This window comes from Methylobacterium oxalidis, from assembly GCF_007992195.1.
GTDB classification, from domain to species: Bacteria; Pseudomonadota; Alphaproteobacteria; order Rhizobiales; family Beijerinckiaceae; genus Methylobacterium; species Methylobacterium oxalidis.
The window spans coordinates 1-54449 of record NZ_BJZU01000073.1 but is presented as its reverse complement, the minus strand read 5'-3'; the positions used below and the strand labels follow the sequence as shown (position 1 = coordinate 54449).

General features: G+C 66.3%; 63 protein-coding genes, 1 pseudogene and 1 other annotated feature (1 of these 65 running past the window's edge). Of the genes and pseudogenes, 24 read left to right on the top strand and 40 right to left on the bottom strand.

Going from position 1 to position 54449, the window contains the following annotated elements:
• A protein-coding gene (locus MOX02_RS17985; protein WP_147027169.1) for a fasciclin domain-containing protein crosses the window boundary here: on the top strand, nt 1–413 show its 3' portion. Its footprint begins 166 nt before the window's first position; 413 of the gene's 579 nt are visible here — the last part of the coding sequence; the start codon falls outside the window, past its left edge; its stop codon occupies nt 411–413.
• Nucleotides 414–1526: 1113 nt separating this feature from the next.
• Here the strand turns inward: MOX02_RS17985 and MOX02_RS17980 are convergent.
• Complete coding sequence (locus MOX02_RS17980) at nt 1527–1781, bottom strand: hypothetical protein (RefSeq protein WP_147027168.1); 255 nt, start codon at nt 1779–1781, stop codon at nt 1527–1529.
• A gap of 280 nt (nt 1782–2061) precedes the next feature.
• On the opposite strand from MOX02_RS17980, the pseudogene MOX02_RS17975 reads away from it, so the two are divergent.
• Both MOX02_RS17975 and MOX02_RS17970 read left to right on the top strand, forming a co-directional pair.
• Nucleotides 2062–3678: pseudogene (locus MOX02_RS17975) on the top strand (methyl-accepting chemotaxis protein); the annotation flags it as partial.
• A gap of 389 nt (nt 3679–4067) precedes the next feature.
• On the top strand, nt 4068–4493 hold the full coding sequence (locus MOX02_RS17970) for a hypothetical protein (protein ID WP_147027185.1): 426 nt from the start codon (nt 4068–4070) through the stop codon (nt 4491–4493).
• Between the two features lie 118 nt (nt 4494–4611).
• Here the strand turns inward: MOX02_RS17970 and MOX02_RS32680 are convergent, their stop codons facing one another.
• Nucleotides 4612–6087, bottom strand: coding sequence for a M10 family metallopeptidase (locus tag MOX02_RS32680; RefSeq protein WP_170267919.1), 1476 nt, complete (start codon nt 6085–6087; stop codon nt 4612–4614).
• Nucleotides 6088–6479: 392 nt separating this feature from the next.
• Between MOX02_RS32680 and MOX02_RS31350 the strand changes: the two genes are divergently transcribed.
• The 3 genes from MOX02_RS31350 (at nt 6480) to MOX02_RS17950 (ending at nt 7707) form a co-directional block, all read left to right on the top strand.
• Complete coding sequence (locus tag MOX02_RS31350; protein WP_170267918.1) at nt 6480–6728, top strand: DUF6894 family protein; 249 nt, start codon at nt 6480–6482, stop codon at nt 6726–6728.
• The gene (locus MOX02_RS17955; protein ID WP_147027165.1) at nt 6725–6937 is read left to right on the top strand and encodes a hypothetical protein; all 213 of its coding nucleotides are present in this window, start codon (nt 6725–6727) and stop codon (nt 6935–6937) included. The genes MOX02_RS31350 and MOX02_RS17955 overlap by 4 nt, the downstream gene beginning before the upstream one ends.
• Before the next feature lie 545 nt (nt 6938–7482).
• Nucleotides 7483–7707 (top strand): hypothetical protein, encoded by a 225-nt coding sequence (locus tag MOX02_RS17950; protein ID WP_147027164.1) that lies wholly within the window; start codon nt 7483–7485, stop codon nt 7705–7707.
• Nucleotides 7708–7892: 185 nt separating this feature from the next.
• On the opposite strand, the gene MOX02_RS17945 is transcribed toward MOX02_RS17950, so the two are convergent.
• A complete protein-coding gene (locus MOX02_RS17945) occupies nt 7893–8246 on the bottom strand; it encodes a response regulator (RefSeq protein WP_147027163.1) in 354 nt (117 codons plus the stop codon).
• A gap of 61 nt (nt 8247–8307) precedes the next feature.
• Between MOX02_RS17945 and MOX02_RS17940 the strand changes: the two genes are divergently transcribed.
• Both MOX02_RS17940 and MOX02_RS32235 read left to right on the top strand, forming a co-directional pair.
• Entirely contained in the window at nt 8308–8520 is a 213-nt protein-coding gene (locus MOX02_RS17940) for a hypothetical protein (protein ID WP_147027162.1), read from the top strand.
• 343 nt (nt 8521–8863) lie between these two features.
• Nucleotides 8864–9088 (top strand): DUF1236 domain-containing protein, encoded by a 225-nt coding sequence (locus MOX02_RS32235; protein WP_238179951.1) that lies wholly within the window; start codon nt 8864–8866, stop codon nt 9086–9088.
• A 138-nt stretch (nt 9089–9226) separates the two neighbouring features.
• Here the strand turns inward: MOX02_RS32235 and MOX02_RS17930 are convergent, their stop codons facing one another.
• From MOX02_RS17930 to MOX02_RS17920, 3 genes are all read right to left on the bottom strand, one after another.
• Entirely contained in the window at nt 9227–9901 is a 675-nt protein-coding gene (locus MOX02_RS17930) for a Crp/Fnr family transcriptional regulator (RefSeq protein WP_170267917.1), read from the bottom strand.
• A 102-nt stretch (nt 9902–10003) separates the two neighbouring features.
• Nucleotides 10004–10246 (bottom strand): hypothetical protein, encoded by a 243-nt coding sequence (locus MOX02_RS17925; RefSeq protein WP_147027159.1) that lies wholly within the window; start codon nt 10244–10246, stop codon nt 10004–10006.
• A 4-nt stretch (nt 10247–10250) separates the two neighbouring features.
• Nucleotides 10251–10487: a DUF6894 family protein gene (locus MOX02_RS17920; protein ID WP_147027158.1), complete on the bottom strand. Its 237-nt coding sequence runs from the start codon at nt 10485–10487 to the stop codon at nt 10251–10253.
• Nucleotides 10488–10791: 304 nt separating this feature from the next.
• Here MOX02_RS17920 and MOX02_RS17915 point away from each other — a divergent pair, with 304 nt between their 5' ends.
• Entirely contained in the window at nt 10792–11994 is a 1203-nt protein-coding gene (locus MOX02_RS17915) for a DUF2336 domain-containing protein (protein WP_147027157.1), read from the top strand.
• Between the two features lie 6 nt (nt 11995–12000).
• On the opposite strand, the gene MOX02_RS17910 is transcribed toward MOX02_RS17915, so the two are convergent.
• From MOX02_RS17910 to MOX02_RS17895, 4 genes are all read right to left on the bottom strand, one after another.
• Nucleotides 12001–12228: a hypothetical protein gene (locus tag MOX02_RS17910; protein WP_147027156.1), complete on the bottom strand. Its 228-nt coding sequence runs from the start codon at nt 12226–12228 to the stop codon at nt 12001–12003.
• A 213-nt stretch (nt 12229–12441) separates the two neighbouring features.
• On the bottom strand, nt 12442–12936 hold the full coding sequence (locus tag MOX02_RS17905) for a hypothetical protein (RefSeq protein WP_147027155.1): 495 nt from the start codon (nt 12934–12936) through the stop codon (nt 12442–12444).
• Nucleotides 12937–13165: 229 nt separating this feature from the next.
• Complete coding sequence (locus MOX02_RS17900) at nt 13166–13624, bottom strand: Ros/MucR family transcriptional regulator (protein WP_147027154.1); 459 nt, start codon at nt 13622–13624, stop codon at nt 13166–13168.
• Nucleotides 13625–13693: 69 nt separating this feature from the next.
• Entirely contained in the window at nt 13694–14275 is a 582-nt protein-coding gene (locus tag MOX02_RS17895) for a TetR/AcrR family transcriptional regulator (RefSeq protein WP_147027153.1), read from the bottom strand.
• A 537-nt stretch (nt 14276–14812) separates the two neighbouring features.
• Between MOX02_RS17895 and MOX02_RS17890 the strand changes: the two genes are divergently transcribed.
• From MOX02_RS17890 to MOX02_RS17875, 4 genes are all read left to right on the top strand, one after another.
• A complete protein-coding gene (locus tag MOX02_RS17890; RefSeq protein ID WP_147027152.1) occupies nt 14813–15628 on the top strand; it encodes a hypothetical protein in 816 nt (271 codons plus the stop codon).
• A 97-nt stretch (nt 15629–15725) separates the two neighbouring features.
• Nucleotides 15726–16954 (top strand): IS3 family transposase gene (locus tag MOX02_RS17885; RefSeq protein WP_147027151.1). Its coding sequence is split into 2 segments (ribosomal slippage): nt 15726–16014 and nt 16014–16954, totalling 1230 coding nucleotides; the frame shifts between segments, so codons are not numbered across the junction.
• Nucleotides 16007–16123 (top strand) — a sequence feature (AL1L pseudoknot). Its footprint overlaps the gene before it by 117 nt.
• A gap of 441 nt (nt 16955–17395) precedes the next feature.
• Entirely contained in the window at nt 17396–17824 is a 429-nt protein-coding gene (locus tag MOX02_RS17880; RefSeq protein ID WP_147027150.1) for a DUF1622 domain-containing protein, read from the top strand.
• A 6-nt stretch (nt 17825–17830) separates the two neighbouring features.
• On the top strand, nt 17831–18175 hold the full coding sequence (locus MOX02_RS17875; protein ID WP_147027149.1) for a DUF1622 domain-containing protein: 345 nt from the start codon (nt 17831–17833) through the stop codon (nt 18173–18175).
• Nucleotides 18176–18222: 47 nt separating this feature from the next.
• On the opposite strand, the gene MOX02_RS17870 is transcribed toward MOX02_RS17875, so the two are convergent.
• Both MOX02_RS17870 and MOX02_RS17865 read right to left on the bottom strand, forming a co-directional pair.
• Nucleotides 18223–19227 (bottom strand): AI-2E family transporter, encoded by a 1005-nt coding sequence (locus MOX02_RS17870; RefSeq protein ID WP_147027148.1) that lies wholly within the window; start codon nt 19225–19227, stop codon nt 18223–18225.
• Nucleotides 19228–19322: 95 nt separating this feature from the next.
• A complete protein-coding gene (locus MOX02_RS17865; RefSeq protein ID WP_170267916.1) occupies nt 19323–20234 on the bottom strand; it encodes a Crp/Fnr family transcriptional regulator in 912 nt (303 codons plus the stop codon).
• A 334-nt stretch (nt 20235–20568) separates the two neighbouring features.
• On the opposite strand from MOX02_RS17865, the gene MOX02_RS17860 reads away from it, so the two are divergent.
• Complete coding sequence (locus tag MOX02_RS17860) at nt 20569–22629, top strand: ATP-binding protein (protein ID WP_238179558.1); 2061 nt, start codon at nt 20569–20571, stop codon at nt 22627–22629.
• Nucleotides 22626–23282, top strand: coding sequence for a response regulator (locus tag MOX02_RS17855; RefSeq protein ID WP_147027146.1), 657 nt, complete (start codon nt 22626–22628; stop codon nt 23280–23282). Before MOX02_RS17860 ends, MOX02_RS17855 begins: the two co-directional genes overlap by 4 nt.
• A gap of 244 nt (nt 23283–23526) precedes the next feature.
• Here MOX02_RS17855 and MOX02_RS17850 read toward each other — a convergent pair whose 3' ends face one another.
• Complete coding sequence (locus MOX02_RS17850; RefSeq protein ID WP_170267915.1) at nt 23527–24870, bottom strand: PRC-barrel domain-containing protein; 1344 nt, start codon at nt 24868–24870, stop codon at nt 23527–23529.
• A gap of 459 nt (nt 24871–25329) precedes the next feature.
• Between MOX02_RS17850 and MOX02_RS31345 the strand changes: the two genes are divergently transcribed.
• From MOX02_RS31345 to MOX02_RS17810, 8 genes are all read left to right on the top strand, one after another.
• Entirely contained in the window at nt 25330–25476 is a 147-nt protein-coding gene (locus MOX02_RS31345) for a hypothetical protein (RefSeq protein ID WP_170267914.1), read from the top strand.
• An 849-nt stretch (nt 25477–26325) separates the two neighbouring features.
• The gene (locus MOX02_RS17840; RefSeq protein ID WP_210250393.1) at nt 26326–26625 is read left to right on the top strand and encodes a hypothetical protein; all 300 of its coding nucleotides are present in this window, start codon (nt 26326–26328) and stop codon (nt 26623–26625) included.
• A 112-nt stretch (nt 26626–26737) separates the two neighbouring features.
• Nucleotides 26738–27100: a hypothetical protein gene (locus MOX02_RS17835; RefSeq protein WP_147027142.1), complete on the top strand. Its 363-nt coding sequence runs from the start codon at nt 26738–26740 to the stop codon at nt 27098–27100.
• A 363-nt stretch (nt 27101–27463) separates the two neighbouring features.
• The gene (locus MOX02_RS17830; protein ID WP_147027141.1) at nt 27464–27682 is read left to right on the top strand and encodes a hypothetical protein; all 219 of its coding nucleotides are present in this window, start codon (nt 27464–27466) and stop codon (nt 27680–27682) included.
• Between the two features lie 149 nt (nt 27683–27831).
• Entirely contained in the window at nt 27832–28065 is a 234-nt protein-coding gene (locus tag MOX02_RS17825; RefSeq protein ID WP_147027140.1) for a hypothetical protein, read from the top strand.
• A 526-nt stretch (nt 28066–28591) separates the two neighbouring features.
• Nucleotides 28592–29332, top strand: coding sequence for a PRC-barrel domain-containing protein (locus tag MOX02_RS17820; RefSeq protein ID WP_170267913.1), 741 nt, complete (start codon nt 28592–28594; stop codon nt 29330–29332).
• Between the two features lie 320 nt (nt 29333–29652).
• Nucleotides 29653–31152, top strand: a complete 1500-nt coding sequence (locus MOX02_RS17815) for a phospholipase D-like domain-containing protein (protein ID WP_244948444.1) — start codon at nt 29653–29655, stop codon at nt 31150–31152.
• Nucleotides 31153–32172: 1020 nt separating this feature from the next.
• Nucleotides 32173–32520, top strand: coding sequence for a DUF1236 domain-containing protein (locus MOX02_RS17810; protein WP_147027138.1), 348 nt, complete (start codon nt 32173–32175; stop codon nt 32518–32520).
• Nucleotides 32521–32617: 97 nt separating this feature from the next.
• On the opposite strand, the gene MOX02_RS17805 is transcribed toward MOX02_RS17810, so the two are convergent.
• Nucleotides 32618–33319 carry a sigma-70 family RNA polymerase sigma factor gene (locus tag MOX02_RS17805; protein WP_147027182.1) on the bottom strand — a complete coding sequence of 234 codons (702 nt, stop codon included), beginning with the start codon at nt 33317–33319 and terminating at the stop codon, nt 32618–32620.
• 167 nt (nt 33320–33486) lie between these two features.
• Between MOX02_RS17805 and MOX02_RS31880 the strand changes: the two genes are divergently transcribed.
• Nucleotides 33487–33723 carry a hypothetical protein gene (locus MOX02_RS31880; RefSeq protein ID WP_210250392.1) on the top strand — a complete coding sequence of 79 codons (237 nt, stop codon included), beginning with the start codon at nt 33487–33489 and terminating at the stop codon, nt 33721–33723.
• 64 nt (nt 33724–33787) lie between these two features.
• On the opposite strand, the gene MOX02_RS17795 is transcribed toward MOX02_RS31880, so the two are convergent.
• The 26 genes from MOX02_RS17795 to MOX02_RS17670 form a co-directional block, all read right to left on the bottom strand.
• Nucleotides 33788–34381: a hypothetical protein gene (locus tag MOX02_RS17795; RefSeq protein WP_147027136.1), complete on the bottom strand. Its 594-nt coding sequence runs from the start codon at nt 34379–34381 to the stop codon at nt 33788–33790.
• Between the two features lie 8 nt (nt 34382–34389).
• Complete coding sequence (locus MOX02_RS17790) at nt 34390–34641, bottom strand: hypothetical protein (protein ID WP_147027135.1); 252 nt, start codon at nt 34639–34641, stop codon at nt 34390–34392.
• A gap of 14 nt (nt 34642–34655) precedes the next feature.
• A complete protein-coding gene (locus tag MOX02_RS17785; protein ID WP_147027134.1) occupies nt 34656–34997 on the bottom strand; it encodes a hypothetical protein in 342 nt (113 codons plus the stop codon).
• A 3-nt stretch (nt 34998–35000) separates the two neighbouring features.
• On the bottom strand, nt 35001–35540 hold the full coding sequence (locus MOX02_RS17780; protein WP_147027133.1) for a hypothetical protein: 540 nt from the start codon (nt 35538–35540) through the stop codon (nt 35001–35003).
• Between the two features lies 1 nt (nt 35541).
• Nucleotides 35542–36207 (bottom strand): glycoside hydrolase family 108 protein, encoded by a 666-nt coding sequence (locus tag MOX02_RS17775; protein WP_147027132.1) that lies wholly within the window; start codon nt 36205–36207, stop codon nt 35542–35544.
• Between the two features lie 68 nt (nt 36208–36275).
• Nucleotides 36276–37172 carry a hypothetical protein gene (locus tag MOX02_RS17770; protein ID WP_147027131.1) on the bottom strand — a complete coding sequence of 299 codons (897 nt, stop codon included), beginning with the start codon at nt 37170–37172 and terminating at the stop codon, nt 36276–36278.
• Nucleotides 37172–37657 (bottom strand): hypothetical protein, encoded by a 486-nt coding sequence (locus tag MOX02_RS17765; protein ID WP_147027130.1) that lies wholly within the window; start codon nt 37655–37657, stop codon nt 37172–37174. Before MOX02_RS17765 ends, MOX02_RS17770 begins: the two co-directional genes overlap by 1 nt.
• Nucleotides 37657–38070 (bottom strand): hypothetical protein, encoded by a 414-nt coding sequence (locus tag MOX02_RS17760; protein ID WP_147027129.1) that lies wholly within the window; start codon nt 38068–38070, stop codon nt 37657–37659. Before MOX02_RS17760 ends, MOX02_RS17765 begins: the two co-directional genes overlap by 1 nt.
• 3 nt (nt 38071–38073) lie before the next feature.
• Nucleotides 38074–38511, bottom strand: coding sequence for a hypothetical protein (locus tag MOX02_RS17755; RefSeq protein WP_147027128.1), 438 nt, complete (start codon nt 38509–38511; stop codon nt 38074–38076).
• Nucleotides 38512–38514: 3 nt separating this feature from the next.
• Nucleotides 38515–43872 carry a TipJ family phage tail tip protein gene (gene gpJ, locus MOX02_RS17750; protein ID WP_147027127.1) on the bottom strand — a complete coding sequence of 1786 codons (5358 nt, stop codon included), beginning with the start codon at nt 43870–43872 and terminating at the stop codon, nt 38515–38517.
• A 30-nt stretch (nt 43873–43902) separates the two neighbouring features.
• Nucleotides 43903–44472, bottom strand: a complete 570-nt coding sequence (locus MOX02_RS17745; RefSeq protein ID WP_147027126.1) for a tail assembly protein — start codon at nt 44470–44472, stop codon at nt 43903–43905.
• Nucleotides 44457–45275, bottom strand: coding sequence for an NlpC/P60 family protein (locus MOX02_RS17740; protein WP_147027125.1), 819 nt, complete (start codon nt 45273–45275; stop codon nt 44457–44459). Before MOX02_RS17740 ends, MOX02_RS17745 begins: the two co-directional genes overlap by 16 nt.
• Nucleotides 45253–45981, bottom strand: coding sequence for a phage minor tail protein L (locus MOX02_RS17735; RefSeq protein WP_147027124.1), 729 nt, complete (start codon nt 45979–45981; stop codon nt 45253–45255). Before MOX02_RS17735 ends, MOX02_RS17740 begins: the two co-directional genes overlap by 23 nt.
• Nucleotides 45978–46343, bottom strand: coding sequence for a phage tail protein (locus MOX02_RS17730; protein ID WP_147027123.1), 366 nt, complete (start codon nt 46341–46343; stop codon nt 45978–45980). Before MOX02_RS17730 ends, MOX02_RS17735 begins: the two co-directional genes overlap by 4 nt.
• A gap of 6 nt (nt 46344–46349) precedes the next feature.
• Nucleotides 46350–46775, bottom strand: coding sequence for a hypothetical protein (locus MOX02_RS17725; RefSeq protein WP_147027122.1), 426 nt, complete (start codon nt 46773–46775; stop codon nt 46350–46352).
• A 13-nt stretch (nt 46776–46788) separates the two neighbouring features.
• Nucleotides 46789–47088: a hypothetical protein gene (locus MOX02_RS17720; RefSeq protein ID WP_147027121.1), complete on the bottom strand. Its 300-nt coding sequence runs from the start codon at nt 47086–47088 to the stop codon at nt 46789–46791.
• Nucleotides 47089–47106: 18 nt separating this feature from the next.
• Nucleotides 47107–49842 carry a phage tail length tape measure family protein gene (locus tag MOX02_RS17715; protein WP_147027120.1) on the bottom strand — a complete coding sequence of 912 codons (2736 nt, stop codon included), beginning with the start codon at nt 49840–49842 and terminating at the stop codon, nt 47107–47109.
• A 75-nt stretch (nt 49843–49917) separates the two neighbouring features.
• Nucleotides 49918–50202: a phage tail assembly chaperone gene (locus MOX02_RS17710; RefSeq protein WP_444980203.1), complete on the bottom strand. Its 285-nt coding sequence runs from the start codon at nt 50200–50202 to the stop codon at nt 49918–49920.
• A gap of 56 nt (nt 50203–50258) precedes the next feature.
• On the bottom strand, nt 50259–50672 hold the full coding sequence (locus MOX02_RS17705; protein ID WP_147027119.1) for a phage-derived protein YdaY family protein: 414 nt from the start codon (nt 50670–50672) through the stop codon (nt 50259–50261).
• Nucleotides 50669–50857: a hypothetical protein gene (locus MOX02_RS17700; RefSeq protein WP_147027118.1), complete on the bottom strand. Its 189-nt coding sequence runs from the start codon at nt 50855–50857 to the stop codon at nt 50669–50671. The genes MOX02_RS17705 and MOX02_RS17700 overlap by 4 nt, the downstream gene beginning before the upstream one ends.
• Nucleotides 50854–51786, bottom strand: a complete 933-nt coding sequence (locus tag MOX02_RS17695) for a phage tail tube protein (protein ID WP_147027117.1) — start codon at nt 51784–51786, stop codon at nt 50854–50856. Before MOX02_RS17695 ends, MOX02_RS17700 begins: the two co-directional genes overlap by 4 nt.
• 36 nt (nt 51787–51822) lie before the next feature.
• A complete protein-coding gene (locus MOX02_RS17690) occupies nt 51823–52233 on the bottom strand; it encodes a phage tail terminator-like protein (RefSeq protein WP_147027116.1) in 411 nt (136 codons plus the stop codon).
• A gap of 1 nt (nt 52234) precedes the next feature.
• Nucleotides 52235–52915, bottom strand: coding sequence for a hypothetical protein (locus MOX02_RS17685; protein WP_147027115.1), 681 nt, complete (start codon nt 52913–52915; stop codon nt 52235–52237).
• Nucleotides 52915–53250: a hypothetical protein gene (locus MOX02_RS17680; RefSeq protein ID WP_147027114.1), complete on the bottom strand. Its 336-nt coding sequence runs from the start codon at nt 53248–53250 to the stop codon at nt 52915–52917. Before MOX02_RS17680 ends, MOX02_RS17685 begins: the two co-directional genes overlap by 1 nt.
• Complete coding sequence (locus tag MOX02_RS17675) at nt 53247–53906, bottom strand: hypothetical protein (RefSeq protein WP_147027113.1); 660 nt, start codon at nt 53904–53906, stop codon at nt 53247–53249. The genes MOX02_RS17680 and MOX02_RS17675 overlap by 4 nt, the downstream gene beginning before the upstream one ends.
• On the bottom strand, nt 53897–54449 hold a 553-nt coding region (locus tag MOX02_RS17670), incomplete at its 5' end, for a collagen-like domain-containing protein (RefSeq protein ID WP_507762758.1). The genes MOX02_RS17675 and MOX02_RS17670, both read right to left, overlap by 10 nt.

Sequence of the window (54449 nt, the reverse complement as noted above, 5' to 3'; positions counted from 1 at the left end):
CGAAGGATCACACCACCCTGGTAGCGGCTGTGAAGGCGGCCGGGCTCGTTGAGACGCTGAGCGGGCCTGGCCCGTTCACTGTGTTTGCGCCGACGAACGCCGCCTTCGCCGAACTGCCGCCGGGCACGGTCGAGACGCTGGTGCAGCCCCAGAACAAGGGAACGCTCACCAGCATCCTGACCTACCACGTCGTGCGCGGCACGCTCACCGGCAAGGACCTGATGGCCATGGCCAAGAAGAGCGGTGGGCAGACGCAGCTGAAGTCCGTCCAGGGCACGCCGCTGACGGTGCAGACCAAGGGCAAGAAGGTCCTCGTCACGGATGCGAAGGGCAACACGGCGGTCGTGACCGTGGCCAACGTGATGCAGTCGAACGGCGTCATCCACGTCATCGACGGCGTGCTGCAACCCTAACGTGAAGGTGCCGGCCCGCTCAGGGCCGGCATCATTCATAGGCTTTGCCCATCTGAGCCAGCAGGCTGCCTCGTAGACAGCCGCCAGGGTCAGGACCCTACGAACGCTCTCTCGGGTGCTCACGAGTGATAGTGGATCTCCACCAAGCTCCGAGTTGCAGGACGAGGATGAGCACCAGAGGGCCCACAGCAACCCAGAGAAGCGGGTTGATCGGCTCACTCTTCCAGAGGTCATAGCCAACAAAGCCACATACGGCCACATTCAGCACAATGATGATGATCAGGGCAGCAGTGTCCGACACCATCTGCCAGCGCCTCTCGCTCGCGTGACATTCGGGCATGACGGCGCAAACCTGCGTCAGTGGGGGCCGTTCACCGGGAGATCCCAGTCGCCGTAGGAGCGGGCTCGTTCAGAGCTGTGCGGATGGGCTCAGCCTTCATTTGGTGATTGCGATCCTTCAAATGCTTTGTCAGGCGGAGCATGCGCATCAAGGGTCTTTCCTCGGGGCGGTCTCCCGCAGGATCCGCTGAACAGGTGGACTGCTCCCTCGCGGGTCCATTTCTGCAGGCACGGCCTCCGACTGCGGCTGTTGAACCGGCTGCGTCATCAGGAGTGCCACGGCCGTGGGTACCACCTCGGGCAGTTCCGGCAGGGGCAGCGCCTCGGCCAAGCCCCATGCGACGCCCTCCAGCAAACCGTCCCACTGCGTGCCGCGTCGGCGAATGTAGCGGTAGGGAGCAGTCATCTCAGTAGCCGAGCAAGCGTGGCGTTTCTAACTGTCTAAAATCACACAATGGAGAAAGGGTTTCTCGCAACCGAGGGCGGCAGCGGGTCGCAGCCAAAAGTCCAATTGCGCGCAATGTGGGAGGTCGCTCACGGTGAGGGTGGCGGGTGTCGCTGACGGCGGCCCGCTGTCGACATTGGCAACCTTCGAGCGTGCCTCCCCGGAGGTGCGCTCACCTTTGCCCATCAAGCGTCGGCGGTGGGCCACGCTGTTCCACAGGAAGGCGTCAGGCGATCTCTTCCGCGGACCGTACTCCTGAACCAGTCGCGGGCAGAGCCGGCGGTCGCGCATGTGCGACCAGTACGCACGCCCGCACGCGCGAGGCGGTCTCACATGGCGCAACCTGCACTGAACAGGCCAGGGAGGGACCGGCCACATTCCTCATCCAAGCCAGCAAGCCTTCCCTGCAGTTCAAGCGCCTTGACGCGATGAAACCGAGCGCGCTCGCGCAGTGTGCTGGCCGAGGCCGCCTTGCCTTCCGTCTCAAGAGCTGCCGCTGCCTCGGAGAATTGGTGAGCCAAGGCCCTGTCGAGGGCGATGCCCGCGATCATGACCATCACCAGTTCCTTGTCGTCATCGGACATGGCCACTCCTCGATGCGCAACTCAGCCACCACCAGGCGGACTTCGAGGTTTACCACTCGCTCGCCGCTGTAGATCAAGCGCATGGCACTGAGCTGCCGCCAGCATTCCGATTTGCCTGTGACGCCAGCGTCCAGCTAAAGCGCAGCAGCAACGAGTTCGAGCTGCTGCACAACTCCCTGATCGGCTGTGCAGCTTTCCCAACGTTCGATCCAGACGACAGCGCAGCGACCTCCTGACCGTGCCGCCCAGCGCCGTTCGAGGTCTGCCGGAGAGGTCAAGCATGCCGAATTCCTTTGGCCTCAACCGCTCGCTGGGTGGTGCCATCGGCACCATCGCGTTGGTCTCACTTCTCAGCAGCGGCGCGATTCTCGTCACTCTCAACCGCCTTCACGAGGCTACCGAGGCGCGCGGCCGCTCAAGCCAACTTATCCGTGCGCTAGGCGAGCTCCGCACCGCCATGCTCAATCAGGAGACCGGCTTGCGCGGCTACCTGATCACCGGGCGCACAAACAGCCTGGAGCCATACCAGTCCGGACGACCAGCCCTGGATGCAGCAATCAATCGCCTCCGAGCCATGATCGGCAACGATGGTGAGCCCTCGCGCTTGCTGGCCGATGCCGTCTCGGCTGCCCGCACGTGGCAGACAGAGATCGCCGAACCGGCCATTAGTCGCGCAGCCGATCCAGCAACACGGCCCGAGGCCGTCCGGATTGAGGCTGACGGACCGGGAAAGCAGCTGTTCGACACCTTCCGACAGAAGCTGGATGCCATCGAGAGCGTGGAGGAGGCCAACCGCTTGGCGCAGAACGAGCGCCTCGCTGAAGCTCAGCGCAATGCGAACCTCGCCCTCTGGTTCGGCACACTTGTCACGCTCCTGATCTGCGCCGGGATCGGGATCGCCATCAGCCGCCTGGTCGTCCGGCCCCTCCTGGTTGTGATGGCTTTCGTCGAAAGGGTGGGCTCGGGCGACCTCTCCCGCACTCTCGACGCGCGGAGCAAGAACGAGATCGGGCGCCTTGGCCGGACCCTCAACGGCATGGTGGCTGGGCTCGCCGACCTCGCCCGCACCAACCGCGCGGCCACCGCCGACCTCAACGCGGCGGCGGCCGAGATCCGGGCCTCCGCCCAGGAGCAAGCGGCCTCCGTCGAGCAGCAGTTCGCCGCCGTGCAGGAGACGGCCGCCACCGTCGACGAGATCACCCACTCAGGCTCGCAGGTCACGAAGCGTGCCAACGAGGTAATTGCCACGGCTCAGGCGACAGCGCAGACGGCGCGTGCCGGGTTGCGCGCAGCAACGGACACCGCCAAGGCCATGGACGCGATCCGCGAGCAAGGCGAGGCGGTGGCCGGCAACATCGTGGCGCTGTCCGAGAAGACGCAGACGATCGGCGAGATCATCACGACCGTGAACGACATCTCCGAGCGCACCCACCTCCTCGCGCTCAACGCCGCCATCGAGGCGGCGGCGGCCGGCGAGGGCGGACGCAGCTTCGCCGTGGTCGCCTCCGAGATGAAGCTCCTCGCCGACCAGACCAAGAGCGCGACCGCGCAGGTGCGCGGCCTTCTCGGCGAGATCCAGCGGGGCATCAACACCTCGGTGATGCTGACCGAGGAGGCGATGAAGCGCGCCGCCTCGGGCAAGACCCGGACGGATGCAACTGTGCGCACGATCGAGGAGATGGCTACGCGGGTTGAGGAGAGCGTACTGACCTTCCAGCAGATCGTCGCCTCGACGAACCAGCAGCAGCTCGGCATCGAGCAGGTGATGGGGGCGCTCCAGAACATCCGGCAGGCGAGCCAGCAGACGGCGGCGGGCACCCGCGAGGTCGAGGCGGCCTCCGCCAACCTCACGGATCTCGCCCAGGCGCTGATCACGCTCGCCGAGCGTTACCGGCTCCGAGCGTCCGAGCCGGTAACGACCCCTGCGCACTTGCTCCCGTTGCGATACACCGCAGCGGTTGGTGAGCTTGAGGCGTGTAACCCTCCGTCCACTCCTCGACCGTGAGCGGCCGCTGCATCAGCCAGAGCACCTTGCCCTTCACGAATGCACGACCATCCACTGCCCACTGATGCCAGTGCGCGAGGGCGTCGCGGGCTCGGTGCTTACGATTATGTGGGGCGCATCAAGCCTGCCCGGCGCACTCCCGAGCGTTGCGGAAGCGGACGAGTAGAGCCGGCCGACCCCGCATGTGCGACCGCTACGCGCGATCGCGCGCCCGCGCACGCGAGGGCCGCCTTGAACAGCGCAGCTTGCCAAGTGCCACACAAGCGTGGCCCTTTGCTGCCATGCCCATCCGGCGCGAGCATCGTTTCTTCTACCCCATCGACTGGCCTCAGCTCTCGGCCGTGATCCGATTTCGGAGGGCTGGCGGCTGCTGCGAGGGCTGCGGCAGGACACATGGGCAGCGTGTGCTGCACCTCGGCGACGGCCGCTGGTGGGATGCCTCTGCCGGCGCTTGGCGCGACGGGCAGGGCAGGACGCTTCAAGTTCTGCCGACAGCCGAGGAAGTAGCTCAAGTCCGCATGACGCGGGTGGTGCTCGCGGCCGCCCATCGCGACCACGACACGAGCAACAACGCGGGCACGAACCTCGCTGCCTTCTGCCAGCGATGCCACATGATCCACGACCGGCCGGAGCATCGGCGCAGGCGGTGGGCCACGCTGTTCCGCAGGAAGGCGTCAGGCGATCTCTTCCGCGGACCCTACGCCTAAGCGAGGTCGTTAATGCCGCCCCTCGCCGGTGGGCGTTATGGTGCAGATCAGCCCAACCCTTCTCGACACCCGTCCGCATGGATCAGGGCTGGCGTGCCATCCTGCTCGACGTGCTCAGTCAGGCGAGAAGAACATCGGATCTCTGCAGAGCAATGCTGTTCTGGAGCGCGATCTCGAAGTCGGCCTTCCCGTCCCCATTGATGTCGGCTTGAAGAAGGCCTGCACCGTAACGTAGCTCGCCCACCACTTGGTGGAATTGAGCGGCGTCGATCCACCTGCTGGCACCGAGCCCCTTCAGATCGATGTGGTCCTCTCCCGGGCTGAAGTCGGTGATGATGTCGCGTGTCTTCGAGCCTGGAGCCGACTCTGCTGCCTGAGCAAACACGAACGTGTCTGCGCCCGCGCCGCCCGTCATCACGTCGGCCCCGCGTCCACCGATGATCCTGTCCGCTCCGCCAAAGCCGTTGAGAGTGTCATTCCCCCCGTTTCCAGTCAGCGTGTTGGCAGCTTCGTTGCCGTTGATCGTGTCCGCATAAGCTCCGCCAACAGCGTTCTCGATCACGGCTCCGGCCGCCCCGTTCGGGTTGGCAATTGTGAAGCCGCCCTGGATGCCCTTGACCCAGGATACGTACCCGCCCGCGCCTGTCCCGCCAGCAGGATCGAGCGTCGCGGGGCGGAGGTCGATGGTGGCCGAGCCTGTGGCATTGGCCGCAGAGAGGGTGTCCGTCCCGCCCGCGTCCCAGATCGCGAGCCAGCCTGTCCCCGATGTGTTCGCGCTCGGGAGGATGTAGGTGTCGTTCCCGGTGTGCGAGGTCAGGTTGGGGCCGTAGAGGTGCTGGACCGCCGCGATGTCGAAGGCGCCGGGTCCCTTTTGATAGCCGTAGTCCGCTCCTTTGGCTGGTTGCCCGTTCCAGCCATCGGTGTAGCCCATCGTGCTGAAGATGCCCTGGTTGAGGCCGTAATCGCCCGTGTTGTTCCAGGCGTTCGCGCCGGGGAAGTACGGCTCCGGGATCTTGTTGCCGCCAGCGTCGAGCAGCGGCGCCCCTCTGGCATCGACGTACCAGCCCTTCTCGTTCCACGGGTGATCCAGCCCGAGCAGATGGCCGACCTCGTGGATGAGCGTGACGTAGCCTAAGCCGCCCGGCTTAAGGCCTGCCGTCGTCCAGCCATAGCCCTGCGTGTTGAAGATCGCCCAACCCGGTGTGTAGTTGGGCTCGGGCTCGCCGTAGTTCGGGCCGTAGTTGAAGGGCAGCGTCGACATCGCCTGGATGCCCTTCGCTCCCGAGAAGTACGCCTGCATGCCGGCTTCGCTGGTGGTCAGGAGGTGCCACGTCGCCGAGTTGAAGTCCGCGGCGGGTTTGAAGGAGATGTTGGCGACATCGGCCCACGCCTGCAGCGCCTTGAGGGTAGCTTGCTGCTCATAAGACTGCCAAGCCGTCGCTGTGATCCTGTCGACGGTCGATTCCGGATCATAGACGGCGTAGGTGCCGGGGCCTCCAAATGCATAGGTGACCACGGTCTGCCCAGTCCTGCTGACCGGGAACGGGTTCGTTGGTGTTAGCCAGAGCAGCGCGTCCAGATAGTGGCTGGCCATCACCGTCCCTCCCACCCGTTGGTTTGCATCCATGCTGACGCCTGTGAGCAGAGTGTGCAATGCCGTTGAGGCGATGAAATAGGGCTTGCCGTAGTGGAATGTTCCGCAGTCGTCCCGAACGCGAGGCTGAGGAATTCGCATAAGCACCGGTATGAGATGTGCTCAGTAGGTGTAATGAACGATGCGCCGGCCGCACCTCAGAAATCCGGGTGAGCCATCAGCTTCCCAACGCGACGCAGATGATGATGTCCGTGCGGGTGCGTTTGTGTACCGAAATCGTAGTACTGGACTTTGGTCGTAGGCGAGGTGGCCTATGGCACCTAGCCAAATATACATACGTTGCTAGTATCTCTACTCTGTTCCGCTCTCGCAAATGACAGGAGCGGAAGCGTATGCCGCGGTACTTCTTCGACATCCATGACGGCGAGTTCCTGCAGGATAAGGACGGCCTAGAGCTTGCCAATCTGTCAGCGGCGCGTGCCGAAGCGCGGCGGGCCCTAACGGGTCTGATCGGGTGCTGCGATGAAGCGAAAGACGCCGCTCACGTGCGTGTCGACGTTCGTTGCGAGGGTGGGCAGCGGCTCCTGGCCGCCACGCTCCTACTGGTCGTCGAGGACATCCAGGCTGCGTCCTTGCCGTGAACCTCTCGCTCTACGAGCGCCTCTCCGCCATCGCTCGCGCCGAGAGCTTCGCGTTCGAGTTCGCGCTGGCGGCGGACACTCTCCGCCAGAAGGGGCGGGCAGAGGTTGCTTGGGCGCTCCTAAAGGAGGCGCAGCGCCACACGGCCGAGGCGCAACGCCTGCGGGCTGACGGCGAAATTCGCATCAGGCGCCGGCCCCCGGTCGCGTAAGCGAGCTTACGGGTGGAGTCGCGATCCGCACAACGACGCACCGAGTGCCGTGCGGGGCGACGACGCGGGCCGCTGATAGGTCGGGCAAAATCGGCCCGCGTCGTCGCCTCTGGACCCGTGTCATCCGAGCCCGGCGCCAGGTCGGCACGCCCGTGGTTAACAAACCCTTACCACGCGCAACAAAATAGCCGGGCGCACCCTCTAGCTTGGCCTAGAGCAGCGCACGGCGACTTCAAGAATGGGCGGAGCAGCCAAGCTCCGGTAGAGCCCCGCGCAGGTGATTTGCGGCAGCAGAGGACCATGGCGGGCGCACAGGCAAGGACCGTTCACATCCGCAGCATCCGGCGCAGCCGTGACCTGGAGATCCGCAGGAGCGGCGTCGCCAGGAGCCGGCCTGCGGCAGACCGCCCCGGGCACGAAGCGGCCGAGCTGCCGGCACGGCAACTCACGGCTCACGAACTGATTCAGATGGCCCAAGCTGCGCGACGGGCCCAACCCCAGAGCGCCGGGAGTGTCCTGCTCCCGGGCGCCGGTAAGGAGTAGGCATGCAGGACCTCTTCGTGACCCACAGGTCGGAGGACGATACCCCCGAGCCGACTTACCGGGCGGTTGTCGTCGATGCGCAGAACGCGGTTGTCAGCGTCGATACTCTGCAGGCGACACAGCTCGAAGAGGCTGCAACACTCGCCCGAGAGATGGCTGCGACCTCGACCGTCTACCTGTGGGACGGGCCACGGTTCATCCAGCGGTTTCAGCCAGAGGATCGCTAGGCAGGCCCGCTACCGACACCTGGCTGTCGCCCGCCGCCCCGCGTTCTGGACACCCTCACAATTGGCGGCTCGCATCGCCAACGGCCACGCTTTGACCATGATCGGGCTTAGCTTGGCCGTTTAGTGAAACGTTAATCCTAGGGGAGCGCGTGACGACCCGCATCCGGCCTGCCGCACCTCAAGGCTCAGTCGGGGCCAGTCACCGCCGCGGCGATTTCCTCCACCCGCCAGGGTTTGGCAACGAAGGGCACGTCCTCTGGCAGGTCCTTCGGACCGACATAGCCGGAGGTGAGCACGACCTTGAGATCGGGCCGCAGGCGCTGTGCGGCCTCGGCAAGCTCCACCCCATCCATGCCGGGCATGCGCACGTCCGTGAACAGGACCCGGATTTCCGGATGGGCTTGAAGAACCTCCAAGGCTGCTGGGCCGTTGTAGGCCGCAAACACCTCACAGCCCAGCTCTTGCATGATCTCGACGGCGTTGTGGCGAACGAGGGGAAGGTCCTCCACCACGAGAACGGCAGCCTTTTCGCTCTGCAATGCTCAACCTCAGGAACGCACCAGCACTTTAGTCTTTGCGATCAACGCACCAGGACGATGGATGGCCAACAAATCCGACGATTTCGTGCCCGGTAGGTCCGCCGGGGGAGATCCCGAGGCGGTGATCGCACGCGGACGCGAACTGGCGGCGCAGGCCAGCCGGCTACGGCGAGCGGCTGATCGTCAGATCGAAGAGGTTCAGGCGACCATCGAAGAGGCTGAGAGCGTCCTGGAGCACACGGCCCACCTCCTCGAGGGCGGGGCAGACCCGTGACACTGTTCTGGGGGTTGCAGCCGGCGGGGATCCCGCGCGGACCGAGGATTGCGAGGAACGGCCGATCTGTCTGAGCGCTATGCCACCGTCGCGCCGACCCGGTGAGGTCGTACCCCTTTCCGGGCGTACCGCGCAGCAGGAACGCTTTAGGGGTCCTCCCGTTAAGACAAGCATAACCAGCGGTTGTATCTAGGATGCGGAAAGCAACCTGGGGTAATCGATGAAGCGTGTCTCGCCCGCCGTGGCAGTTTTAGCCTTGCTCAACCATGCAGTTGCTGCTCAGCCAGTCACGACAACGACCGGAAGTGTTGGCGATACCGTGGAAATTGCCTCGGAACAACGCATGGCTCTCAAGAGCTACGCCATCGCGCGGCACGCGACCCCCGTCAGGCTCAAGGAGCGGATCGTGGCTGGCTCCACGGTCCCGGACTTCGTGGCGTTCGAGCCCCTGCCGGCCGCCATCGTCAGCGAGAGCCCGCGCCTAAAGAGCTACAGCTACTTCCACTCGGATACGGGGACCTACATCGTCGATCCCGCCTCACGTCGGGTGATCACGTCTATCGACTGATAGGTTCGGTCGAAGCGTGCGCCGTCGGCGAAGCACGGATCTCCTCGGCCTCGCCGAGAAGGTGCCCGACGAAGTCGAGTGGTGTGTTCCTCCAGCAGATCGTCTCCCGACAGATGCTCTGGGCTGCTCTGGGCAGCCTCAGCCGCTACCGAGCAGATCGTTAGCCTCGAGCTCAGCAACCCCAGCGGCGAGGTGGCCAGGATCAAACCCTGCCAGATCACGCAGCCTCGGCACATCCGTGATGGTCAGCTTCTGGTGCCCTAGGGACACAAGCCGTTCGCTGAAGAGCGTCTGCAGGACGCGGCTGACGTGCACATGAGAGGTCGCCGCGGCGTCAGCCAGATCCGCCTGCGACAGGCTCAACTCGCATGCGCCTTGTCCGGCGAGCCCGGCAGCTTCCAGGCGGGCCTGCAGCTCACACAGGAGGTATGCCACGCGCTGCAGGGACGGCTGGCTGTCGTTCAAGAGCCAGGCACGGGCGCGGTTGAGTTCGTCCTGCATCAGCCACTGTAGGGCGCGCCTGATACCAGGATAGGTCCTACTCAGCGTGCACAGATCGGGTCGGGACAGTCCGGCAACGCTGCATCGGATCAGGGTGCCGACACGCCAAGGCAGCCCGGAGGTGAAGCCTGCTGGCGATCCGACGAGATCTCCGGGGATGATGAAAGCGGCAATCCGCCGAGTGCCGTCCGGCAGCGTTGCGTAACGGCAGGCAAGGCCGCTCATCACCAGACAGATGCGCTCAGCATGCTGGCCGATGATGGCCTGACGGGCCGCCACGTCCAGCGGAGTGCCGACGAGCGACAGCAGCACCTCCTGCTCCAGATCCGAGAGCGTGCCCGCCCGCTCGAGCCGGCGGATGAAGGCGCCGCCAAGGCACGACCTCTCTCGACGCGAGTGAGAGCGCATTGTTTTTCATTCCCCCTCTGTCAGAGGCGTCTCTGCCCTCGCAGGAGCCGGGTTGCGATCGCGCTTCGGCGCGTTCTTGGTGTCCTGTTCGCTCTCCACCGGCTGGGCGAGCAAGTAGGTGGCCGCTCCGATGGCCGAGATGCTGCCGCCGAGCGGCGCCCACAGGAGCGCGATCCATTCACCCATGGGCCAGAGCAGGACGATGGTCGCCACACCGCCCAGGATCGCGGCGAACATCAGGAGAAACATCCGCCTAGTCCGGCCATTCCGTCATGAGCGACAGCCTTGCCCGAAAGACAAGTCTTCCGCTCCCGTCTCTCACGCTGGCGGTCAGTTCCCCCTGATCGCAGTCGCCGAGCGCATCGCGAGAAACCTCGAGGAGGACCCCGATGGCCTCTTTGCGCACGGCGCGAAGGCTAGGGAGCTCCTGTTCGCCGCAGTCGAGGCTGTGCCGGCCCAGGCCGTCCACGTCGATGTAGTAGCGTGCCACGGTGCTTCCCACCCCGCCGGATGAGAGCAACGCGACTCTCACCCGCCCCCGAGCTCATGATGAGCCACGACGCCGTGCGCCCAGACGAGGCTAATAATTCATGGCGTCTACGAAATTCGCAAGCATTTGTTAGGCCCTGTACGCTTGCGATCCGATACTATCGAAATAGTTAATCGATAAATTTATCATTAAATACTTGAGATTTGCTGGCGCGCTCTTAGGCTACCATTCGTGGAACCCAAGCAGAAACGAGCGCGGGGCGGATCGCTGGTCACCCACTCGCGATCGGGAGAGAGGCGCCGCTATGGCATCTGCCACCGACGAGATCGCGGGTCTGGAGACCCTCCTTGCCGGGCTCGCTGGGACCGCGCACGCCTCAGCTGCCTTGAGGCTCGCGGACAGCTTCAGGAGGCCGATGAGCCCGACGGCGGCTCGGGTCTATGACGAAGCCCTCCTGCGCCTGGCTCGCGCAGAGCGCACCGATCATCGTGTGCAGCTGTCGCGCCGCCTAGCCCCCGTCGAAGCTGGCCCTGTGCGCACCGTCACCGACCTTGCCTACGACCTCGATCCTGAGATCGCCGCTCCGGTGCTGCGCCACTCCGTTCTTCTGCGGGATGAGGACCTAGTCGCGATCGCGCAAACCCGCAGTCAAGGTCACCTCGGTGCGCTCGCGGAGCGGCGCGAGGTCAGCGAGCCTGTGACCGACGTGGTGGTCATCCGCGGCTCCTGGCCCGTGCTGCGCCAGCTGGCGGCGAACCGGACGGCGCACCTGTCCGCGCAAGGCTTGGCCCGGCTCACCGTGCTCTCACGCGGAGACGGCCACATCACAGTCGCGCTGACCAAGCGCAGCGATGTGCCAGCCGCCGTCAAGGGGGAGCTGCTGTCCCAGTTCAAGGAGATGGCGGTAGCCCGGCGCTCCTCGTTTTGCGGCGAGCACTCGGGCGTGAGCCTCGATGCAGAGTCCTCGGATGCCGCCCCGTTCGCGACTGCTCAGGGGAATACGGACCCGCTCTCGGCCGAGAGGCTCCGAGCTGCCGGAGCCTGCGTCGATGCCATTGCTCAATCGCGCCCGCTCACGTGTGCCGAGGTGCCCCACGCCCTCGCAAGAGGAGAGTTGGCCGAGGCCATCGTCATGGTTGCCCGTCTCGCGGAGCAGGAACCGGACACGCTCGTTCAGGCGCTCAGGGGGTTGAGCCCGGTCAAGAACTTGGCCCTGCTGGCGATGCGCAGCGCTGACCTGAGCTGGGCCATGGCCGAGCGGATCCTGCGCGAGGTTGGGAGCAGGGCGGATCGCGAGGGCAACCTGCCGGCCCTGAACGAAGCAAGCCAGAGAGGCGTATGTCGGTCTATCGAGCCAAGCGGCGCAGCGTGCTCTGCAGGCTGTCCAGCTGCGTGCCGGCTTCACGATCCTGGAAGGCGGGCGATCTGCGCCGGGTTGAGAGGTCAAGGTGGCGAGCCCCCGCCTGCCATAATAGATTGGATGTTATGGAGCCCTCGGTTCGTGTAAGTGCATTTATGGAATAGACTTGAGCACATTGGGGAAGACGATTCCATATTGATCACCCAGTGCCGCAAGCTTGCCCTGGAGTTCGAGAGACTTGACCCGGTGAAGACGTGCCTGGGTGCGCATGGCGTCGGCTGTGCTGGTCACTCCGGTAGCCTCTAAGTGCGAAGCTGCGCGGGCGAACTCACGGGCGCAGGCCTCATCAAGCACAATGCCCTTGATGAGGACGTTCGCCATCTGTTGAACCTCTTTCCGCATAACTACGCCATACTCGCAATATCACCCACTACACACAGAACTAACGCTCGCGCACGCATCGGTTCCTTTGCACTAGCGCGATTACGGAACCGAGAAACGGCTCTTTGAGGAGTCTTCTGCGCGCGGCGCACCAAGGCCTCGACTCGGCGCTCCACGAGTGCAACCGCCAATGGCACTTCCTGGCAAGGCCGGTCACACCCGACGGCATGATGCCGTGCTGACGAAAAGGGGGGCCTGCGGGATCCCTTCGCCCGCCACATAGAGCTGAGCAAAATGCAGTTTTGACTGATCCTTATCAAACACAAACATCTGTCCGTCCTCAGTACACTGCAGGATACCGGACCGGATTTCGTCGGGAGTGCTGCACGTGAAGTTCCCGTCGGCACGGTTTAAAGATAGATCATAGCGTACACGTGCTCTGCTGCCGTTGAACTGGATCTTGAACTTCCGCAGATTGAACTTTGTAGGTTTATAACCATGATCAATGGGGTGTAGGCCGGCGGAATGCTCTTCGATGCACTCATGAGCTTCCTTCTCCTGAGCGGCCGCGGGCGTTGCCATGCCGAGCAAAGTGGCCAGCGCAGTAAGAGCGCACACCCGTCTTCTCCGCTCAGAGCCTCGCGCGACCTTCAGCGCAGAACTCAACATTCTGACCTCCACACCCCAGGCGATCTCATCGTTGGGCATGTCGCAGCCGTGCCCCACAGGGCTCGTTGCTCCGTGGACTCGATACCAGCGCCCTCCGGCGCGCTCCGGAGGGCTTCTCGCTGCAGGACTGAGAGTTCTGCCTCGCCAGGCTCGGCTTCGAGCGCGCAGGATCCCGCTGATGCGCAGCCGCGCCTCGCTCGCCAGGATTGTCTGGTTCCACCGCAGCAGGCGGCGAGCCGCGAGGAGCTGAGCGCCCGTCATCCGCCTCTCAAGCCATCGCGCCGGGCCGGCCGAGGCCGATCGCCTTGGCGAGCTCGGAGCGCTGGGCGGCGTAGTTGGCGGCCACCATCGGGTAGTCGTTGGGCAGGCCGTAGCGCTGGCGGTAGCTGTAGGGGTCGAGCCCGTATGCCGAGAGGTGCCGCTTGAGCGTCTTGTAGGGCTTGCCATCAACGAAGCTGATCAACGCATTCGGCGTGATCGACTTGCGCACCTGCGAAGGTGTTGGCTTCTGAACCTCTTCCTCAGCGCTGGCCTGAGGCGCGCCGTTCCTGAGACCATTCACCGCCGCATGCACGCTGGCGATGAGCAGCGGCAACTCGGACAGCGGGATGCGGTTGTTAGACACGTAGGCCGACACGAGGTCAGCGGCGAGTTGGATTGATCCCGTCTCGCTTCCTTGACCGGAGCCGTTCGGCTCCGTGGTGACGGTGTTTGCAGAGTAGGCCATGGTAATCTCCTGAGTGAGTAGCGGGACCGCTTGGAACGAGCGTTCCGCATCGGTCAAAAAAAGAGACGCCTACCTGATCCGGCTCAGCGCCTCGTCGACGACCGATGCGAGCAGGCCCTCCTCAGGCCGGCTGCGGATCAGCACCATCAGGCCCAGCAGGCTAGCAAGGAAGCCCCTGGCGAGTTCAGGCGCAGGACGACCAGCTGGGATCTCGCCCGCCTCGCGGCCCGCCTCGATCCGGCTCTGGAAGAAGCCCTCGATCTGCCGCTGCGCCTCAGACACGATCTTGGCGACCTCCGGATCATGCGCGGACAGCTCAAGAGCCGAGTTGGTCAGCAAGCAGCCGCGATTGCCGTTGGGCTGAGCCGCCTCGTGTTGGAAAATCCGGAACAGCTCGCAGATCGCCTCGCGTGGGCTGTGCTCCGCCGTCAGGTTCGCGAGGAGCCGGGCCCGCACCTGTTCGTCGAACATCCGCAGGGCGGCAAGGAACAGCGCGTGCTTGTCGCCAAAGGTCGCGTAGAGACTGCCCCGGTTGATCCCCATGGCGTTCACGAGATCCTGCATCGAGGTTGCCGAGTAGCCGCGGCTCCAGAAGGCCTGCATGGCCTTGTCGAGCGCTTCCTCGCGGTTGAATTGCTTCTCCCATGGCATGTGCGACCTCTTTCCGGGTCGTCTACAGAGTTTGGAACGGACGTTCAAGGAGTGCTGCCCGCCACGGGCCTACGGGCGATGCTCAGGGCATATAGGCCTCGATCCCACCACCGGAGAACATGTAAGAGCCTAAAGGAACAGCTCAGTCCAAGTATACTGCCTCGTCGCCCTTCTACAGCATCAGGCTTCCGCCGGACTTGGTCGGCGCTGTATGGATCCATTCGGCCGATTGTTGGTTGGTCGGCTGTCCCCGGTTGCCCGCCTCAACGCGCACCTGGCGTGACAGGCGGGTCGGCGCTTTCTCCGTAGCGCTGACCCGCCGCTCTCGCAGGCTTCAGCGGCATCTGATCAGCTAACGGGAGTGGACACCGATACGCAGGCGGTCAGGCGACGAGACCAGCGGCACCTGAGCACAGCCGCTGCTCCGGCAGACGGTGCCCGCACCTTGCTTCGGCGCCCGACAGCGGGCAACCATGGGCCAGCCGTAATCCAGGAAGGGACGATTCAGTGCCGCGATCGTTCCCTCGTGCGGCGGCCATGACCCTCTTGATCTCTCTGGCGTCTCAGAGTTCCTCCGCACAGGATGAGCCGATCACGTTGGCCGACGACCCCTTCGAGGTCACAGACCCGAATGCCACGCCGCCGGGAGAGGCCAACCTATCCGTGGTGGGCTCCTACGAGCGCGCTGCGCGCGGACGTGTTCGCAGCACGATCGGGGCCGAGACAGAACTCAGCGTCGGCGTGGCTCCCAACTTGGATTTCCGGATTGGCCAGGCCGGAGCCTACGGCAACCTGGACATCCGCCGCAGACTTGGCACCGTGTCCACGGACCAAGATGACCCCTCTGGCGAGAGTGACCGGGCCGCTCTTGGCGGCACGTCGCGAGTAGGTGCGCTCTATCAGCTCAGCGAGGAGCGCGGTTCTTTGCCTGCCGTTGGACTTCTCGGTCGGGTACGCTCCCTCTACGGACCAGGGCGGGTCGCGTACGACACTGAGGCGATCGCCCTTTTCGGTAAGACCCTCAAGGGCGGGGATCTGCCGCTCGGCGCCAGTCTCAACGTAGGCTGGGTGGGTCGCCTGGACCCGCAGCCGGGCGAGCGGCCACATCGTTACCTTCTGAACGTATCCATTGGACAGGCGATCTCGCGAGACACGGTGTTGGTGGCGACGTACGCGAGGGAACAGCAGGATCGCGGAGATCAGGACTTCAGCCTTGTTCAGGCTGGCGTTCGCCACCGCCTGAGGAGCCAGAAGGCCATCGTTGGCTTGGCTGCGGGCTTCGGGCTGAACACAGACACGCCGCAGTTCCAAATCGCACTGGCCGTGCAATGGGAGCTGGGAGCGTCACCGTAGGACCAACTGCTCATCGGCGCTTGTTTAAACCCGCCACCACTGCAGTTTGAACCGCTCCGGGATTTCCGGAGGCTCCAACTCTTGAGAGACTGGAGCCATGACGAAGCATATTCCACCCTTCTCCCCTGAGGTTCGCGAGCGGGCAGTCCGGCTGGTTCGGGAGCATGAGAGCGAGCACGGTTCACAGTGGGCGGCGATTCAATCGATCGCGGCCAAGATCGGCTGCTCGGGTGAGACGCTGCGGAACTGGGTCAGACAGGCCGAACGCGACGGCGGCGTACGAGCCGGACCGACCACGGACGAGCGCGAACGGATCAAGGCGCTGGAGCGGGAGAACCGCGAGCTCCGGCAGGCCAACGAGATCCTGAGGAAGGCGTCGGCGTATTTTGCCCAGGCGGAGCTCGACCGCCGGTCCCGGTCATGATCGCCTTCATCGACGAGCACCGCGCCACCTACGGGGTCGAGCCGATCTGCAGGGTGCTGCCGATCGCCCCGTCGACGTACCACGCTCATGCCGCGCGGCGGGCCGATCCCGGCAGACTGCCGGCGCGGGCCAAGCGGGATGCCGTGCTCATGGCCGAGATCCGGCGCGTGTACGAGGCGAACTTCCGCGTCTACGGCGTGCGCAAGGTGTGGCGGCAACTGGCCCGCGAGGGGATCGTAGCCGCCCGGTGTACGGTCGCGCGGCTGATGCGGGCGATAGGACTGCAGGGCGTCGTCCGGGGGCGCAGGGTCCGCACCACCGTTCCCGATCCGGCCGCCTCCTGCCCGCTCGACCGGGTCAACCGCCAGTTCAAGGCCGAATGCCCGAACAGGCTGTGGGTGGCGGATTTCACTTACGTCGCCACCTGGGGCGGCTTCGTCTACGCGGCCTTCGTGATCGACGTCTTCGCCCGCCGGATCGTGGGCTGGCGGGTGTCGCGCTCGGCCCGTACGGACTTCGTGCTCGACGCCCTGGAGCAGGCCCTTCATCAGCGTCAGCCCTTCGCCGGCAGCGGCCTTGTGTGTCACTCAGATCGCGGATCGCAATACGTGAGCATTCGCTACACCGAGCGCCTAGCCGAGGCAGGCATCGAACCATCCGTCGGCAGCGTCGGGGACAGCTACGATAATGCTCTGGCCGAGACGGTGATCGGCCTGTTCAAGGCCGAGGTCATCCACCGGCGCGGGCCGTGGCGGTCCTTTGAGGCGGTCAAGTACGCCACGCTCGAGTGGGTCGACTGGTTCAATCACCGTCGGCTGCTCGAACCGATCGGCAACATCCCTCCTGCCGAGGCGGAGGCACGCTATTATGCCCAGGCCGAGGTCCGAGCCTTGGCTGCCTGACCCAAACCAACCGGCCTCCGGAAAACTCGGAGCGGTTCAGTTTGCCTGTCCAGCGACTCGCGAACCCCGCCAGCGTCATGCACAAGTCAGGGCACCGCGGTCCTCGGACAGTGGTGACTTATATCCGCCGCGCCAACGCCTTTAAGGACTCCTCTAAATGCGCGGAGGTGTCGCTGTCAGGCGCAAGTTGCAGGAGCTTGGCAAGCCACCGCGACCGGTTGCCGACCGCGAAGTCAACGGCAACTCAGCTCCGTGTCCGTCGGACGGTGAGCACGTCCGCGGTATGGTCATCAAGAGAGTCGGCAAGTTCCGGCCTGCTTCCGAGGGCAGGCGTACAGGCGGAGCGGCCCGAAGCGGCCGAGGTGTTGTCACCTTGGCGGGCAAGGGCTCTGCTCCGAGATCTCCGGAAACCGCGCCGCCTCGGCCATCGTTGAGAGCGGAATGGAAGAGTACTTCAAGGCCCTGACCCTCTGGCTCGCGGCAGGCACCGAGGCGGTTGCGGCCCTCATTATCGGCTTGGCGACCATAGAAGCCGCCATCTCAGCCCTGCGGCTTTTCCTGCCGGGTGCCTCGCATCATGTCCGCCCACGCGAGCCGCAGGACGCTAAAGAAGAGGTGCGGCTCAAGCTCGGGCGCTGGCTCGCGGTGGCTCTGGAGTTCGAACTCGGTGCGGACATCCTGCGCACGGCCGTCGCGCCCACCTGGTCCGAGATCGGCCAGCTCGCAGCCATCGCCACCATTCGGACCATTCTCAACTACTTCCTCCAGAAGGAGATCGACAAAGCTGAGGCACGGGAGCGGCAGGCTGCAGAGCGTCGGGGCACCGCTCCGGGGTCTCGGGGCCCTGTCGCCGAGCAGGCCCGAGGTTGACTTGCCATGTTCGCGCTCGACCGTCCGATCCTAATATTGGCCCTGCTCATCGAGTTCGGCGGCAGCCTCCTCGTCGTGACAGGCTGCGCGCGCGGACTCTTCACGCTCATCCGAGGTCGTGGCAGCCGGGAGGCCATCGTTCGTGCACGCTTCTTGGTGGCCGACAGCATCATCGCAGCTCTCGGCTTCAAGACTGCCGCCGCCTTGCTCAAAACTATCGAACTGCGGACCTGGGACGCCATCCTGATGTTCATTGCGGTCTTCACGCTGCGCACGCTGATCAAGCGCGTGCTCACCTGGGAAGAGGAGCGGCTGCGCACGGGATCCGCAATCAATGGGATAGAACGCTGACTGGCTTTCTCTCCTGAGACCGACCTGCAGACTGCTGCAGCGGCGCCTCAACGCGAGCGAGAGAGCAATATCGCGATCCAGCGTGTGCTGGGAAAGTGCTCGCAAACGATCATAACCGCCACCGTCAACGGGATCGCGACCAGCATACCCGCGATGCCCCAGACCCAGCCCCAGATCGAGAGGGCCACGACGACGGCGACGGGGGAGAGCGAGAGGCTGCGTCCTTGCAGAACCGGGTAGATGACGTTGCTGACCGTGATCTGGATCGCGCCGAAGCCGACGAAGATGATGATCGGCAAGACGGAGTTCGGGAACTGGACCAACGCATACAGGCTTGGGGGGACGATACCGACGAGATTGCCCACGACGGGAATGTAGTTCAGCAGGAAGTTCAGCGTGCCCCAGACCAGGGCCAAGTCGAGGCCAGTCGCGAGCGCCCAAAGGGCCGAAGCCCCGCCCGTGATGAGGCTGGTCAATGTCGTCGTGGCGAGATAGTCACGGATCTTGCCAGCAATCTCGTCCGCGGCCTGGGTCACCTCGCTCCGCTTATCGGCCCCGAACGCCGCCTGAAGCTTTCGCCGCAGGACAGATACCTCCGGCAGTCCGAGGACAACGAGAAGCGCGATGAATGCGAGGTAGACCGAGATCGTGTAGGCGTTGCCCAGCAGGCTTTGCCCGACAGTGATGAGGCGGGCGTAGCCTTCCTTGCCGCCGAGTGGCAAGCCCCAGCGGTCGGCCCAGGCTGTCGCGGATTCGTAGGCACTCTCGAACTCGGCCCAACGCTGCGCGAACGCCCGCACGACTTGGGCGGCCGAGAAGTAGACAGCCGCGATGAAGCCGAGGGCGATGACGAGCAGCACCAGGATCGTACCGAGGCTGCTGACGCGCTCCGGTAGCACGCGGCGGAGCCAAACCTCGACGGGCCACACCGCCGCAATGACCACGGCCGCGACCGCAAGCGGCATCGTTACCCCGTAGGACGCTCGCAAGGCCAGCAACACGAGTGGGACTGAGATCAGGGCAAGCCACACATTCCGGGCTTTGTCGGTCATGCTCAGCGGCACTTCCAACGCCGAGGTTGGGGCTTCATCCAGGGCAATCGCACGGCGGACATGCGTCACCCCATGTCGAGGTGGTCACGTATCCCTTACATGACCGGCCAGTGGGCAATGCCCGGACGTGGCGCAGATGTTCGCGGTGAGTTTGCGGGCAAGCCCGTTCCGACGCACCACATACCGTCCTGATCCGCGACCGTCTCGCAGACCAGGCGCCGGCGTTCAGTCCGGATGATCCGATGACACTCGCACGCGACCCGCTCGAGACCGCCGCGGTCGAGCACCGTGAGGCGACCACGGCCGCGCTGGATTAAGCCGGCCGCTTCCATCTCGCCCAGCGCGGTCGTCACGCCGGCGCGGCGAACGCTCAGCGATTGGCTCAGCGCGCGGTGGGTTAGCGGGATCTCGTCGCCGTCGAGATCATCAAGCGCACGCAGGAGGGAGCGGGCCAGGCGCTCGTCCAGGCTGTGGTGTGTGTTGCACAGCATGAGCTGCGCGCTCTCGACCAATCTCGTTTGAACGTGCGCCAGCAGGAGCGAGCGCAGAGCCGGCCTGCCGACCATCACACGCCGGAGATCCTCGGCTGCAATGCGCAGGGCCTCGCCCGGAACCTGTACAACGCAGCGGTACGGCGCGCGCGCGGTCCCGAGCACCGCGGACACGCCGGCAAGGTCGCCGCGCCCGAGCGCGCCCACTTCCGCGCTCTCCCGGCCGGCGGCACGGCACAACAGAGCTGCGGTCCCGCGCTCGATGAAGTAGACGTGCGCGACCGGAACATGGCGCTCGTGTAGCACCTGTCGCCGCCGTAGGACTACCGGCTCCAAAGCGGGGCGAAGAGCGGCGAAGTCCTGCTCTGGCAAAGCCGCGAGCAGCGTATTGCGGGATTCCGCCCCTTCGCTCAGGCCGTTCGGCAGTCGTGGAGGTCTGGTGTTCGTCCGTGATGTCCGTGAAAAGGCCGTTGCTGCCTTGCCCCAGGCGGACTCGGCGCACTGTGCATCGATCATCGTTCGCATCCTGGCTCAGAGCGGCCGGTCAAGCCCAGCCGAAGTTGTTTGGGAATGTGACGCTTGCATCATCCTCGGGCAGGCGATGTCGCGATCCCAGTCAGGCCCGACGGCAGGCGTGTCAGGAAAAACCTGACGAAGACGTGGGCCAAACCCGACAAGCCTATTGGCCTGACCCATGTCATTCTCTCATCGGAGATGTGCATGATGCGGTGTGGCCGGCGGTTGTCTTAGGCGGGGCCGTCGCCCGAGCAGGCGCCTTGCTGAACGCCGCAACTACGAGGCCGTCCGACTTGTCTGTACCGAGGAGGCGAACAGACCCGGAGCCAGTGGTGTGAAGCGCGAATCCCATCCGGGCGCCCGCCTGCTGATCTCGCTGGCCCTCGCGGCGGCTATCCCAATCCTCCTCTTCAGCGGCTGGGTCGCCTACGTCACGGCGGAACAGGGCCGCGCCGCCGCGCGGCACGTGGCCCTGGAGAGTGCCGCGCGCGTGGCAGACCGGGTCGCAGCGGATCTGGCTGCGCAATTGCAGATCCTGGATGTGCTGGCCGCCTCGCCGGCTCTCGACAGCTCACGCCTAGAACTGTTCTACGAGGAGGCGAGGCGCCTCAAGGCCAGCCGTCCCCTCTGGGAGACGGTCGAGCTGGCGGACGACTCCGGCAATCAGGTCGTGAACCTGCTGCGCCCATTGGGCGCCGCGCTTGGGCCTACGGCCGACCGCGACAGTTTCGACGAGGTCCTCCGGCTCAGACGAGCGATTGTCGGCGGCATCGGACCGGTCGGAGCCCTCTCAGGTAAACGGCTCGTCACGTTGCGCGTCCCCGTCATCCGCGATGGGCAGCTCCGCTTCATCCTCACCGTCGCGCTCGCGACCAATGCGGTCAGCTCGATCCTGAGGGATGCCGGTGCCCCGGCCGGATGGGTGGGCGAGATCGTCGACAAGCGGGGAAACATCATCGCACGCACCTCTGCCGAGGCGTCCGAGCTGGGTCGGCCCGCCAGTCCGGCCTTGCGCGCGGCCATCGCTCGTGCCCCGGAAGGCTTCTACACCGGCGCGACGCTGGAGGGCAGCGACGTGGAGACGGTCTACCGGACTCTGCCCGACACGAGCGGCTGGTCGGTGCATTTCGGCGTGCCGAGCGAGGCGCTGAACGCACCCGTGTCCCGGTCGTTCTACGTGCTGGTGGCCGGCGGCTTGGTGAGCCTCGCGCTCGCGGCCGGATTGGCGGCGCTGACGGCGCGCGACATCGCACAGCGGCGGCGCGACGAGGAGACGCGAATGATGCTGGCGCTACGGGTGAGCGAAGAGCGGGGAGCACTGGCCGTGGAGGCTGCGGAGCTCGGCACGGTTCGCTGGAACCTCGCGCTGCATCAGGTGACCGGGTCGGAGCGGACCCGGGCACTCCTCGGCTTTCCACGCGCGCCGATGGAGGAGAGCGAGGCGCAGTGGTCATTTGCAACCTTCCTTGAGGCGGTACACCCGGAAGACCGGGAGCGACTGGAGCAGGCGCTGCGGCTCTGCGTGGCGGAGGATGCGCAGCTCGACATCGAGTTCCGCTCCGTCCGGCCGGACGGCAGCGCACGATGGCTGCGGACGACCGGCCGCGCCCCATGCTTCCACGACAGCGACCGACCGAGTGTGATCTACGGCGTGATCGCAGACGTCGAGCCGCGCAAGCGCGCCGAGGCCGAACGGACTGACCTGTTGCGGCGGCTCTCGGATGCTCAGGAGAACGAGCAGCGCCGGATCGCGCGCGAACTTCACGACCAGGTCGGTCAGACCGTCACGGGGCTCTCGCTGGGGCTGAAAAGCCTCGAGACGCGGCTCGGGAGCGGGGCGTCTGAACCGGCTGCGGTGAACCAGGTGCGCTGGCTGCAGGCTCTCGCCGCGGAGATCGGGCGCGACATCCACCGCGCGGCCCTCGACCTCCGGCCGACCGCACTCGACGATCTCGGGCTGCACAAGGCGCTCGCCGCCTACGCAGGGGAGTGGCGTCAACGCCACGGCATCGATTTGGACTTCCAGGTGCTGGGCAGTGAGGCCCGGCTGCCTGCGAATGTGGAGACAGCCGCCTACCGCATCGTCCAAGAGGCCCTTACCAACATCCTGAAGCATGCCGGGGCCCGCAGCGTCAGCCTTGTGCTGGATCGCCGAGCCGATGGGCTGCGCGTGATCGTGGAGGACGACGGCGTGGGCTTCGATCCGGAAGCGGTCAACGGATCCACAATCCATGACCCCGCCGCTGACGGCAAGATCGGGCGCCGCCTCGGCCTGTCTGGTATCCGCGAGCGCCTCGCTCTGCTCGGGGGCACGCTGGCGGTCGAATCGGCATTGGGATCGGGCACGACCCTGTTCGCGGAGATTCCGTTGCCCTCTGAAGGAGCAGAGCCGTGAACCCGATCCGCGTCGCGGTTGCCGACGATCATCCCATTGTGCTGGCGGGCATCAAGGCCCTGCTTCAGGCCGCGCCCGACATCGCCCTCGTCGGCGAGGCGACCACTGGGACGGCAGCGCTCGATACGATCTGTCGAGCCTCGCCCGACGTCGCGGTCATCGACATCTCGATGCCAGACCTCAACGGCATAGATTTGGCGCGCCACCTCGCCGAGCGCTGTCCTCAAGTTCGGCTACTGGCCCTTACTGTCCATGAGGACCGGGCCTACGTTCAGCCGCTGCTGCAAACGGGGGCGAGGGGCTATCTGCTCAAGCGGTCGGCGGCCGAGGATCTCCTGCGGGCCGTGCGAGCGGTCGCGGAGGGCGGGATATACCTGGACCCAGCCGTCGCCGACAAGGCGCTGCCGAGCGCGAGCCGACCGGCGGCCGAGCCCGGTGCCGAGGAGGCGCTGAGCCCCCGCGAGGAGGAGGTGCTGCGGCTCACCGCCCAGGGCTTCAGCAACAAGGAGATCGCGGCGCGCCTGGGCGTCAGTGTGAAGACGGCCGAGACCCACAAAGCGCGCGCGGCGGAGAAGCTTGGCCTGCGCACCCGTGCGGACATCGTCCGCCACGGCGCCTCACATGGTTGGTTGGAAGAACTCGCGCGCCGTTAAGTCATGAGCCGTCGAGCTACCATCCATGTTCTTCACTGGGGCACGTCTGGCACCCGGACGGTCTCGTCCCTTGGCAGGAAATGCCAGAGAGCGAACTGAGAGGGCGGAGCGCCGCCGACCGCACATCGGCGCCGTCATGCAATGACCTGAACCGGCCCTTCGCGGAAGCGCTTTTCGCCTGCCCCCCAGCTGGCTATCCATCAAGCGGCCGCCGGACCCTCAGGCCCAGCAGCCGCTACAGGGTTCAGCCGCGGTACACCGAGAACTCGGCCTGCCGGTTCTGATCTGCGTCGCGGTAGCCGCGGGCGTTCCGGTCGAACTCGGGAATAGCCTTGATCTGCTCGTCCGTCAGCCCGGACACGGTCAACCGGCCGTCTCGCACCTTGATCCGGTCGAACGGCAGCAGGATCTGCTTCTCACCCAGCCCCAGGAACCCGCCATGGCCGATGACGACGTACATCTTGTCGTCCGTGCCCACGAGGACGCGCTCGATATCGCCGAGCTGCTGCCCCTGAGTGTTGTAGATGTCCTTCCGGAGCAGGTTCGAGACCTGGAAGCTTCGCGTCGCAGGATTCCCGGTCGTGCCCGTGACGTCGGCCGCGTTGACGTTCGGTGCGGGCGGCACGGCCGCAACTGTCAGAGGTGCCAGCGCGGACGCCTCGACTTCGGTGTACTTGCCGGACTTCGCGTCGTAGCCAGGCAATGCCTTGATCTGCTCATCCGTGAGTCCGACGATCATCAGCCGTCCGTCGTGCATCAGGAAATGGTCGATCGGGAGCACGATCTCCTTCTCGCCCAGGCCGAACAGGCCGCCATGTCCCACCACGGCATAGAGCTTCTTGTCCTCGCCACGCACGAGGCGCTCGACGTCGCCGACCTGCTGCCCACGCCCGTTCATGACGTCCATATCGGTCAACTCGGAGGCGGAGACCTGCCGCACCTGCCGCTGCGACGCGCCCGTGCCCGTCTGGCCCTGCGTCAACGCCTCCACCCGGACCTGCGGCTGACCCTGCGCCCGGTTGACGACGACCTTGGGCTCGGCGCTCTCGTAGTGGATCACGGGTTGCTGGTCGGACCGCTGCACCTGCACCTGAGGTTGGGCTGCCTGGGCGACCTGAACCTGCGGTTGACCGCGCGCGACGTTCACGTCCGGCTGCGGCATGCGGAGCGTGATCTCGGGCTGCGGGATGGTCACCGTCACGACCGGCTGCGGCTGACGCACCGTGATCTCGGGCCTCTGCTGCTGCACCGTCACACTCGGCGTGCCCGGCTGAACCAGGATGTCGGCACCCTCCGCCGTGCGTTGCGCTGTGCTCGGAACCTTGACGACCGCAAGAAGGGCGGCGGGCAACGTGATGCCGGCCTGCTGGATGCGTACGGCACCGTCCCGGCAGGCCACAATGTTGTTGTCACGCTGGTAGGTTTTGGCTTGGTCGACCGAAACCGGCGAGGCGGGCTTTGCGTCGCCGCGCCGTTCCAGGAACGTCACGAGGTCGCGGCAGAGGTCGGCTTGGGAGGCGCCCGGCGCGGGCGAGGTCGTTTGCGCGAGCACCGCGCCAGGACTGACCGTGAGAGCGAGGGCGGTCATCACTGCAGAGAGGCTAGGGCTTGTCATGCGTCTTCTCCATGTTGGCTACGTTCAGCGCGGGAAGTCCGCGCGTCCGGTCGACCAAGCTGCGAGGCGAGGCATGGTTCTGGAGAGTGTCCGGCGCTGTACTGACTTCCTGTGTTCCGGACGGGGGCCGAGCGGCGGTGCAGGAAAGAGGCTGCGCCCGCCAGTGTCGGAGTCAGGTTGCTCGAATGTCTCAGCTCCCGCACCGAAGGCTATCGCGAACTTGGTACACTAGCGAGCCGTCTTTGCAGAAACCGAACACTGGCGCTGGAACACGGATACGAGCACTCCGTTCGTCCATCACTTCCAGCAACTTGAATGGAGATCTTAGAAATGCGGAATATTGTAGCTTCCGTGCTAGTGGCCGGCGCTCTGACTGGCCTTGTCGCCCCCGCGCAAGCAGCCGGCAAAGATTGCGCGAGCGAGATGAAGAGGGTGGAAGCGGCGATGCCAGCCAACCAGGACGCGGGCAAATCCGCGATGGCGAGAGCTGAGTTGAAGATCGCCGCTGAGAAGGCTGCGAAAAAGGACGAGCAGGGCTGCATGACGCATGTCGGGAATGCTGAGAAAGCGATGAAGTAATCCGAATCGTTATCGCCTCTGTGGTCCGGCTGACTGCTTCGCCCTTTTCCTAAGGCAAATGGAGCGGTGGAGTCATTCGACGCCAGGAAGCCGGCGCAAGGCATCGCGATGTGTGAGCGCCGGACCAAAGCTTCTTTGATCGGGAGATTTTCATGCGTTTGACACCGTTCTCCATCGCGACCTTGGCCGCACTGAGCTTTGCAGGCGCAGCCAGCGCGCAGATGCCTGCTAGACCCGACGTTCCGAGGCCCTCGGGGCCGGTGGTTGCGCCGACCACCGGCACGACAGGCAACGACCGGAACTTGGCGATCGCGCCAGGACCAACGGGCGCATCCACGATCCAGACGGATTCGGCCGCAGCTGGCAACGCGGCCCAGCCCGCACGCAGGGTGCCGCAGGGCAGTGGCGGTCGCTGAACCTCTGCGGCAACGGACCAAGACCAGCTTCTTCCAGCCTCGGCGGCTCAGAGTAGGTGCAGTACTTCAGTGTGACGTTCTCGCTGCATGACTTCGGTGGTTTTGCGCGACATAGCAGCCTTCCTGCCGAGGACGCCGTCGCCCAGCCTGTATGTGCGTACCAGTCTGAGATCGCTACGGCTGCGATGTGTGACGCGTCGGTTGTGCAACAGGGCGCCAAAACCTGTGCTATGAGCAGCACAGACGAAGCAAATAGAAGTACTTTAACATCAATCTTGGATAAGTGAGCTCAGGGCATTTCGCGACGCCATCGCGCGTAGCTGTTTAGTCATCGCTCGAAATTCGAGAGAACTGAAATGCTCTAAATCTGGAATGGAGATGGGCCATGAGAAGGACTTCTACACTCTCGGCGGCAGCGCTGGTGGCTCTTGGTATGCTGGCCTCAAGCGGGGCGGAGGCCCGAGGCCGAGGCGGCGCCATCGCTGCCAGCGTGATCGGCGGCATTGCGGCTGCAGCCCTGATCGGAGCGGCTTCGAACGCCTATGCGAGCCCGGCGTACGGTTACGGCTATCCGTACGACCGATACGGCTATGCCTACCCCGCCTACGGGTATGGCTACGATGTCGGGTACGCCCCCATCTACACGCCCCGTCGCGTGATCCGGACCTACGGCTACGGTTACACGCCCGTCGGCTTCTTCTGGGGCGGACCGCGCCTCTACTACAGCTGGTAGAGGTTGCGGATACACGGAAGCTCGAGGTCTGAGACGTGCGCTGCCGCCCCCACCCGCCGGGAGAACATCCCGGCTCGGCCCATCCCATCACCACAGGAAGTGGAGGAATATGATGAAAAACCTCAAGCGCATCGCCCCTCTCGTCGGCGCCTTCGTGCTGGCCGCCGGTCCGGCGTGGGCCGTGACCGTCGCCAATCAATCCAAGCAGGAGCAGGTTCTGACGGTCGACCGCGGCGAGAAGCAGAGCGACCACAAGATCGCTGCCGGAGACGCCTTCCAGGTCGAGTGTCCGGACAGCTGCGGGCTGCGTACGCGTAGCGGACCAGCGGGCTACGGCCGCATGGCCCAGGGCAGCGACAAGCTGGTGATCAGCTCGGAGGGCATGCTGACCTATGCCGATGGAGACTTGGTGACCGGCTCCGCCCGGGAGACGCCTGCAGGCAAGGCCCAGAAGGGAGCCGTGCGGGAGAAGTAGTTCACCCAGCTGAGGCTCAGGGAACCAGAGCCGGCTTGGCCCACAGCGCAACTGTGCGCCTCACGCCCGGCGTCACCCGGATCGGATGCTGACAGTGCACGCGAAATCCGGTCCGCTCGCGGACCGGACAGCATAGCCAACAAGACTGTCCGGGCGGTACTATCGCCTGTCGCATCGTCCAGTACAGTCCGTTCAAGACTATGGGACTGGCGGACCGAGTTCAGTTCCTCCAAAGCTTTCCCAGTCCGCCAACGACAAGCCGATCTTCAGCGGCATTAATCGGACAAACCGAGTGGAGCGTGGGATCTCCGCGGCAGGCCCTGGACGGACCGGCCCGCGCACAACATGGGAATACATCTCGCTATGCAGACGCAGAACGAGCGAGCAACACGTGTTCAGATGCTCCGAGCAAAGCTCGACGAGGCGATCCCCTACGACCTCCGTCCTCTGTGGCGAGAGTTTCTGGTGGCCTTAGATGCCGAGGCTGCCGAATGCCACGAGTCGCATGCAGGCGATGAAGAGCGTCGGCCGGCCGCCGACGAGGTGGAACAGGACGCGCGTGCCTCCGCGAGTGGGGCGTGAGGCGAGTGTGCAACGCTCACGCTTTGAGCGACCGGTTGGGGGAGAGAGGGGGTCCGGGCGCCCACTTCGTCGAGACCGTCGCCGGCCAGTCAACTCGTCCGGCTGCCGTGCGGCCTCTGCGGCGGCCGGCTGATGCGAGGAGTGGGTTCATGAGCAGCGATGCAGCGCTTCGCGATGTCAGTGCCAACCGCTTGCGCGACATCGTCACCCAGGCTGTGTGCGATTGCCTGAATCGTGGCTCCGAGCCGGATACAGGCCTGATTCATCGTCTGAGGATCTACGAGCGTACGGCTCGGCAGGCCGGCTTGGAACGTCAGACGATCCAGGTGATTGCGTCCGGTCGGCGCCTGCTGGGCGACCGTCGCGACGCGACCTCGATTTGATCACGCTCTCCGTCCGGCTGTGCCGTGGACGCTCGATCAGCGCGCTCGCGTGCAGGTGGTGGTTGCTGATTGTCGAAGCCGCGCTGCTCCGGTCGGATCTTGCGTGGTGTCGGCCGCCCGATCTGGTTCATGCCGTTGCAGCTCGGCCCAGCGCTCGGTGTTGATTTGCAGCCCCGCGATCCAACGGTTGGGTATGAGGCCAGGCAGTGGCTCTTCCCTGTGTGGTGGGCAAGTAGGACCTCGCCGGGAATGTGCGGGTACGTCGCCAGGCGGTCATGATCTGGGATGGCAAACGCAAGCGGCGCAGCTTCGATAGGACGCAGAGTGCTCGGGCAGCGGTCGGCCCCTGGATTCGTTCGGGAGGGCACGGCGCGAGCCGCTGACGCGGCCACCTTCGCCGATGAACAGGCCTTATGTTCACCAGTGGACCAACTTTGGCCAGATCTGGCGGAACGCCTCCAGAGATCTCCGCTTTGGATTTCATGCGTTCTCGGGCTTTCTGCAGCCCGCCCAGCGAGGTGTTCGGATGCGTTTTCAAGAGCTAGCCAAAGTCGTGACATCCGCTCTCGGGCTGTATGGCTTTTCTGTTTGCGCTGGACTGGCGCAGGACCAGCCCGGAGCCGCGAACCCACTGGTGACCAGGCAGGGGGCGGATACTCAAGCCAAACCGCTCGAACCGGATCTGTTCTATAGAGGGTGGCGGGCGCGGCTGCTCCTCGGGCAGCCGGTTACGGATCGACATGCCGACCAGCAGATCGGGACGGTGCGCGACATCATTGTCGATGCAAACGGACGAGCGGCGGCATTGGTCGTTGAGAGCAGCGGGCCGGTGTATTTGCCTCAGGCCGTCTACCGCATTCCCTGGAAGAACATTGACCTGACGCCCTACAGGTCCGGCCTTGTGGTTGATCCGCCGAGCCGAGATCCTCATCGCTTCGGGCTCTTCCCTGGAAGCGAGAGTGTCGACACTCTGCCGCGCGAATTCCGTCTCAGCGAGATCCTCGGCGACTACGCTCGGTTACGGACCGGCTATGGCTACGGGATTGTGACCGATGCCATCTTTACGCTGGATGGTCGGCTGAGCGCTGTGCTCGTGAGCCGCCACGCGGCTTCGGGTGGGCAGACAATGGCCTTCCCGTTCCTCGGAACCCAGGGGCCATGGGATCCAGGCATGAGCTACTACGGCTTACCCTTTGTCACTGACCGCCAAGCGGACGCGGCCGGACTGAAGGTCGATCCTCATCGCTTCAACGATGCCGCTCTGTGAACATCCGTGCTGCCGCCTCGCCGTGACTTCGAACACCGGCGCTCGCGTGCCGCATCGTCATACCCACTTCACACCCGCTGCAGACTGATGATTGCAACGGGGCCGAATGTGGGCGCAGTTTGCCTGCGCCGGCTCCTCACTGTCTCCCAGGTCGCTGCGAGTAGCGTGATGAAGGTCTTATAAATCGCCTGAGGCGTGCCGGACGTGGCAGGCCGGTGATCTTCGGCGTCGCCACCTCCGGAAGGAGGCACCGTAAAAGTATTGTTCCAGGACAGATCTAGCCAGGCTCGGCGCAGGGCCTGCAGCAGGCATGAGAAGCGGTGATAAAGCAGACGTCCACAGAGAGCCTTCTTCAACCGGTGCGGACGTGCTGGCGCAGAGCCCATGCTGATCGCTTTGCCCTGATCGTGGACGCCGCCGACTACTTTGCCCAGCTCAAGGCGGCCATGACGCTCGCTCGTGAGCGGGTCATGCTGATCGGATGGGATTTCGACACCCGTGTACGGCTCGATCCTGAAGGCGAGCCGGATGGGTGGCCAGACAAGCTCGGTTCGTTCATCAGCACGCTCGTACAGCGTCGCCCGGACTTGCAGGTACACGTGCTCAAGTGGGACCTTGGCGTTCTGAAAGCGCTCGGGCGCGGCGCGACCCCTCTGTTCATACTCAACTGGATGACCAACAAGCGTGTCCACCTGCGGCTCGACAGCGTGCATCCAGCCGGCGCATGCCATCACCAGAAGATTGCCGTGATCGACGATGCCCTCGCCTTCTGCGGTGGCATCGACCTCACAGTCGGCCGCTGGGATACGCCCGAACACCGTGACGACGACCTGCGCCGCGCCAGCCCTTGGGGATTCGCGCAGCCACCATGGCATGATGCAACGGCAGCGGTGGACGGCGAGGCGGCGCGATCCTTAGCTGAACTTGCCCGAGAGCGCTGGGAGAGCGCGACGGGCGAGAGGTTGCCGCCCCTTCAAGAACGGCACACGATCTGGCCCAAAACTCTGCAGGCCACCTTCCATGATGTGAACGTCGGCATCGCCCGCACTCAGCCGAAACGCGACGGCCAACCGGCGGTGCGCGAGATCGAGGCGCTGACCCTCGCCGCGATCTCAAGGGCGCACCGTTTCATCTATGTGGAGAGCCAATACTTGGCGTCACACCGTATCGCCGAAGCCCTAGCGAATCGGCTCGGTGAGACGAGCGGCCCGGAAGTGATCGTGATCAACCCCCTATCCACGGAGGGCTGGCTAGAGGACGAGGTGATGGGATCAGCCCGAGCCCGAATCATCGAACGCCTGAGTGGCATCAACGGTGGGCACCACTTCCGGATCTGCTACCCGGTCGCGGCGGGCGGTACACCAATCTACGTTCACGCCAAAATCATGATCGTCGACGATCAATTTCTGAAGATCGGCTCCGCGAACATGAACAACCGCTCCATGGGGCTCGACACCGAATGCGATCTCGCTGTGGACCCTCACGACCAAACCGAGCGCGAGGCGCTTCGGGTTGCGATCTGCTCGATCCGGCATCGCCTTCTGGCTGAGCACCTAAACGTGGCGAAGGACGAGTTCGCGCGAGTGGAGCTGGAAGAGGACTCCCTCGTCCGGGCGATCGACCGCCTACGTATTGCGAACGGACGAACGCTCGTCCCACTTAAGCCGACGCTGCTCAACACGGCGGAAGAGGTCATCGCAGCGCATGGGATCCTTGACCCGGACCGACCGGAGCCGATCGTGAACCAGCTTGCAAAGTTCGCATCTGCCAGCCAGAGGGCACTCCGCAGGAGCTTCCGCGGCGCGGATGTGAAGGCCTAAGTTGTTCGGGATGTTGCCGGCCAGGGAAGTGCCATGTCGTGCCGCCATCAGTCTGACAGTCTGCCACTGGGGCCAGTCGAGGTCATGCCGGCGCGTTCGCGCAAGTGGCTCCGCTGGCCGAGCGAACTGCCCAGACCCTGCAACGACAACCGCAGCACAGGCATGGCGCAGGTTGCCAAAATCGCGGCCGTGGGTTTGGCGGGCCTCATGGGGCTGGCAAGCCTCGTCGCCGGGTTGGTGACCTGAGATCCAGGCCACGTTCGCGAGCTGCGATGGCTTGCGGACGGCTGTGTGGATTGGAGAGGACGAGGGTGGCTGGTCGCGCCGGCCACCCCCGCAAGTTTTGTCCGACCGGCGAGGCCAGCGTCCGGGGAAAGGATCACCTTGCCGGCCTCGGCAGTGTGAGGGGATCTGCGGCCGCGCACAAGGGCAGTCAGGCACGGCGCGGAGCACCTAATCAGAGGTTGAGCTCGGAGCAGCCACTCTCGGAGCCACCAGATCGGCTGCTCTTATCTCCTTCGTCGCTTCGACCGTGGAGCACCAGATGTCGGATGCACCAGGGCGAGCTGTGCTGGCGGCGAATGGATCTCGCCTCCTCCGAAACTCAGCACTTGATCAGCGTGGGCAATGGTGGCTGGCCGGTGCGCGACGATGATGAAGTCATATTTTGCGCACGTAGCGCTTCTGCGATGACAGCGTATGGCGGCTTTCGCCGCACGAGTGCACGAAAAGGGGCCGGCCGCGCCCCCAATTCGGAAAAAGGGCCGCCGGCTCTCGGTGTTATGCGCCACCCCCGAGTGGGCTCATCCGCCCCAACTTCGAAGCGGGTCACCGATAACGGCAGCCGACGCGATTGCGTTGCCACGAAGCCTGCCGCGCACCGACTTGATGAAGCATCCCGCTGGGTCGAACCCCTATGGCCTCTACGGCAGAGCAGTGGAACGCTTCCGCCAAGATCCTCGTTTGGGAGGCGGTTCACAGAGATGTGAGTTTGGTCCTCACATCACCAGGAGGAACTCGATGAAGCGTATGCTCTCCGCCGCTGCTGCTCTGGTCCTGCTCTCGGGGGCTGCCGTCGCTCAGACAACTGTCACCACGACCACCGGAACCGCCGACACGGTCGAGATCGCGCCCGAGCAGCGCACGGTCATCAAGAAGTACGTCACCGAGCAGCGTGCCAAGCCCGTCAAGCTCAAGGAGCGGGTGACTGTCGGCTCGACGGTGCCGGCAGACATTGAGTTCCAGCAGCTGCCCTCGACCATCGTCAGCAGCAACCCGCGCCTGAAGGGCTACAGCTACTTCTCCTCGGACAGCGGCACCTACATCGTCGATCCCGGCTCGCGCCGGGTGATCACCACCATCGACTGAGATCGAGCGGGCTGCCGGCTACAGCTGGCAGCCCCTCTGCCTCAGGCAGGTTTTCAGATGCTTGCTGCTGATAGGGCGAGACTGCCGATCACCCGAGCTAAGCGGAGGCCCGCGTCGCGGGCGTCCCGAGCAGGCTCGTCAGAAGCGAGCGTGCCCGGCTGACCCGGCTCTTCACTGTCCCCACTTGGCAGCCAATCACCTCGGCCGCAGCCTCGTAGGTCAGGCCTTGGGCCCCCACCAGCAGAAGCGCCTCACGCATGGGGGCAGGCAGTTTGGCGATGTGCGTCCAGATGGTGCGCAGATCCGAGCCGTGCTCCTGAGCGGCGGGTGCGATCAACTGGCCGGCAAGCGTGCCGTCCGCGTCCTCGACCTCGCGCTTGCCCTTGCGGCACTCGCTGTAGAACTGGTTGCGCAGGATCGTAAACAGCCAGGCCTTCAAGTTCGAGCCCGGAAGGAAGCGATCCTGGGCCGCCCAGGCCCGCACCACCGTCTCCTGCACGAGGTCGTCGGCGCGCGCCGCGTCTGGGACAAGCGACATCGCAAAGCCCCGAAGATCGGGGAGCACCGCAACCAAGCCGTCGCGGAAGGCTTCTGCGTTCCCGCTCTGGGTAGCCAGCGCGCTGTCGAGCTGTGCGATCAGGTCGAGCAGGTGCTGCGGCGGCTGGGCCTGCATCAGCGCGCCGTAGGCCGCCTGCAGCTCAGAGCCGAGATGATCGAGGATGGCTGTAGGCAGGAGAGCCGGAGCTGTTGCGTCCTGCACCTCCGGCTGATGCGCACCGAGCCCGCTTGGTATCAGCATGTCGTTCAACCTGCTGCTCTCTCTCATAGTCATGCACGGCGGCGTACGCCGAACACTCTGACCGTACAGTGAACATCAAACTAGGCTGTAAAGGGGATCGTTCCATGCGACCCTCGCGTTGCAGCCGTCCTTTGCAAGCCAGTGCGATCGGGGAAATGGCGCGAACAGTGACCTACAGCATCGTCGACCATCCAGATGGGCGGTTCGCAGTCGTGGCTGCCTCGGCGGCCGGTTCCGTGCACTGGCGCTGCGGGTTTCTGACGCTTGCCGAGGCCGAGCGATGCGTCGAGGACTTGCGCGCAATGATGGCGGCCTGCGGCGCTCCACTGGTGCGCTGGGAAGCCGAGCGGCCCGGCATGGACTTGCGGGCGATGCTCAGAGCGCTCAGGCCACCGCCCCAATAGGATTTGCTCTGCCGGTTGCATTCAGGAGCGCGACGCCGTCCGTAGTGTCATGCTGCCAGCTTGTTCAACTCGCATGCGGGTCCGGCGGGCCGCTCGGGATCTCGCCCGTCCGGAACCAATCGCCGATGTAGGGGCGGGTGCGCTCGAGGTACGGCTGCAGGTCCGGCTTGCTGGCAATCATGAAGCCAGTGATTAGCACTGCGGCCCCGAAACCAATGGCGAGCGCGTACTGGTTCCTCCGTGGCACGACGCCGTCGATCGTGCCAGGCGTGCAGACGTGCAGCACCACCGCGATGACCGAGATCAGAATGATGGGCGACAGGAGCTCGTTGTTGAGGAACCAGGCGGGTGTGCCGGCGAGCCGGTAGACCAGCGCGTAGATGCCGAGCAGCTCGGCGGAGAGGAACTTCAGCCAGATGCCCACGATCAGGAAGTCGCGCGGCTTCGGCACCGGCCGCAGCACGCCGATCCAGGCGTCCTTCGCGAAGATCCAGAGCGCGACGGCCGTGGCGGCCACGTCGAGGATGCGCACGTAGACGACCATCTCGCCATTCGGCACGAAGGCGTTGATCACGGTGTAGCCGAGGAAGAGGAGGGCGGCCGCCCAGAGAATGATGCTCTTGATGTTCTCGGGTCGGTTGTCAGCGTAGATGTTCACGAACACGGTCATCCCTCACCATCACCGGGACCGCCGAAACTTCTGAGGCGGAGGACGTCCTCGACAGCCAAGACCACGCCCCGCTCGCGCGCTCGTCGCTCCACTGCGTCGGCCGTCACCTTCATGTCGCTGACCCGGCGCCGTGTTTTGCGGGCGGCCGATGAGACAGCCTGGGCCGAAATGGCGTGGAGATGTGCCGCTCGCTGAAGCCGCTCGGACTCGTGCGAGCAGCGCGACGAGAACAGCCGATCGAGCAGCATCCTGATCCTCCGGATCATTGCGCCCCTCGGCGGCAGACGTTCTCGACCACGCGCGCGAGTCCTTCGAGCTTCTCACGGAGCCGCTCGTCGTCGTTCTCGACGTCGCGCTGCAGGAGCGTGACGACGCGCATGACCTCCGTCTGCCCCTCGCGCATCGCGTTCAGAGCCGTAGCGGTCTCGGTGTTCGTGCTGGTCTGCCGCTCCATCGCGGCGGCGCTGACCTTCGCGTCCGCGATGCGCGCGTCCTGACAGGCTTGGAGCCGCCGATCGAGGACGACAATGACGAGAGCGAACAGGCCGCAGAGCCCCCAAGGGCCATAGTCCTTGAGGAGGTCCGCGATCTCAAGCGCGGTCACGGCTCAGCGCCGGGTGGCAGCTGGCAAGAGCGCGGTGATCTGGCTGTCCTTGACCTGACTCGAGCGCGAGGACCCCAGCCAGAACGCGATGGCGGTGCCGAGGGCGAGGTTCGCTGCGCCGTAAGCTTGGCTCAGCAGCTGGTAGACGCGCTCCGGGATTTCGGCCTGCACGAAGTAGAGCGCCACCGAGAGGACGATCCAGGCCGAGAAGATGAGCAGCGTCACGATCGCTGGCATGTTCTGGACCCAAGAGTGGGTCTGTACGAGCGCGATCTGCATGTTTCGGGCGTCGGCGAGGTCGGCGAGGTAGGCGTCTTGCCGCTTCGTCTCGGCCTCGATCTCGGCGAGCTTCACGGCCGACCCGGTTGGGTCTGCGGCGACGGCCTGGGAGACCGCCTCGGGCGTGGCAGGCACGCCGAGTGCAGCTGCAACGCCCTTGCCCACCACGGCGCCGACCGTGCCGCCCAGCGGGCCGCCGAACAGGGTGCCGAGCGCCGGCAGACCGATCTGGGCGAGCTGCCCGGCAAGTTGCGACCAGTCCATGTCAGAAGGCCTTCTTGAAGAGGGCGGCGATGGCCGCGAGGAGGCCGCCCGTCTTCACGGTCGGCACAGGCTGCGTCGGAGAGGTGATGGCGGGCGCCGGGATCGGCTTCGCGGGAGCTGGCACGGGCCGCGACGAGGCGACCAGCGCCGCGGCCGCGGCCATCGCCAGCGCTTCGACCCGCACGCCCTCGACCCGCTTCGTCCAGCCCTTGCCGAAGGTCGGCCACGTCGAGAGGCGGCGCAGGAACACCATGCGGTCGTCGCAGATCCGTTCGATGATCTGCGCACTTGAGCGCGAGGCGACATTGGCGAGCGTGATGGGTCCGATCACGCCGTCGTCTGCCACGCCGATCGCCCGTTGAAGCGAGGGGATCGCGCGTCCCTGGCCTGAGTTCACGGCGAAATCGAAGACGCAGTAGTCGACCCCGCCGGGAAGATCGTCGCCGCGAACCGCGTCCCAGTAGTTCTTCCGGTAGATCGGCGCGACTGTCGCTTTGGTGAGCGCTCCCACCTCGGCCTTGGTTGCCGGCCGGCCGAGCCAACCCGAGAGCGTGCCGATCGTCACGCCGAGGTTCGTCGCACCGCCGGGGTCGGCAGGGTGATCGACGTACCCGCCTTCGTGCTGCAGGACGAGCGCGAGCGCCCGCTCGAAGTTGGCGGCGGCCATGGGGATCTCCACGATGTCAAAGAGCGCCGCTCGCAAGCGGCCGTGAACGAAGGTTTGAAGGCGGCGCGCTACATCGGCGCCCACGTTCCGTTGGTGCTGGTGGGCGACGTCTCCAGCGCGATCTTGTGCTTGGCGAGCACGCCGAGGATCGCTAGGACGTCGGCCGGCGCGGCGTCCAGCTCGGCCGAGACGCGCATGCGTTGCAGCTCGATCTGATCGGACTGCGCGGCCATCCCCACGATGACCTCCGCCCACTGTTGAGGCGTCGCCTGGAACGTCGGGTCGGCTTCCTTGCGCGTCGCGATCTCCGCCTCGATGAAGGCAGACGTGCCGCCCGCGAGCACGGCCTTCGCCTCTTCGAGCTTGCGCACGTACATCGCGCGCAGTGTCGCCGGCACCTTATCGTTCTCGGCCGCCTGCACGAAGAAGCGCATCGCCGAGTATTTCGCCAGCTCGCGCATCTGCGCGGCGTCAGGGCCGATGACGGTCTCGGCCTGCTCGACCGACCTCGCGTCGGCCGACGGCATGGCGACAGTGATGTCGAAAAGGCGGCGCTCGAAGGGGAACGACTCCACGATGAAGCGGTACGTGCCCGGGAGCGTGATGCCGAAGCTGGCGTCCTTCTTCTCCTCCCCGTCCGCGTCCCAATCGAGCATGGCCGAGACCGGTCCCTGCACATGAATTTTCGTGCCGGCAGGCAGGTTCGGGAACGTCGTCTCTTCTCCCGGCAGCAGCTCTGTCTTGCTGAATTCGCCCGGCAACTCGCCGCGCGGCCGGAACGTGAAGGCGCCTTCCGGCTGCATTTCGACCCAGCCCGAATGCTCGTCCAGGGGGATGACGACGAACGGGATGCCCTTCTCGCGGAACAGGGCAGCTTGCGCTGCCTCGTCGGGCGGCTGCATCGTCGTCTGAGCGACGTAGCCGCTGCCCTGCACGCGCTTCAGCGTGAGAAAGATCCCGACCATCAGTTCATGCCTCTACCGATAAGGAACATGCGCAGATAACCCGAGATGAATTCACGGTAATTGATCTGCTGCATGATGACTTGTACCGAGAAGACGTTGCCGCCGCGGTGGACGACTTCGCCCTGGAGGCGCGCCATGCCGTCGAGGCTGTAGGTCGTGCTGGCCTGCGTCGGTCGGTTATTGAGTGAGCGCACGTAGGGATACGTGATCCCGCCGTCGTCGCGAATATAGACCATGTGCAGGTTAGGGTAGGTGATGAACTGCCGGCCTGAGTCCCATTGCGGCTGCCACGTGAAGTCAGCGGCGGCGTTCACGTCGAGGCGCCACTGCGCCCAATCGTAGTACATGGCCGGCCACAGCCCGGAGAACATTACCTCGTCGCTGAGGTCGTTCGGCTGGTACCCGGAATGGGTCAGCACGCGCATCGGGTCGACGCGGCCGCCCGCGCCGTCGACCGGGCGCATAAAGCGCATCGACATGCCCATCAGAGCTGCCCTCGCCTATGGACGGTGAAGATGACGCCGGTCGGCTCGGCCGGGGCGCCCGCGATGTTAGAGGCGATCGGGAAGTTGGCGGTCCAGGCGTTCTGCGCGATCGTGAGGTTCGCCACCGTCGATTGGACGAACTGCTGCGCCTGCGGAAACCAGCGGGCCGGTGGGACTACGACGCGGTCCCCGTAGAACATCTGCCACCAGACGTCCGGCGCCTGCGGGAATACTTCCGAGAAGGCCGTCCACATATTGCGGGCACCATCGATCGCCGCGTAGCCCTGCATCATCATGTGATCGGTCTTGTAGCCGATGATGAGCAGGTAATCGTCGGGCCGGCCGCCGTGGACTTCCTTCCCCGGCTTCGTGACAGCGATCTGCCCCGGGATCATGTAGACGCGCAGCGGCATCGCTCAGCCCCAAGCCGGGATGGTGTAGGCGAGCCAGCGGAACGTCGGCGAGACCGCGCCGCTGTCCGTGGCGGGATCGCGCTTGATGATGCGGAAGCCGTTACGGGCGAGATGCCCGAGCTGATACCGCGTCCAGTCCGCCCGGTAGAACCTCCCATTCGCCGAGAACGGGAAGCCGAAATTCGGATATGTAATCGCTGCCGACCCGGTCCATTCCTCGAAGCGGATCAGCGGCACATACCCCGGATCGCCGAACCAGACGTCTTGGTTCAGCCCGCACGTTCCTTTGGCGAGCACCGTCCCGACGTTCGCGAATTGGGTCGAGAACCAGAGATTGTTGTAATCGCCTGAGCCTACGTCCCCGACGTTGACGCCGGGCCGTGAGATGAAGAGGCCGACAGCTCCGTCAGGATGCCGACCTACGATGACGCGCTGTGCCATGTCTCAGTCGTAGATTTCGATGCGACCGGCGTCGAGGTTGATCTGCATTCGGCTGTCAGGCGAGCGGATCAATCCCGAGGTCACGGTGCCGAGAACAGCCGTGAAAGCTGACAGCGAGCCGGCCGTGATCTTCGAGGCGGAGAGCTGCCCGATGTAGGCTTCGCCGATCGCGGCGCTCGCGATATAGGTCGAGACGTTGCCGGCCGTGATCTGCTTGACGACGTCGGAGGGCGACCACGCCGACAGGCGGGTCTGCTGCGCCCCGGCCTCGCCGAAATAAGCCTGCGTGATCCAGGCGTAGGCGTCGTTGCCCGTGCCGGCGCCGTAGCAGCGGATGCCGACCAGCGCCGAGACGGCCGAGGGGTGTGCCGTCGCGAACCCGCCGATCCGGGCATACTGGCCGAGATGGAAGGTCGTGCCGAAGTTCATCTGGCCGACCGTGCTGGCCTGGGTCGAACCGTCGTCCTTGACCGCCCCAGCCGGCACGCTCTCGCCGACCACAGCGCCGTTGCCGTCGAACCACCAGATATGGACCTCGGCGGTGCAGCCCAGCGTCCCGATGTAGAGCGAGAGTTCGTAACGCTGGCTCGGCTTGACCGTGATCCGGCCCATCGGGCCCATATTGACCCAGTCCCAGACGTTGCCGCCGTGCAGAAGGCCGCCGGCCAGCTCACGGACCTGACAGACGTTCGTGTATTGCACGCCGCGAAAGTTGTCGTTGAGCGAACCGACCGGCGGGACGCCCGTGTTGTTGTAGAGCGGCCCCCAGAAGGCCAGGGTATTCATCGAGAAGTCGGAGTTTGGGAGCATGTTGACGCCCGAGCCTGTCGTGTTCACCAGCGCCAGCGCGTTGATGCGCGCGCCCGCGCTGTCGCCGGAATGCAGGATCTCGCGCCCCTGCCTGTCCCAGAGGATCAGGCCGAAATCGTCGTTGACGCCGGTCCAGTCGCGCAGCGCGCCCAGCGCCACGCGCCAGCGCACGTTGCCGTCGAAGGTGCCGTTGTCGAGGATGCCAATGGCGCCGCCGTAGCGGGCGGGGTTGCCGTTGACGTCGTAAGCCGCCCCGCGCTGCTGGATCTGGAACCGGTCCGAGCCGATGAAGAGCCGGTTCGTCAGCGTCGTGTCGCCCTGCAAGCGGTTGGCGTTGATCGTGCCGGCCTGGATGCGGTCGCCTTGAATCGAGTTGGCGGTCATGTGGCGGGTCTGGATCGCGTCCGAAGCGATCATCTCCGCCGCGATCGAGCGCGTCGTGATCTTGGTCCCGTCGATGATGGTGCCACCGTAGATCGGCATGAGTCCCGTGGTGCCCGAGGACACGCACAGGATGATGTTGTCGATGTCGGTGTTGATGAACGCCGCGACTGAGGGTGTCGCCGTGTCGTTCTGCGCCTGGAGCACCGTGTTCACGCCCGCGCGCCGGCACCACCAGACGTAGCTGCGGACACCGTTCGTCACGAGCGAGCCGGCCGCGATGCTGTGCACAGCGACCGTGCCGTCGTCGCCGACATAGGAGATCGTGCCGGCCGTCCAGGTCAGCTTGCCGGTCAGCGCGCCGTTTGCGTCGCGCTCCATCGCGAACTCGATGCCGGCGACTGTGATACCGCGGACGCCGATTTTCAGGAGGTTCGCGCCGATCGTGTTGGCGAGAAGTGCTCCCCCGTTGATCTTGGTGGAGTTGCTGCCCGCGAAGACGCTCGAGAGGGTGCCATCCCCGACCAGGATGCCGTCCGGCCCCAGCTTGATTGTCGCCATGTTGATCTGATCGGCGGTGATTGTGCCGGTCTTGATCTCCGCGGCCGTGATTGTCTGGCCGGCGATCTCGTCGGCGGTGATCGTCTTACCGGCGATCTGGGCCGCGGTGATCGTGTCGTCGCTGATGTAGACGCCGTCGATCTTGATGGTGGTCAGCGCCAGCGGGCCCGTGTAACTCGCTGCCGGCACGCGGGACGTGTTGACCGGGCGGACCCAGTAGTAGCGCGTCTGCCCCGGCGTGAGGCCCGAGCGCACGAAGTAGTCTCGCGTCGCGGAGCCGATCTGCGTCGCGTTGACGAGGACGTTCGTCGCGCCCTCCCACACCTCGACGTAGGCGAGATCCTTGGCCGCTGGATTCGTCCAGCGCAGCGTCGCGGTCTGAGCGGCCGCGTTCCCGGTGAGGCTCGTCGCGGGCCCTGGCGGTGTCGTGTTGAGCGCCACGGTGATGGTCTGGACCATCGACCAGCCTGAGATGCCGAATCCGTTCTCCGAGACCGAGCGGACGCGCATGCTCACGGTCGAGCCCGGCACCAAGCCGCGGCGGGTGAATTCCTGAACCGCCTTCTCAACTGAGCCGACCGTGATCCAGCCGCCCGCACCCTCCCGCATGGCGACTTCGTAGAATCCGAGGTTCGCCGTCGTGAGCGCCGTCCAAGTGCCCTTGACCCAGCCCGTCACCGTGCCGTCCGGAGCGACGTCGACTCCCGTGGTGAGCGCGAGGCCCTGCGGGATGCCCGGGTCGGTCGGATCCAACGCCACATCCGAGATCGTGACCATCTCCTCCGCGGAGATGTTCAGCTCGCCGGGCGTCTTGCCGAAAGCGTCGTAGGCGGCCGAGCGCACATAGTAGGTGCCGCTGCTGCGGGGCACGCTCGTGAAGTTGCTCCCGACGTCGAGCGTCGGCGGCGTCACGAGGGGGCCGAATCCCGAAGTGCTGGAGATCCAGTGCAGGTAGCCGACCCAGTCCTTATCGGACGGCTGGTCAATCGCGATGAAGAGGAAGCCCGGCGCGGAGTCGAGATCCGGATTTACCAGAGCCGGCGGCGGGTTGTTGACCAGAAGCGAGGCCTGGTTGCCCTCCGCGCCCGCCGGGTCCGTGGCGGCGACGGCCACGCGGAACTGGCGGCGCGGGCCGCCCTCGTTCACGTTCACGTCGTAGGCGTAGGTCCACTCCTCCGCCCCCGTCGCGAGGATCTCGCGGTGCAGGAGCGCGCCCGAGCTGGCGTCGTAGACGTAGACGACCGGCCGGATGGGGTAGGCGGCGTAGCCGCCCGGGAAGTCGTAGTCCCACTCGACGGTGCAGGCGCGGCCCACGAAGGTCTGGCCGCCGCCGAGCACCTGGAGGTTGACCACCTTCGCGGCCTGGCGGCCGCCCCAGCCGACCACGTCGTAGGTGATCTGCGCCGGCGCCGAGATCGCACCCGTGAGGCCGATCGCCGTCACGATGAAGGTCCACGTGCCGGCCGCCACGTCGGTGAAGTCGGCTGACGCGGAGGCGCGGCGCGGTAGCGTGATGATCGCGCCATCGGGCTTGATCGCGGTCACGAAGTAGCCGACCGAGTTGAACGGTTGGCCCGCGGTCCAGGAGAACGTGAGGGACTGCTTGGCCTGCCCCAGCTCGTAATAGACCGACTCGATGACGGCGAGGTTGGTCGGCGGGAGAACCGTTGTCGGGAAATTCGAGATCGGCAGCTCCTCGAAGGGAGCCCCGGTGTCGACGGTCGCGTACTTGCCGGGCTCGTGCTGGAGAGCCGTGACTTCGTAGATGTGCGGCTCAGCCTCCCGGATCGAGATGACCCGGAACAGCTGTGGCTTCAGCGAGGTCGCGACCACCCATACGGCGGCCGGGTCCGGAACCGCCGGCAGCGCGCCGGTGAGCGCGACCTCCGTCGCCGCGGTCGCCGGCTGCACGCCGCGCTCCGCCACGGTGCCGTCCGGCATCGTCACGGAAACCGTGGCCCCGGAGCCGACCGTCACCGGGCGGTCGAGACGCAACACGGTCGCCGTCGAGCCGGCGAGCACGCGGCCGGACAGATCTACCGCCGCGATCTGTGGATCCTGCACGGCGATCAGGTCGCCTGGGCGCACCACCGCGTGGTCGAGGCCGGCGCGGTAGGTGAGGACCTGCGTCTCCTGAAGCTCGGTCAGGAGCGTCCAGAGGCCGGCACGGTGCGCCTGGCCGCGCGAGGTGCAGCCGAGGAGGTCGACCTTCGTCGGGTTGTAGCCGTAGCGGGCGACGCCGGCCGGGTCCTCCACGACCTCGTAGTTCGTCCGGTAGAGGTCGGTCGGGTCGTTCCAGGCGACGATCGCCACCGTGTGCCGCGCCTGACGGCCGGACGAGGCGTAGGAGAACTCGCCGTCGATGACGTTCGCCTCGGTGACGAGGAGCTTCACGTCACCCGGGCGATCCTGCGTCGCGGTCACCGTGCCAGAGGACCAATAGGTCATTCCGCGGAAAACCTGGGCGACGAGCTCCAGGAGGTCGAAGGCGTCCTGCTGCTCGGCGATCACGCCGTTGAAGGTGAACCGCGGCTCCTGCCCGCCCTTCCCATCCGGCACGAGCCCGTCGCAATAGGCACCGATCTGGTAGAGCGACCACTTGTCGACCGCCGAGACATCGATCAGCTGGCCGAGGCCGAAGCGATCGTTCTCGAGCAGCATGTACAGGACCCAGGCCGGGTTGTTGCACCAGGCCTCCTTGAAGGTCCCGTCCCAGATGCCGGCATAGGTCCTCGCCACCGGGTCGTAGTTCGTCGGGACGCGCATTTTGATGCCGTCCACGAGGTACTGCCGCTGCGGCAGACTCGAGCCGAACTGGCTGGCATCGGCCGTGATGCCGACGATGGCCGAGCCCGGGTAGGTGAACTTCGCGTCCACGATGGTCGTGAGCGACTGGTAGATCAGGTCGCTCGCGAACTGCATGTTCGGGAACTGCGCGTTCGAGGTCTCGGTGTCGTCCGAGAGGCGCACCACCTGGATTTGCCAGGGCGCCGACGCGCCGCCGGGGTTGCGGGGAAGATCGATCTCGTAGCTCGGGAAGAAGGCCGAGGACGCCTTGCCCTGCACGGCCAGGGCGCCGAGCTGATTGACCCAGGGGCCGCCCGAGTACCGGACTTGGATCAGGAAGTCGATGCGCCACGCGTTCACGTTCCCCTTGCTGTCGGCATAGAGCAGCGAGGGGATCTGCAGCGTGATGCGCGCGCGGTCGGCGCTCGGATCGGTCACCGTGGCGGTGACGGGAAGCGCCTTCTTGACCTGCACGCCGACTTCTTGCGACGTCTCTACGTCCGGATAGCCGGGCATGTAGGTCTGCCCCGGCGTGCCTGTCCGGGAGTCGAGGGAGATGCCCTGGAAGTTGCGCGAGCCGTCCGCGTTCTCGATGGGCGTGTTGTTGAGGTAGACGCCCTTCAGGCCGCCGACGATGCCGTTGATCTCGCCCTCTCCGAGGAGGTCGACGAGCCGCACCGTCGCGTTGGTGAAGAGCGTGTCCTTCGGGACGTTGGCGCCGCCGCCGGTCTTCGAACCGGAGGTCTTCGCGGCTTCGACGAGCGCGCGCGAGTCCTCGGCCGGGACCGGCGCCCCGTCGTCGTCTCGGTTGAAGCTGTCCATGGTTCCCCTGGGGAGCGCCGGCGCGAGCGATCAGATGCGGGCGGTGGGAAGGCCGTTGCCGTAGTCGGTCGTGACGCCGGCCGAGATCGTGATGCCGGTCAGCATGCAGCGGCCGATCGGGACCGGAACGCAGCCACCCTGATCCGAGGTGTTGTTGCCGCCGTCGAACATGTAGCTGCGGCGCTCCTTCTCGGTCTTCTTCTTGGGCGTCAGCAGGCTCGCGACGCCGGTGAGGGCAAGCGAGGCGCCCATGCCGACAAGCCACATGGGCCCGCCCGCCCACCAAGTCGCCGCGGCGATCAGGGTGCCCACGATGATCTTGCCGATGCCGGCGCCGGACTTGGCCGCGCTCGCCACCGGCACAATGTGCAGGTCACCTTTGGGCAGGCCGAAGGTGATCTGGTCCTCACCGAGCCGGAGCCCTCTGCCGCGAGAAGCGCCGCAGGTGACCCGGAAACGGCCCTCCTCGATTGCCCTGCGGAAACCTGGGATCTGGCTGCCGAGCGCGAGGCAGGCCTCTGCCAGCGACCGGACGTCGAGCTTGAATGACGGCCCGACTTCGCGCGCGAGCGAGCCGTAGAGCCTCACAGTTCGGAGCATACGAAGTCCTCCGGGAGGTCGCGGTGCCGGACGAGGAAGTCGAGCTTCGGCCGCCACACCGCCGCGGGATCGCGGGCCGAGCACATGCCGGCGAGGTGGTGCAGGATCAGGCCGCCACCGATGTAGACGCCGGCGTGGTTCAGGACGGGCGAGCGCACCGAGCAGATGAAGCAGTCGCCAGCCAGGATGCTGTCGCGGCCGCGGTCGACGCGCACGAAGCCGGCCTGCTCGAAGCCTTGCGCGTAGAGGTCGAGCGGCGGCTCGCCCTCATGCGGCGCCCACCAGTCGGGTTCGCGCACGAAGTCGGGGATCTCGATGCCCGCTACCTGCCGGTGCCAGTCCCGCACGAGGCTGTAGCAGTCGTCCACGCCGTGCCGGAACGAACGCCCGAGCAGCGCCGGGCGCTCGACCTGGTCGCCGAACCAGAAGGGGTCCGTGGCGCCACCCTCGGTCACGAGCGAGATGCCCCACGGCACCGCCCAGTCCATCTGCGAGCGCATGTCCTGCGCCGAGGGGCAGTCCTGGGGCGGGACGATCTTGCCCTGCTCGTCCTCGCTCGAGCAGTGCGAGTGCAGGATGGCGGCCGGCCGATGCCCGCACACCGCCTCCATCTCGTCCTCGTGGATCTCGAAGTGCGCGATCTTGTCCGCCGCGATGCTCGAGCAGGCGTGATAGCGGCCCTCCTGGTCGATCACACCGCCGGCCTCCTGCGGCCAGGCCTCCGCCGCGTGCGCCTTGTGCGCGTCGACCGCGGCGCGCCAGCGGTCGTTTAGCCCGTGATCAAACGCGAACGCGGCCAACACCGGGGAATCCTCCGAACGGCAGCTGCGCGGCCGCGCCGAAGCGGGCCTTACAGCAGGTGTTGATGTGGCGGCTGGGCGTGTCCTTGTCGGGCGTCGTCAGATTGCCATCGACGTCGTAGGCCTGCCCGCCCGTGTAGGGGCACTTCACGTGGCTGTAGTCGAACGCCCCGGCGGCCGGGTCCCAGCGCCGGTACCGCCACAGGCAGATCTCGCGCACGATCAGGCGACCGGGCAGCGCGCGGCCCTCCTGATCCATCGCCGAGGCGAGCTCCCACTCGATCACCCGCTTGGTGTGCCGGGTCTTCTGATCGAAGAAGAAGATGTCCTGCGCGTAGGCCGCTTCCGGATCGGGTGTGGCGCCGTTGTCCAGGAACTGCGTGTAGGTGCGGGTGCGGATGAGCTTGGCGCCGATCAGGTCATCGTAGAGCAGCGAGGCTGAGGACATCAGCCGCGTCGCGTTCGAGACGCTGATCTTCGGCCGGGGCATCGCGCCCTTGCCCGTGTACTCGAACCCCTCGCACCGCACGTCGACCGGCTGGTACTGGATGCCCTGGAATGGCATGGCGGACGTCTTCTTCGTCGAGGGCGTGAAGGCGAACTGCTGGGGCACGCCGAGCGGCGATAGGTCGATCACGTAGAGCGCGACGAGATCGCCGGGCGTGAGGCTCTGCCCCGCCCGGCGGATGGCGGCATTCGGTTGCGTCACGGGTCGAAGTTCTCCTTGAACGTCGCCGTGAGCGTCCAGAACAGGGCGCTCGTGTAGTCGACGCTCCACTCCTCGCAGGTGAACTGGCGCGCGGCCGGCTCGCCCGGGGGCAGGAAGGTGAAGGGCTTGTAGCCGGCCCGCTCACCGAGGAAGTCCTCGAGGGTCTGGATGCCGGCGGACGGCAGGATCGCGGAGCGGTAGGTGAAGTCGCGCGGCAGCGGGTTGATGCCGTCGCCGGTCCGTTGCGAGTACCGCCCGCCGAAGTTGGCGGTCAGGATGGCCGGCGCGACTTGCTTGCTCGACCCGGGCGCGACCGGGCCGGACGTGCCCCGGCCGAGCGTCGGGAAGGCCGGATAGGGCATCGGGCGTCAGACGCCCGGCGCCGCTGGCACCGGTACCGGCAGCTGCACGACCACCACGGTGTAGGGTTCGGTCACGGCAAGCGCCGCCGGGTCGCTGTCGTTCTCGAGCGCATCGAAGAGCGCCGTGGCGCCGTTGACGCCACCGACCAACATGCCCAGCGTGTAGGCTCCGGTGTACCCGGCGGCCTGCGCGGGCCCGGCCTGCGCGTATACGCTTTGTCCCGCGTAGCGGTTGGCGAGATCGAAGAGCCGGCCGGCCTCGGCGTTCACGACGCGGGCTTCGAGCTTCTCGCCGTCCGAGCCCTCGATCTCGATGGTGCCGCGGGCGTCGGCGAACCGGTCGACGCCGCGGAAGAACAGCGCGGTCGGCGTGCCGCGCGGAATCATGCCTGCGGCCACTCCGGCCACGACGAATTTCTTGGAACGTGACATGGGTGCGGTCTCCTTACGCGACGGGCTTCAGGAACTGGCGGGCGCTCGGCGAGAGCTGCGCGACCCGCTCTGCCCGCAGGGCGATGTCGCGCAGGCCACCGGGGGGCGGGTTGTAGGGGCTGCCGCTCATGTCGAGCAGGAACATGAGGGTGATCTCGGCGACATCTGCGGCCGTGATGCCGGCGCCTGGGCGAAACAGGCACGGCGGCTCGTTCTCGGCGGTCGGCATCGGCACGTCGCCGGGCGCTTGGCGCGCCGCGTCGCCGCTCTGTACGAGCTCGGCGCCGCGATCGATCGGGGGCTTCAAATCCATGAGTGATAGGGTCTCCGGTTAGAAGCGGCGCGAGCCGGCCTGATGCAGCATCCCGCCCGGGCGCATCTCGCGCTGGGCCCAACCCGCAAAGGCGCCTTCCATCTCGCGCCGCATGGCTTTGGCGGTCTGCTCGGCGTGGGCTTGATCCTGGGCGGCGTTGCCGGACGAACCCTGCATGCTGACGGAGACCGGCATCGAGACCTTGACCCCGCCGCCTGCGGCGCCTGACCTGGCCGCCGCGATGTCCTGCGCGGTCCAGCCGCCGACCGGCCCGCCCGCCTCGTAGCCGCGCAAGCCCGCGCGCATCGCCTCGAGCGGCGCAAGGCCGATCCGGCGCACGGCGGCGGCATCGAAGACGTACTCCCCCCGGTGGACCACCCCGGCCGGTTCGAGACGCCCGCCCGGGCCCGTGTATCCGCCGGCCGCGAACTTCGGGAAGAAATTGCCGGAGAAGAAGTCCATGAGGCTCGGGCTACCTGCGCCAGAGCCGGAACCACCGCCGAACAGGTTGCCCAGCAGGCCGCCGTTCGCGGAGCCGCGCGCGCCGAACAACGAGGAGAAGATCTGGTCCGACGCGAGGTCGAGCAGGCGATCGGCCATGCGGTCGACCGCGTTCGCCATAGCGTCGGCTGCCGTGGCACCCTGGCGGATATCGCGCAGGAAGCCGCCGAGAGCGTCCCGGCCGGCGCCGCGCACGGCGTCGTCGAAGCGCATCCGCTCGCGCAGGTCGTCAAGGCGCTCGGCCGCGGCTGCCGCCTGGCCAGCGTAGCCCTTGATCTGGGCGGAGAGCTCCGGCGTGATCTCGCGGTCGGCGCGCTTGGCCGCGGTCAATAATTCCTGCTCGACCCGGTACCGTGCGACGGCCGCGGCGCCCATGCCATAGGTCTCCGCCTCCTGCTGCTGCCGGCGGATGCGGTCCTCCTGCGAGCGCACGGCGCGGTCGAAGTCATCGCGGCGCTCGCTGTCGGATTTGCCACCACCGCTCTTCGCCTCTGAGGCTGCAGCGATCGCTCCAGCGCGCTCGACTTGGCCGCGAGCGCCGCCCGGCGTGATGGCCTTTCCGATAAGATCGAAGGCCTTCTGCCGCTCGGCGACGGAGCGCTTCTCGGCCTCGGTTTTGGCGTTGATGGAATCGAGGCGCAGCTGGTCCTGTCGGCGCGCCATCTCCTCCTGGCTGATCAGCTTGCCGGTGGAGTCGCGGAGCGTGTCCACGGCGCGCGTGACGGCGGTGTAGGCTTCCTCGGTTTGCGCTTGGTCGGCGAGCTTGCTGCGGGCGAGCGGATCGGCGAGCGCATCGCGCAGGTCCGACTGCTTCTTCAGCAGGTCCGACAGGCGGGAGCCGTTCGGGTCGATGTCACGGGCGATGTTGCCGGCGGCGCGCGAGGCAGCGGCCGCGCGCTCCTCGGCAGCGCGGGCCTCGGCTTGGCGGCGCTCGGTGTCGGCGACGAGGCGGGCCGCGTCGCGCTCCGCCACGAGGGAGTCTCCGAGGCCCAGCGGCTGCAAACCGATCGCCGCACGGATTTGGTTCTTATTCTCGACGCGGGCGGACAGGCGGGCCGCTGCGTCCGCAGCAGATTCCGGCGCCAGCCCCGTGGCTGCGCCGGCCGCGCGCTTCAGCGCCTCCCAGGCACGGTCCGCGGCGCCGGTGACCGTGTTCCATGCCGCCGCCCAGCCGGTGGTCGCGGCCGCATTCGCGTCGATCTGCGACTTCAGAGACGCGGCCAGCGTCTCCTGCGCAGCCGAGCGGTCACCCTGCTCCATCTGCGTCTGGATCAGCTGTCGGGTGCGGTCGTCGAGGCCGCCAATCTTCGCAGCGAGATCGTCGGCGCCCTTGGCCGGATCCGCGAACATGCGCGCCAGCTCGGCTGCCGCGGCCGGCGCCTCGTGTGAAGTCAGGCGCGCGTACTCCGACGTCACACGGGTGAGGTCGCCGATCACCGGCAGAGCCAGCTGACCGGTCGAGGCATAAGCGGCCACTATCTCGCGAGCGGTGCCCGTCGAGATCTTGCCTGCCTCAGCGTTTGCGCGAGCGAGAGCGTCGAGCTGCGATGCGGTGGCGCCGGTGGCACGCCCCAGGCCCTGCGTGGCGCGCTCCAGCACCTCCTGATCGCGCGACGCCGAGACGGCAGCGGCCGTGAAGGCGGTGCCCGCTGCAGCGGCTGCCGCCGCTGCGACGTTGAACGGTGTCACCAGGCCGAGGGCGCTCTCGCCCAGTGCCTTCAGGCCGCCCCGCAGGCCGCCTTCGCCCGCCGCGAGGCCCTGCAGGATCTGTGGCCCCTGCTGGAACGCGACGGTGCCGAGGCCGGCGCCGGAGCCGAGCGAGGCAACCACGTCGCCCCCCTGGTACATCAGGTCCCGGCGCTGATTGGCGTCCAGCCCGCGCCGTCCCGGCACGTTGTCGTTCTCGCTGACGGCGGACGGCATGAACCGCGCGCGAGCCATGGCAAGCGCCCGCTCGCGCTCAGCCGCGTCGATCAGGCCCTGGTTGAAGGTCCGGTCGATCACGCCGCTGGCGCGGTCAAGGCGCTGCTGCGCGCGGTACGCATCATCGATCTGCTGCCGGAGCCGGTCATAGGCACTCGCCGCAGACAGCTGCCGGCGCGCGGACTGCTCCGTCACGGTTGCGGACTGGTTGGCCGCTTGGCCCATCCGCTCCTGCGACATGGCAACCGCATCGGCGTCGCCCCGCATCTTCTCCGCGCCCTCGGAGACGTAGCGGACCGTCATCGTGCGGATCGTGTTGAGGCTGACCATGGCACGACCTCGCGGGCCCGGCCGTCGCCGGCGGGCCTCTGGGATTTCAGCGGTGCAGGATCGAAGCCGACTGACTTAGGGGTTGTCGGCCGCCTTCATCTCCTCGCGCATCCGCTCGCGCCAGACGGCGTCCATCGCGCGGATGAGGCGCACGAGGCGCTCGAACTCCTCAGGGTCCGAGACGCCAACGCGCCCGGCATAGCGGTCGATCGACGACCACGGGATGGGGCCGACGACACCGAAGCCGAGCGCGCGATCATTGGATAGGTCCCAGAATGCGTCCCACGCGAAGGTGAGATGCTCGGGCAGGTCCGGCCGCGCGAGAAGCGCCGCCGGCACCGTGCGCTCTTCCTCCGCCAGATCCGCCAGCCACGCGGCGCGCTCAGCCCATTCGAGGTGCCAGCGGAGCGCTTGGGTCAGTTTCCCCGGTCGACCTCGTCGTTGCCGGCGACCTCGTCGGCCGCGACCGTCGCCGCCCAGGACACCGCCTGCCGGAACCGGGCGAAGTCCGGGTCGGTCAGATATTGCTCGGCGAGGTCGCGCGAGTAGGGGATCGTCGCCCCGTCGTCGGCGGTGAGGCCCTCCCAGTCGAGCAGCACCGTATCGAGAAGGCACTGTGCCGTGATGCGGTCGACCTCGTCGGGGTCGATGCGGCCGTGCACCCGCTTCGAGCGCGGCACTGCGTCGAACAGCTTCGACTGCAGGCGGCGGTACTCGGTGTTGCCGATGCCACGGACCCGGAGGCGGAGATCACCCATCTCGGGGATCTCGCCGATCCAACGGCCCTGCCCGAGCCGCGCGGAGTCGACCTTGATGGCGGAGAGCTTCACGCGTCCGTGTCCTTCTTCGAGGTGGTGTGCCGGGCGGCGGGCGCGAGATCTTCTGCCAGCCCCTTACTGATGAGGAGGTCGGCGTGCTCATTCGACAGCTCAGGCTCCTCGCCCTTCGTGAAGGTCCGCCGGTCCTTCCCGTTCGGGTAGCTGTCGAAGTTCTCTGTGATGCGGATCGTCTTCACGACACGGCCCTCGTGATCTGAAGGCTGCAGGCCGCGGCGCTGTCGTAGACGCCGCGAAACGGGATGGAGACCATCACGTCGTCGGTGTTCCCGCCCGGCCGCCGTTCGGCATTGCCGAGGATCAGCTTCGGCACCAGGACGGTGTACTTCTTGTTCGGCGCGTTCCCGACCGTGAATGACAGGGCGCCGCCGCCGGAGTGAGCGAGGGCCGCCGCGTAGAGCGTGTTGCTCTCGAAGTAGCACTCCAGCGTGCCGGTCACGTCGCACATCCCATAGCCGAGGCTGTCGGTGTAGAGGTTGCCGACGAGCGGACGGGTCCGGAGGTTGTTGTTCACCTCCAGGGTGAGGCTGCGGACCTTCGGGTTCGGCGTCACGCCCGAGAGCGTCAGGCTCGCCACGTTCGCCGAGGCGGTCGAGATCGGCTCGGTACCGGGCGCCGCATAGGTGGCGCCCGCGACGATCGCGGTGTCGATCGCTTCCTTCTGCGCCATGATGCCGACGGCGCCGGTGATCGCCGCGCGCGATGCGATGTTGAGCGACAGCGTGTTCACGACGGCGCCCGAGAAGCGCGAGAACGAGTTGCCGCCCTGGAGATCGAGCGTCTCTTCGATCGTGAAGCTCTTCAGGGTCGAGCCGTTCTTGAGGACGTTCGTCGCCCAGGCCGAGAACAGCGCGCCCTCGAGGAGGTCATCGAGGTTCCCGTAGGCGAGCTCGAAGTTGTAGTCGCCCGCCACATCCTGGCCGAGCTGGAACTCATCTCGCACGTTGCGATCGGGCTGGATCTCGTCGGAGGTGCCCGTCGTCTTGTTCGTCCGCGGGCCACCGCCGGTCGAGCGGAAGATCTTGAACGAAGGGGTGCCTGGCGTGGTGCCGAACACGGTCTCGGCGACATAGGCGATCCGACGCCCACTGCCCGAGGCAATAGCCATGGTGGTCTCCTGGTCTTGGGGTCAATGCGCGCGGGTTCAGCCAAAGATATCCGCCTGATACGGGCAACTTATACTGAGGACGAAGTACATACCCTCCTCGTTACGGTCATCGATGACTGGCGAAGACGGCGCGAAGGTCTGCACCCCGCAGAACTCCTTGCCGCGAAACAGCGCGGCGAGCTCGTCGGCCCAGGTCAGCCCCTCGATCACGCCGCGGCCGCGGCGGCTGTTGATCACGAGGCGGAAGGTGCCGGTCTCGCGCCAGACGTTCTCGCCCGGCGCGCCGACGGTGAGCTGCTCGCCGTTCGCGACCGGGTAGGACACCTGCACGAACGGGCTGCCGTCCTTCGGTGCGTCACCCTGCTTGTTGATCCCGAACACTGGACAACGATCCCAGGTGTCCGCGAGGCGCGCCTCGATCGCGTCGGCGACGAGCTTCAGAGGCATGTCAGCGGCCCTGGTCGATCAGGATGGCAGGCTGGCGCGTCAGCCAGTCCTGGCGTGCGCCGACGCGCCCACCACGGACGTTCCGCGAGAGCTTCTCCGCACTGGCCGTCTGCGCCCACTTCCCAATGGCGCCGCCCGGGAACGAGCGGTAGCTGAAGCCGACGTAGGCCACGTTGCCGAACCGCCGCTTTGCCAGGGTCGCCACGCCCTCATAGACGCCGGCCGGCGCCTGTGAGGACAGCCCGCGCTCGATCTTGCGGGCGTAGGGCTGGGCGTTCAGCACCACGTACTGCTCGGCGGGCGGCGGGTTCAGCGGGTCCATCTCGACGTCGTCGGCGAACCACACATGGCTGCGGGCGAAGCGCTCGGTCCGCACGGGCGAGTGGATGATCAGCTGCTCGTCGATCCACTCGACAATGTCGGTCAGCAGCTTGAACTCGAACAGGATCGTGCTGCGCGGGGTCAGCTTCGTGAGGTCGTCGCGCCGCGCGCCGTCCACGAAGGTCTCGTGCTCAGGCACGTAGCCGAGGGCCTGGCGGTTCATGTCCTGTGCATCGCCGAGCGCCTCGCGCGCGGCCCCCGCGAGCAACGCTGCTTGAGCATCCGGCGACAGGGTGTCGTCGAGCATCAGGGTGATGTCGCGCGCGACCGGGTCGACGCGGACAGAGGTGCGGGTCGCCATCAGCCGCGCACCGCGCACTCGATCCGGACCACCACGTCGTTCAGCACGACCGGGTTGGCGACTTCAACGTAGCGGGCGCGACCGGCGACGCTGACTCCGTCGCCGCGCTCAATGGTCTCGATGCTCGCGGCCGCGAGGTGGGTGGGCGAGAGGATCATCAGCGTGTCGCCCTGCTGGACACCGCCCCCGAGCTCCTCCGGTTGGTAGCCGCGCACGAACGCGCGCACCGTCGCGCCGGCCGCATCGGGATCAGCCGCAGTGGGGCGCAGCTGCACGTCCTGGCCGTGCTGCGCGATCTGGCGGTCGAGCGCGGCGATGGCCTGAGCAGGCGTCATGCAAAGAGCAGCCGCCGATAGCCGGCAAGTGCCGCCTCGGCCTCCGGATGCGGCAGGGCGGCGGTGACGCCCTGCACGTACCAGGAGGTCGAGCCAACGCCCACGACGTCCTCGCTCTTGATCAGCGCATCGCGTCCGTTCGCGGAGATCGCGGCCCCCACCAGCTTGATCACCGCCGCCTCGACATCCGCGGGCAGGTCGGGCGCGGTGGTGATCGGTGGATCGCCGCGGCTCTCGCTGGGCAGGAGCCAGCCGGCCTCGTAGTCCACGACCGCGATCCGGCCGCTCCAGCCCTTCTGCTGGCCGTCCTGCAGCAGAAACACCGAGCGCCCGTCCGTCTCATAGGTTCCCGGCGACAGCGTTACGCTGTCGGCGGTCACCCCAAGGATGCGGACCACCGGCCAGCGGTCGAGCAAGAGGTCGGCTCCGCCGTTGGCGGCGCTCGACAGGCAGAGCGCAATTCGCTCGCGCACCGTCTCTCGGCCGAACTGCCGTCGGCAGTAGCTCGCCACGCGCGCCGAGGCTTGATCGATCCAGCGGTTGAGCTGGGCCTCAGGTGGCGCGGTCGCAGCGAGACCGAGATCGCCACGCACGTTGGCGGGCGTCGTGAGACGTTTGGCCGTAGCGGGCGTGATTATGCTGACGCTCATCGCCACTTCGCTCCGTCGGCGCCGATCTGCGTCAAGTCTCGGCCGGCCTCGCCCTGTTTGCCCTGCGGCCCGCGCTCGCCGTCCTTGCCATCCCGGCCATCGCGCCCGCGCTTTACAGCGAGGCGCCAATCGTCGCTCTCGCCAGGCCGGGTGCTGGTCTCCTTCTGCGCGAGCCACCATGAGCCGCCCCAGGTGACGCCGTCGCCGGGCTTGTAGGTCTCTCCCGCCTTGTAGACGCCCCGGTCGAGCGGGACGCTCAGGGCGTGCCGGAACTCCTTGACCTCGTCTCCGCGGCGATAGCGCCGGACGATGGTGCGCCCGCCGTCCTCAAGGGACTCGTCCATGTCCTCGAAGCCGAGACCGTCAGCGCCGCGTTCGCCGTCACGACCGGGAGCCCCGTCGGCGCCATCGCGACCGTCACGTCCGACAACAGCGCCAAGCTCTCGGGTCTCGCCATTCGTGAGCGTAATCACCAGCTCTCCGGAACGGCCGATCAGCGCGGAGGCGAGGCCGACCCCGTCGCGACCATCCTGACCATCCTTCCCGTCA

What these genes read in the sequence shown, in the direction of transcription:
- MOX02_RS17835 (WP_147027142.1), top strand. Translation starts at nt 26,738, where the DNA reads ATGAAAAACCTCAAGCGCATCGCCCCTCTCGTCGGCGCCTTCGTGCTG.
- MOX02_RS17760 (WP_147027129.1), bottom strand. Translation starts at nt 38,070, where the DNA reads ATGCCGCTGCGCGTCTACATGATCCCGGGGCAGATCGCTGTCACGAAG.
- MOX02_RS17765 (WP_147027130.1), bottom strand. Translation starts at nt 37,657, where the DNA reads ATGGGCATGTCGATGCGCTTTATGCGCCCGGTCGACGGCGCGGGCGGC.
- MOX02_RS17895 (WP_147027153.1), bottom strand. Translation starts at nt 14,275, where the DNA reads ATGCCATGGGAGAAGCAATTCAACCGCGAGGAAGCGCTCGACAAGGCC.
- MOX02_RS17715 (WP_147027120.1), bottom strand. Translation starts at nt 49,842, where the DNA reads ATGGTCAGCCTCAACACGATCCGCACGATGACGGTCCGCTACGTCTCC.
- MOX02_RS17925 (WP_147027159.1), bottom strand. Translation starts at nt 10,246, where the DNA reads ATGTTTCTCCTGATGTTCGCCGCGATCCTGGGCGGTGTGGCGACCATC.
- MOX02_RS17970 (WP_147027185.1), top strand. Translation starts at nt 4,068, where the DNA reads ATGCCCATCCGGCGCGAGCATCGTTTCTTCTACCCCATCGACTGGCCT.
- MOX02_RS17780 (WP_147027133.1), bottom strand. Translation starts at nt 35,540, where the DNA reads ATGGACTGGTCGCAACTTGCCGGGCAGCTCGCCCAGATCGGTCTGCCG.
- MOX02_RS17690 (WP_147027116.1), bottom strand. Translation starts at nt 52,233, where the DNA reads ATGCCTCTGAAGCTCGTCGCCGACGCGATCGAGGCGCGCCTCGCGGAC.
- MOX02_RS17695 (WP_147027117.1), bottom strand. Translation starts at nt 51,786, where the DNA reads ATGGCTATTGCCTCGGGCAGTGGGCGTCGGATCGCCTATGTCGCCGAG.
- MOX02_RS17870 (WP_147027148.1), bottom strand. Translation starts at nt 19,227, where the DNA reads ATGACCGACAAAGCCCGGAATGTGTGGCTTGCCCTGATCTCAGTCCCA.
- MOX02_RS17850 (WP_170267915.1), bottom strand. Translation starts at nt 24,870, where the DNA reads ATGACCGCCCTCGCTCTCACGGTCAGTCCTGGCGCGGTGCTCGCGCAA.
- MOX02_RS17775 (WP_147027132.1), bottom strand. Translation starts at nt 36,207, where the DNA reads ATGGCCGCCGCCAACTTCGAGCGGGCGCTCGCGCTCGTCCTGCAGCAC.
- MOX02_RS17685 (WP_147027115.1), bottom strand. Translation starts at nt 52,915, where the DNA reads ATGGCGACCCGCACCTCTGTCCGCGTCGACCCGGTCGCGCGCGACATC.
- MOX02_RS17950 (WP_147027164.1), top strand. Translation starts at nt 7,483, where the DNA reads ATGCAGGACCTCTTCGTGACCCACAGGTCGGAGGACGATACCCCCGAG.
- MOX02_RS17810 (WP_147027138.1), top strand. Translation starts at nt 32,173, where the DNA reads ATGAAGCGTATGCTCTCCGCCGCTGCTGCTCTGGTCCTGCTCTCGGGG.
- MOX02_RS17790 (WP_147027135.1), bottom strand. Translation starts at nt 34,641, where the DNA reads ATGCTGCTCGATCGGCTGTTCTCGTCGCGCTGCTCGCACGAGTCCGAG.
- MOX02_RS32680 (WP_170267919.1), bottom strand. Translation starts at nt 6,087, where the DNA reads ATGGCCAGCCACTATCTGGACGCGCTGCTCTGGCTAACACCAACGAAC.
- MOX02_RS17840 (WP_210250393.1), top strand. Translation starts at nt 26,326, where the DNA reads ATGCTGGCCTCAAGCGGGGCGGAGGCCCGAGGCCGAGGCGGCGCCATC.
- MOX02_RS32235 (WP_238179951.1), top strand. Translation starts at nt 8,864, where the DNA reads ATGGCTCTCAAGAGCTACGCCATCGCGCGGCACGCGACCCCCGTCAGG.
- MOX02_RS17875 (WP_147027149.1), top strand. Translation starts at nt 17,831, where the DNA reads ATGTTCGCGCTCGACCGTCCGATCCTAATATTGGCCCTGCTCATCGAG.
- MOX02_RS17900 (WP_147027154.1), bottom strand. Translation starts at nt 13,624, where the DNA reads ATGGCCTACTCTGCAAACACCGTCACCACGGAGCCGAACGGCTCCGGT.
- MOX02_RS17720 (WP_147027121.1), bottom strand. Translation starts at nt 47,088, where the DNA reads ATGGATTTGAAGCCCCCGATCGATCGCGGCGCCGAGCTCGTACAGAGC.
- MOX02_RS17980 (WP_147027168.1), bottom strand. Translation starts at nt 1,781, where the DNA reads ATGTCCGATGACGACAAGGAACTGGTGATGGTCATGATCGCGGGCATC.
- MOX02_RS31350 (WP_170267918.1), top strand. Translation starts at nt 6,480, where the DNA reads ATGCCGCGGTACTTCTTCGACATCCATGACGGCGAGTTCCTGCAGGAT.
- MOX02_RS17830 (WP_147027141.1), top strand. Translation starts at nt 27,464, where the DNA reads ATGCAGACGCAGAACGAGCGAGCAACACGTGTTCAGATGCTCCGAGCA.
- MOX02_RS17725 (WP_147027122.1), bottom strand. Translation starts at nt 46,775, where the DNA reads ATGTCACGTTCCAAGAAATTCGTCGTGGCCGGAGTGGCCGCAGGCATG.
- MOX02_RS17770 (WP_147027131.1), bottom strand. Translation starts at nt 37,172, where the DNA reads ATGGTCGGGATCTTTCTCACGCTGAAGCGCGTGCAGGGCAGCGGCTAC.
- MOX02_RS17910 (WP_147027156.1), bottom strand. Translation starts at nt 12,228, where the DNA reads ATGGCGAACGTCCTCATCAAGGGCATTGTGCTTGATGAGGCCTGCGCC.
- MOX02_RS17825 (WP_147027140.1), top strand. Translation starts at nt 27,832, where the DNA reads ATGAGCAGCGATGCAGCGCTTCGCGATGTCAGTGCCAACCGCTTGCGC.
- MOX02_RS17940 (WP_147027162.1), top strand. Translation starts at nt 8,308, where the DNA reads ATGGCCAACAAATCCGACGATTTCGTGCCCGGTAGGTCCGCCGGGGGA.
- MOX02_RS17680 (WP_147027114.1), bottom strand. Translation starts at nt 53,250, where the DNA reads ATGACGCCTGCTCAGGCCATCGCCGCGCTCGACCGCCAGATCGCGCAG.
- MOX02_RS17805 (WP_147027182.1), bottom strand. Translation starts at nt 33,319, where the DNA reads ATGCTGATACCAAGCGGGCTCGGTGCGCATCAGCCGGAGGTGCAGGAC.
- MOX02_RS17730 (WP_147027123.1), bottom strand. Translation starts at nt 46,343, where the DNA reads ATGCCCTATCCGGCCTTCCCGACGCTCGGCCGGGGCACGTCCGGCCCG.
- MOX02_RS17915 (WP_147027157.1), top strand. Translation starts at nt 10,792, where the DNA reads ATGGCATCTGCCACCGACGAGATCGCGGGTCTGGAGACCCTCCTTGCC.
- MOX02_RS17890 (WP_147027152.1), top strand. Translation starts at nt 14,813, where the DNA reads ATGACCCTCTTGATCTCTCTGGCGTCTCAGAGTTCCTCCGCACAGGAT.
- MOX02_RS17755 (WP_147027128.1), bottom strand. Translation starts at nt 38,511, where the DNA reads ATGGCACAGCGCGTCATCGTAGGTCGGCATCCTGACGGAGCTGTCGGC.
- gpJ (WP_147027127.1), bottom strand. Translation starts at nt 43,872, where the DNA reads ATGGACAGCTTCAACCGAGACGACGACGGGGCGCCGGTCCCGGCCGAG.
- MOX02_RS17880 (WP_147027150.1), top strand. Translation starts at nt 17,396, where the DNA reads ATGGAAGAGTACTTCAAGGCCCTGACCCTCTGGCTCGCGGCAGGCACC.
- MOX02_RS17820 (WP_170267913.1), top strand. Translation starts at nt 28,592, where the DNA reads ATGCGTTTTCAAGAGCTAGCCAAAGTCGTGACATCCGCTCTCGGGCTG.
- MOX02_RS17745 (WP_147027126.1), bottom strand. Translation starts at nt 44,472, where the DNA reads ATGCTCCGAACTGTGAGGCTCTACGGCTCGCTCGCGCGCGAAGTCGGG.
- MOX02_RS17865 (WP_170267916.1), bottom strand. Translation starts at nt 20,234, where the DNA reads ATGATCGATGCACAGTGCGCCGAGTCCGCCTGGGGCAAGGCAGCAACG.
- MOX02_RS17905 (WP_147027155.1), bottom strand. Translation starts at nt 12,936, where the DNA reads ATGCCCAACGATGAGATCGCCTGGGGTGTGGAGGTCAGAATGTTGAGT.